General features: G+C 69.3%; 47 protein-coding genes and 2 pseudogenes (2 of these 49 running past the window's edge). 26 read left to right on the forward strand and 23 right to left on the reverse strand.

The window, feature by feature from the left end; all coding sequences use genetic code 11:
• Both K8640_RS17740 and K8640_RS17745 read right to left on the reverse strand, forming a co-directional pair.
• Nucleotides 1-2560, reverse strand: the 5' portion of a protein-coding gene (locus tag K8640_RS17740) for an MXAN_5808 family serine peptidase (RefSeq protein ID WP_223748103.1). The gene continues 680 nt to the left of window position 1, outside the view; the window shows 2560 of its 3240 coding nt (coding positions 1-2560); its start codon is at nucleotides 2558-2560; the stop codon falls past the left edge of the window.
• A gap of 218 nt (nucleotides 2561-2778) precedes the next feature.
• Nucleotides 2779-3594 (reverse strand): EI24 domain-containing protein, encoded by an 816-nt coding sequence (locus K8640_RS17745; RefSeq protein ID WP_223748104.1) that lies wholly within the window; start codon nucleotides 3592-3594, stop codon nucleotides 2779-2781.
• A 60-nt stretch (nucleotides 3595-3654) separates the two neighbouring features.
• On the opposite strand from K8640_RS17745, the gene K8640_RS17750 reads away from it, so the two are divergent.
• Nucleotides 3655-4998, forward strand: coding sequence for a glutamate--cysteine ligase (locus K8640_RS17750; RefSeq protein ID WP_223748105.1), 1344 nt, complete (start codon nucleotides 3655-3657; stop codon nucleotides 4996-4998).
• Nucleotides 4999-5007: 9 nt separating this feature from the next.
• On the opposite strand, the gene K8640_RS17755 is transcribed toward K8640_RS17750, so the two are convergent.
• A complete protein-coding gene (locus tag K8640_RS17755; RefSeq protein WP_141329484.1) occupies nucleotides 5008-5631 on the reverse strand; it encodes an outer membrane beta-barrel protein in 624 nt (207 codons plus the stop codon).
• Nucleotides 5632-5752: 121 nt separating this feature from the next.
• On the reverse strand, nucleotides 5753-7372 hold the full coding sequence (locus K8640_RS17760) for an Hsp70 family protein (protein WP_223748287.1): 1620 nt from the start codon (nucleotides 7370-7372) through the stop codon (nucleotides 5753-5755).
• A gap of 271 nt (nucleotides 7373-7643) precedes the next feature.
• On the opposite strand from K8640_RS17760, the gene K8640_RS17765 reads away from it, so the two are divergent.
• The gene (locus K8640_RS17765) at nucleotides 7644-9710 is read left to right on the forward strand and encodes a hypothetical protein (RefSeq protein WP_223748295.1); all 2067 of its coding nucleotides are present in this window, start codon (nucleotides 7644-7646) and stop codon (nucleotides 9708-9710) included.
• A gap of 41 nt (nucleotides 9711-9751) precedes the next feature.
• On the opposite strand, the pseudogene K8640_RS17770 reads toward K8640_RS17765, so the two are convergent.
• From K8640_RS17770 to K8640_RS17790, 5 genes and pseudogenes are all read right to left on the reverse strand, one after another.
• A pseudogene (locus K8640_RS17770) lies at nucleotides 9752-10048 on the reverse strand (TIGR02266 family protein); the annotation flags it as partial.
• On the reverse strand, nucleotides 10045-10710 hold the full coding sequence (locus tag K8640_RS17775; RefSeq protein ID WP_223748106.1) for a hypothetical protein: 666 nt from the start codon (nucleotides 10708-10710) through the stop codon (nucleotides 10045-10047). The gene K8640_RS17775 and the pseudogene K8640_RS17770, both read right to left, overlap by 4 nt.
• Nucleotides 10707-13403, reverse strand: a complete 2697-nt coding sequence (gene alaS, locus K8640_RS17780; protein WP_223748107.1) for an alanine--tRNA ligase — start codon at nucleotides 13401-13403, stop codon at nucleotides 10707-10709. The genes K8640_RS17775 and alaS overlap by 4 nt, the downstream gene beginning before the upstream one ends.
• 192 nt (nucleotides 13404-13595) lie before the next feature.
• Nucleotides 13596-14012 (reverse strand): annotated as a pseudogene (locus K8640_RS17785) (DapH/DapD/GlmU-related protein); the annotation flags it as partial.
• Nucleotides 14013-14296: 284 nt separating this feature from the next.
• Nucleotides 14297-15079 carry a hypothetical protein gene (locus tag K8640_RS17790; RefSeq protein WP_223748109.1) on the reverse strand — a complete coding sequence of 261 codons (783 nt, stop codon included), beginning with the start codon at nucleotides 15077-15079 and terminating at the stop codon, nucleotides 14297-14299.
• 163 nt (nucleotides 15080-15242) lie between these two features.
• On the opposite strand from K8640_RS17790, the gene K8640_RS17795 reads away from it, so the two are divergent.
• Both K8640_RS17795 and K8640_RS17800 read left to right on the forward strand, forming a co-directional pair.
• Nucleotides 15243-15992 (forward strand): HEAT repeat domain-containing protein, encoded by a 750-nt coding sequence (locus tag K8640_RS17795; RefSeq protein ID WP_074950705.1) that lies wholly within the window; start codon nucleotides 15243-15245, stop codon nucleotides 15990-15992.
• Nucleotides 15989-16729: a signal protein gene (locus K8640_RS17800; RefSeq protein WP_223748110.1), complete on the forward strand. Its 741-nt coding sequence runs from the start codon at nucleotides 15989-15991 to the stop codon at nucleotides 16727-16729. Before K8640_RS17795 ends, K8640_RS17800 begins: the two co-directional genes overlap by 4 nt.
• Before the next feature lie 84 nt (nucleotides 16730-16813).
• On the opposite strand, the gene K8640_RS17805 is transcribed toward K8640_RS17800, so the two are convergent.
• The 6 genes from K8640_RS17805 to K8640_RS17830 form a co-directional block, all read right to left on the reverse strand.
• Nucleotides 16814-19762 carry a helicase C-terminal domain-containing protein gene (locus tag K8640_RS17805; RefSeq protein WP_223748111.1) on the reverse strand — a complete coding sequence of 983 codons (2949 nt, stop codon included), beginning with the start codon at nucleotides 19760-19762 and terminating at the stop codon, nucleotides 16814-16816.
• A 56-nt stretch (nucleotides 19763-19818) separates the two neighbouring features.
• Entirely contained in the window at nucleotides 19819-20241 is a 423-nt protein-coding gene (locus tag K8640_RS17810; protein ID WP_223748112.1) for a cupredoxin domain-containing protein, read from the reverse strand.
• A gap of 71 nt (nucleotides 20242-20312) precedes the next feature.
• The gene (locus K8640_RS17815; protein WP_223748113.1) at nucleotides 20313-21176 is read right to left on the reverse strand and encodes a hypothetical protein; all 864 of its coding nucleotides are present in this window, start codon (nucleotides 21174-21176) and stop codon (nucleotides 20313-20315) included.
• 373 nt (nucleotides 21177-21549) lie between these two features.
• The gene (locus tag K8640_RS17820; protein ID WP_223748114.1) at nucleotides 21550-21966 is read right to left on the reverse strand and encodes a hypothetical protein; all 417 of its coding nucleotides are present in this window, start codon (nucleotides 21964-21966) and stop codon (nucleotides 21550-21552) included.
• A 55-nt stretch (nucleotides 21967-22021) separates the two neighbouring features.
• Nucleotides 22022-23065 (reverse strand): diguanylate cyclase, encoded by a 1044-nt coding sequence (locus K8640_RS17825; protein WP_223748115.1) that lies wholly within the window; start codon nucleotides 23063-23065, stop codon nucleotides 22022-22024.
• 110 nt (nucleotides 23066-23175) lie between these two features.
• Complete coding sequence (locus K8640_RS17830) at nucleotides 23176-23796, reverse strand: tRNA (guanosine(46)-N(7))-methyltransferase TrmB (RefSeq protein ID WP_223748116.1); 621 nt, start codon at nucleotides 23794-23796, stop codon at nucleotides 23176-23178.
• A 66-nt stretch (nucleotides 23797-23862) separates the two neighbouring features.
• Here K8640_RS17830 and K8640_RS17835 point away from each other — a divergent pair, with 66 nt between their 5' ends.
• The 8 genes from K8640_RS17835 (at nucleotide 23863) to K8640_RS17870 (ending at nucleotide 33488) form a co-directional block, all read left to right on the forward strand.
• On the forward strand, nucleotides 23863-24789 hold the full coding sequence (locus tag K8640_RS17835) for a bifunctional riboflavin kinase/FAD synthetase (protein ID WP_223748117.1): 927 nt from the start codon (nucleotides 23863-23865) through the stop codon (nucleotides 24787-24789).
• Between the two features lie 213 nt (nucleotides 24790-25002).
• Nucleotides 25003-26703, forward strand: coding sequence for a type IV-A pilus assembly ATPase PilB (pilB, locus tag K8640_RS17840; protein WP_141329363.1), 1701 nt, complete (start codon nucleotides 25003-25005; stop codon nucleotides 26701-26703).
• 40 nt (nucleotides 26704-26743) lie between these two features.
• Nucleotides 26744-27856, forward strand: coding sequence for a type IV pilus twitching motility protein PilT (locus K8640_RS17845; protein ID WP_141329361.1), 1113 nt, complete (start codon nucleotides 26744-26746; stop codon nucleotides 27854-27856).
• Between the two features lie 58 nt (nucleotides 27857-27914).
• The gene (locus K8640_RS17850; RefSeq protein WP_223748118.1) at nucleotides 27915-29165 is read left to right on the forward strand and encodes a type II secretion system F family protein; all 1251 of its coding nucleotides are present in this window, start codon (nucleotides 27915-27917) and stop codon (nucleotides 29163-29165) included.
• Nucleotides 29166-29211: 46 nt separating this feature from the next.
• Nucleotides 29212-30765 (forward strand): nitrogen regulation protein NR(II), encoded by a 1554-nt coding sequence (locus tag K8640_RS17855; protein ID WP_370640360.1) that lies wholly within the window; start codon nucleotides 29212-29214, stop codon nucleotides 30763-30765.
• A gap of 5 nt (nucleotides 30766-30770) precedes the next feature.
• Nucleotides 30771-32207, forward strand: coding sequence for a sigma-54 dependent transcriptional regulator (locus K8640_RS17860; protein ID WP_223748119.1), 1437 nt, complete (start codon nucleotides 30771-30773; stop codon nucleotides 32205-32207).
• A gap of 13 nt (nucleotides 32208-32220) precedes the next feature.
• Entirely contained in the window at nucleotides 32221-32784 is a 564-nt protein-coding gene (locus K8640_RS17865) for a GNAT family N-acetyltransferase (protein WP_223748120.1), read from the forward strand.
• Nucleotides 32781-33488, forward strand: coding sequence for a WbqC family protein (locus tag K8640_RS17870; RefSeq protein ID WP_223748121.1), 708 nt, complete (start codon nucleotides 32781-32783; stop codon nucleotides 33486-33488). The genes K8640_RS17865 and K8640_RS17870 overlap by 4 nt, the downstream gene beginning before the upstream one ends.
• A gap of 47 nt (nucleotides 33489-33535) precedes the next feature.
• Here the strand turns inward: K8640_RS17870 and K8640_RS17875 are convergent, their stop codons facing one another.
• The 4 genes from K8640_RS17875 to rffA are packed head-to-tail and all read right to left on the reverse strand — an operon-like array spanning nucleotide 33536 to nucleotide 37330.
• The gene (locus K8640_RS17875; protein WP_223748122.1) at nucleotides 33536-34390 is read right to left on the reverse strand and encodes a class I SAM-dependent methyltransferase; all 855 of its coding nucleotides are present in this window, start codon (nucleotides 34388-34390) and stop codon (nucleotides 33536-33538) included.
• On the reverse strand, nucleotides 34390-35187 hold the full coding sequence (locus K8640_RS17880; RefSeq protein ID WP_223748123.1) for a phytanoyl-CoA dioxygenase family protein: 798 nt from the start codon (nucleotides 35185-35187) through the stop codon (nucleotides 34390-34392). The genes K8640_RS17875 and K8640_RS17880 overlap by 1 nt, the downstream gene beginning before the upstream one ends.
• Nucleotides 35184-36182, reverse strand: a complete 999-nt coding sequence (locus K8640_RS17885; RefSeq protein WP_223748124.1) for a glycosyltransferase family 2 protein — start codon at nucleotides 36180-36182, stop codon at nucleotides 35184-35186. The genes K8640_RS17880 and K8640_RS17885 overlap by 4 nt, the downstream gene beginning before the upstream one ends.
• Nucleotides 36179-37330 carry a dTDP-4-amino-4,6-dideoxygalactose transaminase gene (gene rffA, locus K8640_RS17890; protein ID WP_223748125.1) on the reverse strand — a complete coding sequence of 384 codons (1152 nt, stop codon included), beginning with the start codon at nucleotides 37328-37330 and terminating at the stop codon, nucleotides 36179-36181. The genes K8640_RS17885 and rffA overlap by 4 nt, the downstream gene beginning before the upstream one ends.
• A 123-nt stretch (nucleotides 37331-37453) precedes the next feature.
• Here rffA and K8640_RS17895 point away from each other — a divergent pair, with 123 nt between their 5' ends.
• Nucleotides 37454-39190 (forward strand): glycosyltransferase family 39 protein, encoded by a 1737-nt coding sequence (locus K8640_RS17895; protein WP_223748126.1) that lies wholly within the window; start codon nucleotides 37454-37456, stop codon nucleotides 39188-39190.
• An 81-nt stretch (nucleotides 39191-39271) separates the two neighbouring features.
• Nucleotides 39272-41032, forward strand: a complete 1761-nt coding sequence (locus tag K8640_RS17900; protein ID WP_223748127.1) for a tetratricopeptide repeat protein — start codon at nucleotides 39272-39274, stop codon at nucleotides 41030-41032.
• A 45-nt stretch (nucleotides 41033-41077) separates the two neighbouring features.
• Here the strand turns inward: K8640_RS17900 and K8640_RS17905 are convergent, their stop codons facing one another.
• The 4 genes from K8640_RS17905 to K8640_RS17920 form a co-directional block, all read right to left on the reverse strand.
• Complete coding sequence (locus K8640_RS17905) at nucleotides 41078-41845, reverse strand: ABC transporter permease (protein ID WP_223748128.1); 768 nt, start codon at nucleotides 41843-41845, stop codon at nucleotides 41078-41080.
• Nucleotides 41842-42822, reverse strand: a complete 981-nt coding sequence (locus K8640_RS17910; RefSeq protein WP_223748129.1) for an ABC transporter ATP-binding protein — start codon at nucleotides 42820-42822, stop codon at nucleotides 41842-41844. Before K8640_RS17910 ends, K8640_RS17905 begins: the two co-directional genes overlap by 4 nt.
• Nucleotides 42803-43723 (reverse strand): M48 family metallopeptidase, encoded by a 921-nt coding sequence (locus K8640_RS17915; RefSeq protein ID WP_223748130.1) that lies wholly within the window; start codon nucleotides 43721-43723, stop codon nucleotides 42803-42805. The genes K8640_RS17910 and K8640_RS17915 overlap by 20 nt, the downstream gene beginning before the upstream one ends.
• A 91-nt stretch (nucleotides 43724-43814) precedes the next feature.
• Nucleotides 43815-44390, reverse strand: a complete 576-nt coding sequence (locus tag K8640_RS17920; protein ID WP_223748289.1) for a prepilin-type N-terminal cleavage/methylation domain-containing protein — start codon at nucleotides 44388-44390, stop codon at nucleotides 43815-43817.
• Between the two features lie 231 nt (nucleotides 44391-44621).
• Here K8640_RS17920 and K8640_RS17925 point away from each other — a divergent pair, with 231 nt between their 5' ends.
• The 12 genes from K8640_RS17925 to accB form a co-directional block, all read left to right on the forward strand.
• Nucleotides 44622-45830, forward strand: a complete 1209-nt coding sequence (locus tag K8640_RS17925; protein ID WP_223748131.1) for an A24 family peptidase — start codon at nucleotides 44622-44624, stop codon at nucleotides 45828-45830.
• 16 nt (nucleotides 45831-45846) lie between these two features.
• On the forward strand, nucleotides 45847-46968 hold the full coding sequence (locus K8640_RS17930) for a sensor histidine kinase (protein ID WP_223748132.1): 1122 nt from the start codon (nucleotides 45847-45849) through the stop codon (nucleotides 46966-46968).
• Nucleotides 46969-47025: 57 nt separating this feature from the next.
• The gene (locus K8640_RS17935) at nucleotides 47026-48444 is read left to right on the forward strand and encodes a sigma-54 dependent transcriptional regulator (protein WP_223748133.1); all 1419 of its coding nucleotides are present in this window, start codon (nucleotides 47026-47028) and stop codon (nucleotides 48442-48444) included.
• Between the two features lie 195 nt (nucleotides 48445-48639).
• Nucleotides 48640-49722 carry a type IV pilus assembly protein PilM gene (pilM, locus tag K8640_RS17940; protein ID WP_046715650.1) on the forward strand — a complete coding sequence of 361 codons (1083 nt, stop codon included), beginning with the start codon at nucleotides 48640-48642 and terminating at the stop codon, nucleotides 49720-49722.
• A 27-nt stretch (nucleotides 49723-49749) separates the two neighbouring features.
• Entirely contained in the window at nucleotides 49750-50433 is a 684-nt protein-coding gene (locus tag K8640_RS17945) for a PilN domain-containing protein (protein ID WP_223748134.1), read from the forward strand.
• Nucleotides 50434-50446: 13 nt separating this feature from the next.
• Nucleotides 50447-51031: a type 4a pilus biogenesis protein PilO gene (locus K8640_RS17950; protein WP_223748135.1), complete on the forward strand. Its 585-nt coding sequence runs from the start codon at nucleotides 50447-50449 to the stop codon at nucleotides 51029-51031.
• A 43-nt stretch (nucleotides 51032-51074) separates the two neighbouring features.
• Nucleotides 51075-51647, forward strand: a complete 573-nt coding sequence (locus tag K8640_RS17955; protein WP_194869053.1) for a pilus assembly protein PilP — start codon at nucleotides 51075-51077, stop codon at nucleotides 51645-51647.
• A gap of 56 nt (nucleotides 51648-51703) precedes the next feature.
• Nucleotides 51704-54421, forward strand: coding sequence for a type IV pilus secretin PilQ (gene pilQ / locus K8640_RS17960; protein ID WP_223748136.1), 2718 nt, complete (start codon nucleotides 51704-51706; stop codon nucleotides 54419-54421).
• Between the two features lie 36 nt (nucleotides 54422-54457).
• A complete protein-coding gene (locus K8640_RS17965) occupies nucleotides 54458-55102 on the forward strand; it encodes a hypothetical protein (protein ID WP_223748137.1) in 645 nt (214 codons plus the stop codon).
• Between the two features lie 43 nt (nucleotides 55103-55145).
• Entirely contained in the window at nucleotides 55146-55508 is a 363-nt protein-coding gene (locus K8640_RS17970; RefSeq protein WP_074950669.1) for a hypothetical protein, read from the forward strand.
• A gap of 135 nt (nucleotides 55509-55643) precedes the next feature.
• Complete coding sequence (efp, locus tag K8640_RS17975; protein WP_223748138.1) at nucleotides 55644-56225, forward strand: elongation factor P; 582 nt, start codon at nucleotides 55644-55646, stop codon at nucleotides 56223-56225.
• Nucleotides 56226-56255: 30 nt separating this feature from the next.
• A protein-coding gene (gene accB / locus K8640_RS17980; RefSeq protein ID WP_223748139.1) for an acetyl-CoA carboxylase biotin carboxyl carrier protein crosses the window boundary here: on the forward strand, nucleotides 56256-56779 show its 5' portion. Its footprint extends 73 nt past the window's final position; only the first 524 of its 597 coding nucleotides appear in the window; it begins with the start codon at nucleotides 56256-56258; its stop codon lies off the right edge, out of view.

Below are 56779 nucleotides of genomic sequence, written 5' to 3' on the forward strand. Positions count from 1 at the left end.
CGATGATGGCCAGCTTCAGCGGGAAGGTGTCGCCCTTGTAGCCCTTCTTCACCTCCACCTGGAAGCGCGCGGACTTCGTCTCACCCGACTTCAGCTCGCCGAGTTTGAAGCGGCCCTTCTCGATGAAGATGTTCGCGTCGCCGCCGTTCTTGATCTGCGTGAACGAGTCCAGCGCCGTGCCCGGACCCACGTTCGTCACGTCCAGCAGCACCGCCACCGACTCACCGCGCTGCACCACGCCGTCGCCGTTGCAGGCGGCGCAGTCGTCGATGACCTGCCAGTTGAACGCGAAGGACGGACGCGGCAGCTCGGCGAAGTTCAGCTCCGACACGCGCGTCTCCGGCAGCGCGCCCTGGTCGTCGAAGAAGCGCACCGTCACGTCGTCGCGGCGGCTGGTCAGGTCCTTGGGCAGGCGCACCTTCACCTTCCAGGACTTCTTCTCGCCCGGGTTGAGCGCGCCGAAGATGAACTCGCGGCGGTCCAGGAACGCGTTGTCGCTCTCGGTCCAGGCGCGAACGCGCTTGAGCGGCTCGCCGCCCTTGTTCTCCGCCGTCACCACCATCTCCAGGAGCTCGCCGGCCATGATCTTCGCGTCCGGGGACGGCGTCAGCGTGCCGGTCAGCTGCACGTTCTTCGGCGTGGGACCGGCGCTCCAGTCCACCCCCAGCGCGGCGATGGCGTTGTTGATGCGCGTCTCCTCCTCGCGGCGCTTCTGCTCGATGAAGGACTTGCCCTGCTCCAGCATCTTCTGGCGGGTGGTGGCCGGCGCGCGCAGCACGTAGTCGCGCGCGAACTGCACCTCGAAATCCTCCTTGATCTCATCCTGGGACTCCGCGTCGAGCTGGTCGTCCAGGTCCTCGCCCTGGCCCGCCACGTCGAGCAGCGGGTCGTTCTCGCCGTGGGGCTTCTTGTCCACCTTCTCGGTGGCGGCGGCCTTGGGCTTGGGCTCCTCCTTGGCGGCGGCGGCCAGCTTCTCCTGCTGCTTGGGGTCCACCTTCAGGTACTTGAGGCTCTCGCGCGGCTTCTCGCGGTCCAGCACGTCCTCGCGCTTCTTGGCGACGGTGGTGGAGTCCGGGTTGCCGAAGTGCTGGTCCAGGTCCGCCTCGCCCATGGAGCGGCGCGACGCGAACACGTCCACGCGCTCGTCGGTGACGCGGGTGGGCACCAGCTGGATGTCCGGGACGATGCCGACCTCCTGGATGGAGACGTCGCCGGGCGTCAGGTACTTCGCGATGGTCAGCTTCAGCGCGCTGTCGTCCGGGAAGTCGTACAGCACCTGCACGCTGCCCTTGCCGAACGTCTGCCGGCCGATGATGACGCCGCGGTTCAGGTTCTTGAGCGCGCCCGCCACGATTTCGGACGCCGACGCGCTGCCCGCGTTCACCAGCACCGCGATGGGGTAGGCGTCCTCGCCCTCCGTGGGACGCGCGCGCTTCTCCTCGCGCAGCTTGTCCGACAGGCCCACCGTCGCGACGATGGTGCCGCTCGACAGGAACGTGTCCGACACCTGGATGGCCTGCTCCAGGAGCCCGCCCGGGTTGCCGCGCAAATCGAGCACCAGGCCCTTGAAGCCGCCCTTGGTGTCCGCCTGCTTGCGCAGCTCGCCCAGCGCCGCCTCCAGGTCGCGCGTGGTGTTGCCCTGGAAGTTCTTCAGCCGGATGTAGCCGACGTTCCCGGAGAGCATCTTGTGCTGCACGCTCTCGATGGAGATCATGGCGCGCGCCACCGTCATCACGCGCGGCTTCTCCCAGCCGTCGCGCTCCACGGTGATGGTGATGCGGCTGTCCACCGGGCCGCGCAGCTTGGACACGGCCTCGTTGAGGTCCATGTTGACGGTGGACTCCTCGCCAATCTTCTTGATGCGGTCATCCTTCTGGATGCCGGCGCGGTGCGCGGGCGTCTTGGGCAGCACCTTGACGACGGTGAGGTTGCCCTCGCGCATCTGGATGACGAAGCCCAGGCCGCCGAACTCGCCCTTGGTGGACAGCTTCATCTCCCGGTACAGCTCCGGGCGCAGCAGCACCGAGTGCGGATCCAGGGTGGACAGCATGCCGTTGACGGCCGCGTACTCGATGTCGCGCGTGTCCTCGATGGGGCGCATGTTCTTCGACAGGAAATCGAAGACGTCCTTGAGCGCGAACGACATCTTCCACAGCGAGTCGACGTGCGCGATGTCGAACTCGCGCGACTTGCCGTTGACGTTGACCGCCAGCTTGCCCGTCTCCGGGTTGCCGTCCACCAGCACGTCCGGGACGCTCTTCTCCACGTACTCGAGCGAGGAGATCATCATCTCCTTCGGCTTGATGCGCTTGGGGTCGACGTAGTTCTCCTTCACGTAGAGGATGACCTTGGTCAGCACGCGAAGGCTGTTGAGGTCATGAGGCGCCTTCTCGCCCTTGGCGGAGGGCAGGCTGCCGTCCCAGGTGCCCTGCCCCTGCCCGGCCTCCGCCGCGCCCATCATCAGCGGTATCGGCGCGCGATGGCTGCCCACGAGGGCCCATGCTCCGAGGAGCACGGCTACGGCGGAGATGCGGCGGAGAAAACGCGGCATGTGATTCATCCAAGCTGGAGCACCGTGCGGCACTCCGGGGTGTGACGTGAAATGCCTAGAAAATCCGAACCCTTGAAACGGTAGCTGGGCATTGAAGCGGCCGGGCAAGCCTAATCACGGCTTTCTGGTGCTTCAAGGCGTCGACTCTCCGCTGAAGAGGCAGAACGTCCCTGGCGGGCACTGCGTTCCCGCCCTGCTGGCTCCGACAGCCGGTGGAGGCGTTTATTTCAGGGCAGCGCCCCCCGGCTGGCCCCGGGAGGGGGCGGCAGGAGGCCCGCCTTCAGGAACCCCCGGTAGAGGAGGGTGCCCGCGACGATGGCCACCGGGAGGAAGAACGTATTGAGGATCGGCACCCAGAGCAGGAGGTAGACGCCCGCCCCCAGGCCCAGGCAGAGGGCGCGGCGCTGGCGGAGCATCCGGCGCACCTCGGCGAAGGGGTACAGGTGGCGCGTCATGGGGGCGGCCAGGAACTCGCCCGCCATCCAGGTCATGGTCCACAGGGCCCCCAGCACCGTCCACAGCACGCTGCCCACCCCGGGGATGAGGTGCAGGGGCAGCAGGAGCGTCAGCCCGGCGAGCAGGAAGAAGAGCCGGGCGAGCGTGTGCAACAGGCCCGTGGTGATGCCCCGCACGAAGCCGGCCAGGGTGAAGGGCGGGCCGTCGTTTCCTCCACAGAGGGCCTCGGTGGCCTCCGACAGCGGGTCCTGCAGGGGCGCGAGCAGCAGGGGCGGGACGATGTTGGCGCCCACCACCCAGAGCACCAGCCCCGCGAGCACCAGGACCGTGTACCAGGCGCCCCGGCCGTACCAGGACTCGGGCTGGGTCCAGACGGAGCCCAGGGCCAGGGGGGCGTAGTGGTACAGCAGCCACGCCAGGCCCACCAGGGCGATGGCGGTGACGACGGCGCACAGGGCGGACAGGGCGAAGAGGCGGCGGGAGCGCAGGATGAGGCCCGCGGCTCGGCCGAGCAGTCCCAGGCCCTGGAAGAAATCGGACAGGCGCGGCTGGGGGGACACAGTGGGGATGGGAGAGGGAGGGCTCATGGCGGGCCAGTGCGCGAATCGACAGCGGGTCCGGAGGTCCCCGTTATATAGGGCGCGCCCATGTCACTCGACCTCAAGCGAGCCGCCTCCGAGCCCATCACCTCCGTCGATATGCTGGTGTCGGGATTTCGCGCCGCCGAGAAACCCCAGGGCGAGCTGCGCCTGGGGCTCGAGCACGAGAAGCTCCTCTACCCCGTGGGCTCGTCCGAGCCGGTCCCCTACGAGGGTGACTCCGGGGTGGGCGCGCTCCTGAACCGGCTGGCCCCCGACGGCTACGTCCCGTTCCGGGAGACGCCCGACTCCCCCGTCATCGCCCTGCAGCGCGAGCGCGGCGAGGCCACCATCTCCCTGGAGCCCGGCGGCCAGTTCGAGCTGTCCGGCAGCCCCTTCCACACCGCGCGCGAGGCGCACGCGGAGAACCTGGCCCACCTCAAGCAGGTGAAGGCGGCGGCGGGGGAATTGGGGCTGCGGCTCGTCACCCTGGGCTACCGGCCCACGGGGACCACGTTCACCCAGCCGTGGATGCCCAAGAGCCGCTACCTGGTGATGCGGCGCACCCTGCCGGAGCGCGGCCGGCTGGCGCTGAACATGATGTTGATGACCGCCACCGGACAGGTGTCGCTCGACTGGAAGGATGAGGCGGACTGTGTCCGCAAGACGGTGGTGGTGGCCCGGCTGTCCCCCATCATGAACGCGCTGTACGCCAACAGCCCGCTCGTGGACGGAAGGCCCTCCGGCTATCTGTCCTTCCGCAACCGCGTCTGGGATGAGGTGGACCCGACGCGCTGCGGCTACCTGCCGGCGTTCTTCGACGGCTCCTTCTCCTACCGGGCCTATGTCGAGTGGGCGCTGGACGCGCCGCTGCTCTTCCTGCGCCGCCAGGGGCAGTACCTGCACCCGAAGCTCACCTTCCGACAGCTGATGGAGCAGGGCTTCGAGGGCAAGCCGCCGGACCTGGCGGACTGGACGGACCATCTCTCCACGCTCTTCCCCGAGGTGCGGCTGAAGAAGGTCGTCGAGGTGCGTGGCGCGGACTGCGGCAGCGCGGCGATGACGGGCGCGCTGGCGGCCCTGTGGCGCGGCATCCTGTACGACGCCACGGCGCTGGACGAGGCGGAGCGGCTGTTGCCCAAGCTCACGTACGTGGAGCACCTGGCCTTCCACGACACGGCCCGGCGCGAGGGCCTGGCGGGGCGGCTGGGCGCGCGCGAGCTGTACCGGCTCGCGGAGGAGATGGTGGGCATCGCCCGGCGGGGCCTGAATCGGCTGGACGCGGCGGATGCGCCGCTGTTGGAGCCGCTCGCGGAGGTCGCCGCGTCGAAGCGCTCGCCGGCGGCGGAGCTGCTCGAGGCGTGGGAGAAGGACCCACGCCCCGAGACGGTGCTCGCGCTGCGCACGGTGTGAGCGGACGGGCTAGAAGCGGCCGCCCAGGGTGAGGTTGGCGTTGAAGAGGCTGCCCTTGGCGGCGCTGGTGGTGCCGGGGCGGTCCACCATGTTCTCGCCGCCCAGCAGGCGGTAGGTGGCCCGGGCGCCCGCGAAGAGGACGCTGCCCAGGCGGTAGTCCACGCCGGCGGCGAGCGGGAGCTCGGTCATCCAGTCGCTGTCGTAGACGCCATCCGCGCCGTCGGAGGGGTCCACGTAGCTCAGGCCCACGCCGGCGCCGACGAAGGGCCGCCACTTCTCGTCGATGAGCGGGCCCGCCTTGGCCATCAGGCCCAGGTTGTTGCGCCACAGGCCCGCGTCCTCATCGTCGATGCGCCGCGAGTCGACGGGCATGCGCTGCAGCTCGTAGCCGACTTCGATTCCCACGTACTTCCAGGCCTGGGCGTCGGCGTTGATGCTGAAGAGGGGGCCCACGCCCACGTCTTCGCCCAGGTCCCCCGTGAAGCTGCCCAGGCCCAATCGCACGTCGAGGCCGACCTCGGGCTGCTGCCTCACGTCCAGGGCCCCCGCCACCTTCTGGGCCTCAATCGCGAACGCGGGGCTCGCCAGCGCCACGGTCGCCACGGCGACTCCTCCCACCATCGAACGTCGCATCGACTACCTCCTCGTAAATCCGGTCAGCGGAAAGCTGGGCATCCGTTGAGTCGGCTACAGAGAGAGGCCACTGGAGCGGCGGTGGTTCGGAAGGTCCGACAGGAGCCGGACGAAGGGGCGCTCAGCGGCGGCCGAAGAGCTTCTTCAGCCCGGAGAGCAGGCCACTGGGACGCGCCTCGGGCTCGCCCACCAGCGGCGAGCGGGCGACGAGCGCCTCGCGCCCCGCGTCGTCCAGGTCCTCCAGGGCGAGGGAGACAGGCTGGCGGCGCACGCCTGGCAGCGTGGCCTCGAGGGACAGGGCGGCGTCGGCGGTGAGCGCGAAGTGCAGCTCCACCTCACCCGGGCGTTCGACGTTGAGCGAGAGGCGGCCGAGGTATTCGTTCTCCGCGACGAGCGGCGCGGTGCCCTGGAAGAGGGCGAGCTCCAGCGGGCCGGGCGCGGGCACGGGGATGACGAGTGTCTTGCCCGCGGGCAGTCGCGTCGTGCGCTCGAGCACGCGGCGCTGGGTGCCTCCGCGCTCGGCGACGCCGATGGGGGCGGAGAGGACCTCGGAGACGGAGGCGGCGGGCTTGCCGCCCTCGGCGAGCACGATTCCGTGGCCGAGCAGGGCCGCGCCCAGGGCCACGGCGCCGCGCGCGTCCACGTCGTCGCGCACGGGGACGCCGAGGCTCTCCTCCAGGCGGCGGCGGACGAGGGGCGTGCGGCCCTGGCCACCCACGAGGAGCACGGCGTCGAGTCCCTGAGGCGAGAGGGCGTTGGAGTCGAGGACCTCGCGCACGACGGACGTCACGCGCTGGGCGAGGTCCGCGGTGAGGGCCTCCATGCGCTCGCGGCTGAGCGGGGGGACGCTTCCCGAGGGCAGGCAGACGTCCACCTGGTCCTTCTCGGTGAGGGCCATCTTGGCGGACTCGGCGGCGCTGCGCAGGGGGCCCCAGTCGAGCGGGTGCTCGGGGCGGGGGATGCCCTGGGCCGCGAGGTCGCTGGCGAGGGCCTCGGCGATGCGGGCGTCGAAGTCGAGGCCGCCCACGGTGGGGTCTCCGCCGGTGGTGATGACCTCGAGGTCGTCGCCGGTGACCTGGACGACGCACACGCCGAGCCCGCCGCCACCGAGGTCCACGACGAGCACGCGCTTGCGAGCCAGGCCCTTGCCGTGACCGTGGGCGAGGGCCGCGGCGGCGGGAGCGGTGAGGATGCGCTGGGCATCGAGTCCGGCCATGGTGGCCGCGTCACGCAGGGCGGCGCGCTGTCGGTCGGTGAAGTGGGTGGGGGCGCAGATGACGGCGCGAGTGGCCTTGCGGCCGACGAACGTCGACGCGGCGTGCTTCAGCTCGCGCAGGAGGAGCGCGGTGACGAGCGTGGGGGCGACGAGGCGTCCCCCGAGCTCCACGGAGGCATCCCCGCTCGGGTCCGCGGCGACGGGGAAGGGGAGCTGCGGGGCAAGGGTGCGCAGGCGGGGCGAGCGTGCGCGCAGGCCGAGCAGTCGCATGAGCCCGGGCGCGGCGCGACGTGGGGCGCGAGTGGCCTCGACCTGTGCGGCGGGGCCGACGAGCAGCTCTTCGTTGCCGTCCACGGCGACGAGGGCGGGGAGCTCGTGGCCGTCGGTGCCCGGGAGCGGGACGAGCTGGGCGATGCCGTCGTGGAAGACGGCGACGCGCGCGTGAGAGGTGCCCAGGTCGATGCCGAGGACGACCTCGGGGAGCGAGGGGGAGGTGGTGGGCGCGGAGACGGGAACGTCGAGCAGCGCGCGGCGGCGATTGCGCGCGGTGTCGGCATCTTGTGGAGGAGTCGGGGCGTCGCTGGGCGCGGCCCGCGCTTCGGTGTTGGGACGTGTCGCGGGAGTGGGGGCGGTGGTGACGGACGTACCTGTGGCACCGGTACTGTTGGGCGGTGCAGCGGTGAGGTGTGCCGACTGACCCGGTTCTGTCGTGCCCGTGGTGGCGGTCGCGTCTGTCGTACCGACGCTGGTTGAGGCAGTGGACTGTGTCGACGGGGCCGAATCTGTCGTGCCCTCAGTGTCTGCCGCACCGACGCTGGTCGATGCAGTGGACTGTGTCGACGAGGCCGACTCGGTGGTGACAGCCGTGGCGGTCACGTCTGCGGTACCTGCGCCGGTCGATCCAGTGGGCTGTGTCGACGAAGCTGACTCGGTCGTGCCCTCGGTGTCTGCCGCACCGACGCTGAGCGACGCAGTGGGCTGTGTCGACGAGGCTGACTCGGATGTACCCGTGGATGCCGCCGCGCCTGCTGCATCGAGGCTGCTCGATGCAGTGGACTGTGTTGTCGGGGTCGAATCGGTCGGGCTCGTGGATGCCGTCACGCCTTCCGCACCGACGCCGGTCGATTCAGTGGGCTGTGTCGACGAGGCCAACTCAGGCGTGGTCGCCGTGGTGGTCGCGTCTGCTGCCTCGAAGCTCGGCGCTGTGGGCAGTGTCGAAGCCGACTCGGTCGTGTCCGCGGTGGTGGTCACGCCTACCGCACCGATGCCGCTCGGCGCTGTGGGCAGGGTCGTCGAAGCCGACGCGGTCGTGCCTGTCGATGCGGTTACGCCTGCAGCATCGATGCTGGTCGATGGAGTGGGCTGTGTCGTCGAAGCCGACTCAGTCGAGCCCGTCGATGCGGTTACGCCTGCAGCATCGATGCTGGTCGATGGAGTGGGCTGTGTTGCCGAAGCCGACTCAGGCGTTCCTGCGGTGGCGGTCACGTCCACTGGACCGATGCTGGTCGATGCAGTGGTCGGCGCTGCCGCGGCCGACTCGGTCGTGCTCGTAGATGCCGTTACTTCCGGTTCATTGAAGAAGTTCGACACAGGCTGTGTCGACGACGCCGATTCGGTCGTTCCCTCAGTGGCAGGCACGCCAGCCGCGCCGACGGTGGTCGATTCAGTGGGCTGTGTCGACGAGGCCGACTCGGTCGTGCCCGTGATGGAGGACACCTCGTCGGCCCTGGTGATGTTCGTGAGGCTGGGCGTCGACGAACTGGATTCTGTCGTGCTGCCCGTGGCCACGGACGTGTTGAGGGGCACTTCCGGGCCACTGGAGACATTCGCGGTGCTGGACTCCACCGAATCGGTGGTCTGGGTCGACGCAGTGGGTTCTGTCGTGCCCGTGGATGCGGATGCTACGGCGAGGGTGACGCCTTTGGTGCCGTGCCCCGAAGAGGTCGTCGGGTCGACTGACTGGAAGGCCCCGTCATCGCTCGTTGGAGCTGTGCCCAACGTGTCCGCAGCATCGGGGCTCGTTGATGCCTCGACGCCGGTAGCCGAAGTCGTCGAAGGCTCCGAACCGGCCGTCACGGCCTCGAAGCGAGACGCATCATTCGCCGTCGAGGCAGGAGTCGATGGCCGCTGCGTCGACTCGGACCGTGCTTCCGAGATGAAGTCTGAATCGGCACTCGTCGCAGGTTCCGCTGTCTCAGCGGGCTCCGCGGTCGGCGATGAAGGCGGGGTGTCCCGCGCGTCGAAGTCGTCGCCGAAGAGCGCCTCAGCCGTGAGAGTCGATCGCGATTCTGGCGAGGCCGTCGTCCCCAGCGGCTCCGCCGTCAGCGGCCGCGCTCCAGGGGGGCCGGAAGCATCGGCGGGCTCGTCGTCATCGGGACCGAACAGGCTCGCGGTGATGTCGAAGTCGAGCCCGGTATCGCCCACGGATGCATCGGGAGGCGGAGCGGTGCTCGCATCCACCTGCGCGTGTGCCGGCTCCGCCTGGTTGTCGGCCGTGCCCGCCGTCGTCGATTCCGAAGTGACGGGCCCTGTCCCAGAACCTTCGTCATGCCGGGCCACGGCCTCATGCTCATGCTCAGGCTCCGCGCGCGATGCTTCAAATCCCGCGGACGGTGACGCGGCTTCCGATTCCGCGTCACGGGGATCCTCGACGTCAGCGGCCCGCGACTCCGCCTCCGAACCGAAATCGCGCGGAGCCTCGTACCCAGGCGCGGGAGGCGCAGCCTCCGCGTCCGACGCCCGCTCACTCAGTTCGGACGGACCAGGCCGGGCCGCCTCGGAGTTCGAGCCCCCGGGACTCACCGGCGGTGCCGCGGGTGCCGGCGTGGGCCGTCCCTTGCGCACCAACCCGGGAACCAGTTGATGCGGCGCGGGCTCGGGCGGCCCCTTCCGCGCGACGACGCGGTCGACGAGCGCCTTGCTCGCCGCGTCCAGCTTCACGAAGCGCACCGTCATGCCGGAGCGCCCCGCGCCCGACTCCACCTGCGCCTTCACCACCACGCCCTCGCCGCGCAACAGCCGGCTCCCATCCGCCAGCACGAACTCGAACGCGAGCCCCGTCCCCTCGGGCTTCAGCGCGCGCGTGGCGATGAACACGCCGCCGCGCGCCACGTTCGAGCCATACTTGTCGATGAACTCCTCCTCCGTGCCGTACGGAAGACGGATGCGCAGCGGAAGCAGCTTGGGAACAAGCCCGCTCATCGCAGGGGGATCCGCACCTCTCCCCCCGTCCCCGGGATGACCAGCTGGAGGTCACCTTCCTTCAGGGCCGGCGGGGGCAGCTCGAACATGAGGATGACGTCCGAGCGCTCCTCGAGCGCCCACGTGCGGCGCAGCGGACGCGTCCCCGCGAGCACCTGCGCATCCCGGGCAATCCCATACGTCGCTTCCCGCGCGCCCACCACCCGCGCCGCATCCCAATCCATCGTCACCGGCGCGGGACCCACGTTCTGCGTCACCAACTGCACCCGGAGGAACAGCTCCTCCGTCGTCATGCTCAGCTTCCCCGAGCCCTTCACCGAGTGCGAGGACTCCAGGCCCGTGAGCTTCACCGCCACCGTGTCCACGTGCACCGTGGCATTCGACTCCGGCAGCTCCAGCCGCCGGGGCGCCGCATCGTCCAACCCCGCGGCGAGCCCCGCGAGCTGCGCGTTCGGGTCTCCCCGAGTCGACTCGGGACCGGGCGTGGGACGGCCGCCCTGGTTCACCCGGTCCACCTCCTGACGCAGCTTCTGCAGCGTGCGCTCGTCCGCCGTGCCCAGGGCCCCGGACGCAGGCTCCTCCTTCGTGCAGCCCCCCGACAGGAGGGCCACGGCCAGGAGCTGCGTCACCGACACCAGGGCCAGGCGGACACGAGGGCTCACGCGGCGCCAGCTCCCTTCACCAGCTCGTACAGCTTGTCGAGCGCGGCGGGCAGCTTCGCCGAGTCCGGGCCGCCGGCCTGCGCCATGTCGGGCTTGCCACCGCCCTTGCCGCCGACCTCCTTGGCCATCTCCCGGACCAGCTCACCCGCGCTGATGCCCTTGGCCACCACGTCCTTCGTCACCGCGACGAGGATGATGGCCCGGCCGTCCTTCTCACCACCGATGGCCACCACGCCCGACTGGATGCGGTCTCGCAGCTGGTCCGCCATGCCGCGGAACACCTTGTCGTCCGCCGGGTCCACGCGCGTGGCCAGCACCTTCATGCCGTTGACGTCGCGCGCCTGCTCCAGCAGGTCCTTGCTGCCCGCCGTCTGCGCCTTGACGGAGACCTCCTCCACCTTGCGCTCGAGCTCCTTCACGCGCTTCTGCGTCGCCTCCACGCGCTTGACGACGTCCTTGGGCGACGTCTTGAGCAGCTCCGCCACCTTGCGCAGCTCATGCTCCTGCTCGCGCACGTGCTGGAACGCGCCCACGCCCGTCAGCGCGATGATGCGCCGCACGCCGGACGCCACGCCGCTCTCGCTCGAAATCTTGAACAGGCCGATGTCGCCGCTGCGCTTGACGTGCGTGCCGCCGCAAAGCTCGGTGGACTCCGGGTGCACGGTGACGACGCGCACCGTCTCGCCGTACTTCTCACCGAACATCGCCACCGCGCCGGACTTCTTCGCGTCCTCCAGCGTCATGACGCGCGTCTGCGCCGCCGCGTTGTCGCGAATCCAGCCGTTGACCAGGTCCTCGACCTTCTCCGACTCCTCGGTCGTCATCGGACCGAAGTGCGAGAAGTCGAAGCGCAGGAAGTCCGCCGCCACGACAGAGCCCGCCTGCTTCACGTGCTCGCCCAGCACCAGCTTGAGCGCCTTGTGCAGCAGGTGCGTCGCGGAGTGGTTCGCGCGGATGGCCTTGCGCCGCTCCACGTCCACCGCCGCCTGCACCATGTCGCCGACCTTGAAGGTGCCCTCGGTGATTTCCACCGTGTGGACGATGAGCCCCTGCACCGGGCGCTGCGCGTCCAGCACCTTGGCCTTCGCCTTGCCGCCGTGGCCCACGATGTCGCCGGTGTCGCCCAGCTGGCCGCCGGACTCGCCGTAGAACGGCGTCCGGTCCAGCACCAGCTCCACCTTGTCGCCCTGGGACGCCTGGACCGCCTCCACGCCGTCGCGAATCAGCGCGCGGATGCTGCCCTCGCCCTCGTGGCCCTCGCCCTCGTAGCCCAGGAACTCCGAGGGCCCGAGCTTCTCGATGAGCTTGAGGTAGACGTCGCCGATGGCCTTGTCCTTGGTGAGCTTGCCGCCCTCGTTGCGCTCGGCCTCCTTCTTCAGCTCCGCGTCGAAGCCGGGGAGGTCCGCGTCGAGCCCGTGCTCCCGCAGGATGATCTGCGTCAAGTCCCACGGGAAGCCGTAGGTGCCGTGCAGCAGGAACACGTCCGCGCCGGACATGAGCTTCTCGCCGGACTGCTTCAGCCGGGCGACGCTCTCGTCGATCATCTTCATGCCGCGGTTGAGCGTGCGGCGGAAGCTCTCCTCCTCGTGCTCGGCGACCTTGAGGATGAAGGGCCGGCTGTCGCGCAGCTCCGGGAACGCGTCACTCATCAGCTCGATGACCCGGTCCACGACCTTGAAGAAGAAGACCTGGTCCAGGCCCAGCAGCGTGCCGTGGCGGATGGCGCGGCGCATGATGCGGCGCAGGACGTAGCCCCGGCCCTCGTTGGAGGGCTGCACGCCGTCGGAGATGAGGAACGCCGCGGTACGGCTGTGGTCCGCGATGACGCGGTGGGAAGCGCCCGTCTCCTGCGAGTACGGCTTGCCGGAGACCTCCACCACCTTCGCGATGATGCTCTGGAACAGGTCGGTGTCGTAGTTGGAGCGCTTGCCCTGCACGACGGAGGCGATGCGCTCCAGGCCCGCGCCCGTGTCGATGGACGGCTTGGGCAGCGGAATCAGCGGCGCGTCCTTCTCCTTGCGCTCGAACTGCATGAACACGAGGTTCCAGATTTCGAGCCACCGGTCGCAGTCGCACGCGACCCCCTGACACTTCTTGCCCGCAGCCTCCTCGACACAGGGGATGTCGTCGCCCTGGTGGAAGTGGATCTCGGAGCAGGGGCCACACGGGCCCGTCTCTCCCATGGACCAGAAGTTGTCCTTCAGGCCGAGCTTGTAGATGCGCTCACGGGCGACGCCCTGCTTCGCCCACAGCTCGAACGCCTCTTCGTCCCAGGGGATGCCGCCCTCGCCGTTGAACACGGTGATGGCCAGCCGCGCGGGGGGAAGGCCGAGCGTCTTCGTCACGAACTCCCAGCCGTACGCAATCGCGTCCGCCTTGAAGTAGTCGCCGAAGGAGAAGTTGCCGAGCATCTCGAAGAACGTGTGGTGGCGCGCCGTGTAGCCCACGTTGTCGAGGTCGTTGTGCTTGCCGCCGGCGCGCACGCACTTCTGCGACGTCGTGGCGCGGCTGTAGTCACGGCGCTCGCGGCCCGTGAAGACATCCTTGAACTGCACCATGCCCGCGTTGGTGAACAGCAGCGTCGGGTCGTTGGCGGGCACCAGCGAGGAGGACGGGACGCGGCGGTGTCCACGCTCCTCGAAGAACTTGAGGAACGCCTCTCGAATCTCGGAGGCGGTCAGGGCGGAAGGCATGGTGTGGGTATATGCCACAAGAGTGGGCCGCGCAGGAGTTCTTGGAGTTTGCATGGAGGGGTGGACGCCCCGACCGACGAGACTCCGACAACCCCCGAGCCGCCTGGATGGCCGGTGGGGGAGGGGACACCGGACAGGGGCCGCCTCCCGGAAGGCCCCGCGTCAGTGCCCGTGTGACATCGTCTGCTTCACCTTCACCACCCGGGCGGGCATGCCCGCCACCACGGCCAGGGGCGGCACGTCCGCCGTCACCAGGGCGCCCGCGCCAATCACCGCGCCGTCCCCCACGGTGACGGGGCCGATGATTTGAGCCCCCACGCCCACGTAGACGTTGCGGCCGATGCGCGGCACGCCGGGCACACCCAGCTGCGGCTCCACGCTGACGTTCTGGGACAGGAAGCTGCCCTCGCCCACCTCCACGCCGGGGGCCACCACCACGCCCACGCCGCCGTAGCCCAGTCCCACCGAGGCATGCAGCCGCGCGTCGATGTCCACGTGGCTGTGCAGGAGTCGGTCGCCCACCGCGGCCACCATGCCCGGCAGCATCGGGACACCCAGCGTGCGAAGCCGCCTCGCGGCCCGGTAGAAGGTCAGCGCCGTCGGACCCATGTCCCACCCCGTCCCGTCCCCCGGCGGCCCGACGACGGCCGGGCCCCAAGGCGCTCCTCGGCCCAGGACGCCATCCCGGAGTGGGAGGCAGCGGGCGTCGGAGGGGGCATCCAGGAGGACGGGCGCGTCGAAGCCATGGCTCCGCGCCAATCTAGGGGGAGCCCGCGTCCCGGCCAGTTGCTCGTTGGCCAGGGGCCCGCGAGCGTCCGCCAGCCAACCTCACCACGCCCCCTTGGACCTCCAAGTGCCACCGGTCCGACACTCGCCCCGGTGGCCAAGGGGGCTCAGGAGGCCTCGCCGTCGCGCAGGCGCTTGAGTGCGTCCTCGACGTACTGCACGCCCTTGGCGGTGATGGCCTTGCCCTTCTTGGTGTCCTGGGCGTACCCGGCGTGCAGCCTCAGGGCCTTGGCCGCGTTGGGGGCCGCGTAGGTGACGCCCAGCTCGCCCCAGAAGCGCGACGTCGTCCCCGACGTCACCTCCATGTCCAGCTCCGCGGCGCGCGCCAGGTAGAGCGGAATCAGTGAGCGCACGAGCTGGTCCTTCAGCTTGCCCGCGGAGGCGAGCTCCTCGTGACGCGGATGCGTCCGCAGCGCCGCCATCAACCGGTCCACCGCCTGTCCCGCGTCCGCGGTGGGCGATGCGGCCGCGGCCGGGCTCTCGCGCTTCTTCGCGCGGGGCTTGCTCCGGGCGGGGCTGCTCTTGCCCGGCTTCGGCGCGGGAGCCTTGGGGGCGCCCTTCGCGCTCTTCGTCACCTTGGCCTTTCGCGCCTTCGCGGCCTTCGTCGGAGGCGCGGGCTCCTCGGCCGCGACCTCGGCGGCGGGGGCTGGTGGCTCCTCGATGATGGGGCGCGGGCGCGGGGTGCGCTCGACGCGCGTGGGCTCGGGGGCGCCGGGGGGCGCGGGGGCGACCGGAGACTCCCTGCGCTCGATGGGGCGGGGCGCGCCATGGCCGTTGTGGGCGGGGGGAGGATTCGGGCGCGCGTAGCCCAGGCGCGTGCGCACCTCCTCCACCACGCCGCTCAATCCCACTTGCTGCAGCAGACCTTCCAACCGGGAAGCGAATGACACCGGGCATGCCCTCCTGGACCGGGCGCACGTTACCCCAGGATGGCCCCAGGTCGGATCCACGACGCCTACGAGGGGAGGGGAGGTGGGTGTGAACGGCCCGCCCTCCAGGCAACTGTTCGTCACCGGGCACACGGCGCTACACTGCGAGTCGCCCTCCCCCGCCATGCGGCTGCCCGCTCTCTCCCTGCTCCTGCTCCTCCTCGCGCCCGGCGCGACCCTCGCCCAGGGGGATACCCGTCTTGCGTTCCTGGGGCGCCAGCTCCAGCAGGGCAAGGACCCTCGCTCCCGCTCCCAGGCGGCGCTCGTGCTGGGCGCCACCGAGGACCCGGAGGCCGTGGCCGTGCTGTGCCCCGGCCTCAAGGACGCAAGCGAGCTGGTGCGCGCCGCCGTCGCCAAGTCGCTGGCGAAGCTCCTGGAGTCCTCCGCGCTGCCCTGCCTGGAGGCCCACAAGGACGAGGCGGACGCGGCGGTGCAGGCGGCGGTGCGCGAGGCGGTGAGCGCGCTGAAGGAGTACCAGGCGCGTCCGGCCCGGCTGTACATCGCCATGGAGGGGATGAAGGACCTGACGCGCTCGCTGCCGCCGGAACTGGTGAAGGCCACCGAGGCACGGCTGCGCTCGCGGCTGGTGCGCCGGGGGGCGGTGCTGGCGCCCGCCAAGGAGACCAAGGCGCAGGCCAAGGGCGCGCTGAAGAAGCTGGGCGTGCGGGGATTTCGCATCACCCCGGAGGTCCACCCCATGGAGGGTGGGGGCCTGCGGGTGGCCATCGTCTGCATGACCTACCCGGACCTGTCCCTGCTGGGGCAGGTGGACGTGAAGGCCGGGGGCGCGCAGCCCGCGGACCTCCTCAAGGCGCTGGTCCCCCGCGCCGTGGAGGACGCCGCCGAAACCTTCGAGTGGAGCAACGACACATGACGACGAGCAGCACGGCGCAGCAGGCGGCCCCCAAGCGGCGCTGGCGCAACTTCCTGCTGGATACGAGCTTCCAGCTCAAGCTGACCGCGTACATCGTCGGCGTGACGCTGGTGCTGTCGGCGCTCTTGGGCGTGTTCCTGGTGCGCTCGGCGCGGGCGCTGATGCAGGAGACGGCGACGGCGGTGGAGGCGCGCTCGAAGGCCGCGGAGGTGAGCCGGGAGCTGTCCAGCGCCACGCTCTCCAACGAGCTGCTCGCGCGCATGGATGACCCGGCATTCGAGGCCGCCTTCCGGGAGAAGGCGCAGACCATCGACGCGGCCTACGAGCAGGAGCGCGCGGCCATCGTCGCGCAGCGCGCGGAGCTCGAGTGGCGCCAGCGCGCCACGTGGTGGGTGCTGGGCGCGTTCCTGTTGGCCTTCATCGCCGTGGTGGCGCTGGGCACCATCGTCGTGACGCACCGGGTGGCGGGCCCGCTGCTGCGCATCCGGCGCATGGTGGGGGAGGTGGCGGAGGGCAAGCTGCGTCCCCCGTCGTATGGCCTGCGCGATGGTGACGAGCTGAAGGATTTGTTCGACGCGACGCGGACGATGATGCAGCGGCTGCGCGAGCAGAGCGAAGAGGACGCGCGGGCCTTGGCGAAGGCGCTGGAGGTCGCGGAGCGGAGCGGGGCGTCGGGTGAGTCGCTCGGCGAGCTGCGCGCGCTGGAGTCCCGCTTCCGAGCGCGCCTGGACGCTTGAGCCGCGCTCAGCGTGGCGGGGCGTCAGGCGAGCTGCGCGCGCTGGAGTCCCGCTTCCGAGCGCGCCTGGACGCTTGAGCCTTGTTCAGCGCGGAGCGGGTGAGTCCACGAGGAGCCCCGTCTGCTTGAGCACGCCGTGGATGCGCAGGCGCGCCTGCGCCCACGGCAGCGCCTCCACGCGGTAGCCCTCCAGGGCGTTCATCAGGTACGCGCGGTAGCTGGGGTGCCCCGGGTCCGCGATGATGACGACGCCCCGGTCCGTGGTGGAGCGGATGAGCCGCCCCACGCCCTGCCGCAGCAGGAGCAGCGCGCGCGGCAGCCGGTACTGGAGGAATCCCTGATACTCGCCCCCCGCGCGGGCCAGCGGCTCCTCGCGCGCGGCGACCAGCGGACGCAGCGCGGGCTCCAGCGGGAGCTTGTCGATGAAGACGCACCCAACGCCGCGCCCGGGGATGTCCACGCCCTGCCAGAAGCTCTTCGTGCCCAAGAGCACCGTGCCCGTGTCGCGCTCCTGCCGCGCCGCCAGGGAGCGGCCGTGGCCTCGGGACTGCCGCAGCACCTCGATGCCCAGCGGCTCCAGCCGGTTGCGAGCCTCCGCGCCCACGCGCTCCATGCGCCGCGTGGACGCGAACAGCCCCAACAGCCGCCCGCCCATCGTCTGCGCGAGGCCGGAGATGCGCGTCGCGGCCCAGTCGACGAAGGGTTCCTCGTGCGCGCGCGGCGCGTCCGTGACGAGCACGACGAGCGCCTGCTCGTGCAGTTGGAAGGGTGAGGGCGCGCGCAACAACCGGGGCGCGGGCTTGTCGCCCCGGCCATCCAGCCCCAGGCGCTTCAACACGAAGGGCGTGCCGCTCCCGTTGCTCGGGCCCAGCGTGGCGGAGGTGAGCACCAGCGCGCGCTTGTTCGCGGCGAAGTCGCGCGACACGTGGAAGGACACGTCCACCGGCTGCGCGCCCACGCTCCAGCGCTGACGCCGGGGCTCGGCCGTGGCCGAGTAGCACCGCCCCGCCGCCGCCTCGCCCGACAGCTCCGTGGCCAGCGTCGACAGCTCTCCCAGCTCCGTCGTCGCGCCGGACAGCTCGCGCTCCAGCGCCGGCATCCGCGCCGCCAGCTCCGGCAGGGCCTCCAGCACGCGCACCGCGAGCAGCGTGTGCAGCGCCTGCAGCGCGCCGCGCACCAGCTCCAGCCCCTCTCGCACCGGCGTCCACGCGGGCAGCGCGCGCACGGCCTCCGTCACGCGCAGCTCCGGGGCATAGGCGCCCTCGTCCGGGTCCTCTCCGGCCGCCGTCGCCGAGGGCTCACACAGCTCCGTCACCCGCGCGCCCAGGTCCCGCGCCTCGTCCATCAGCCGGCGCAGCGCGTCCTCCACCTGACCCATCAGCGCGCGGGACTCCTCGCGCCGGGAGGCGGACAGCGCGCGCCGCAGCTCGGCGAACAGGCCGTGTCGTCCGTCTCGTCCGTGCAGCCGCTCGGTGAGCCGGTGGAAGGCCAGGTCCGACAGCTCCACGGTGAGCGCCGTGGTGGCCACGTCCTCCACCTCGTGCGCCTCGTCGAGAATCAGGTGCTCGAGCTTCGGGTAGCGCGCGGGCCACGCGAAGGCGAGTGACTGGTTGATGACCAGCACGTCCGCCTCGCGCGCCTGGGCCACCGCCGAGTGGTAGAAGCACCGGTGGTGATGCGGGCACCTGTCGCCCAGCGTCGTCGCCGCCTCGGAGCGCACCGCCGGCATCAACCCCATCAGCACCGGGAAGCGCTCGCGGAACCAGTGGCTCAGCCGGTCCAGGTCTCCCTCGACGCTGCGGCGCAGGTACGCGCGCAGGTACGCCCGGGGCGCGCGGGCGTTGTGCCCCATGCCCGGCTCCACGCGCGTGGCCTCCAGCGCGCGGCGGCGGCACAGGTAGTTCGACTGGCCCTTGAGCAGCGCGTAGCCGAACGTGCCCCCCAGCGCGCGGTGCAGGCGGGGCAGGTCCTTCTCCAGCAGCTGGTCCTGCAGCGTCTTGGTGTGCGGCGCCACGCCGACCTTCCGCCCGTTGCGCGCGGCGAAGAGGGCCGCGGGCGTCAGGTACGCGAGCGACTTGCCCGTGCCCGTGCCCGCCTCCACCGCCACCTGCTCCCCGTCCGACAACGCGCGCGCCACCGCCTGCGCCATGTCGAGCTGCGCGGGCCGACTGCGGAAGCCTTCTTCACGCTGCTCCAGCGCTCCGCCCGCGCCCAGAATCGCGGACACCTCGTCGGCCCGCACCGGCACCACCGGCGTCTCGGCCTCGGGCTCCGCGACCGCGGGCATGCCCGCCGCGCGACGCCGCTCCGGACGTCCGCGCAGGAAGCCGCCTTGCGTCTCGAGCGCCAGCGGCATGGGCCTCGCCCGGCAGGCCGCGTTCAGTCGCGACAGCAACTCCAGCAGCGGCCACTCGTCGTAATCGAACGCGCCCTCCTCGAGGACGTCAGCGGAGCCCAGCCGCCGCGCCGCCCGAGGGTCCAGCGTGGCCACGAGGTCCGCGAGGTCCTCGCCGCGCCCGTCGCTGATGCAGCGCTCCATCGTCTGCACGAGCACCGCGTACACCGCCTCGCAGTCGGACACCGCGCGGTGCGGCTGGCGGATGCCCAGCCCCGCCCAGCGCAAGAGCGACTCCAGCGAGTGGCTGGGCAGCTCCGGGTGCAGGTAGTGCATCAGCTCGCACGAATCGAGCACCGGCGCGCGAATGGAGCCCAACAGGTCCGGCAGGAAGCCCTTCTCGAACGAGGCGTTGTGCGCCACCACCGTCCAGCCCGTCAGCCGCGCCTTGAGGTCCTCCAGGTCCACGCCGAAGCGTGGCCGGCCCTCCAGGTCCGCGTCCGTCAGGCCCGTGAGCCGACGAATCGTGAGGGGCAGGGGCTTGGACGCCGAGTACAGCCGCGCGAAGCGGTCCACCTCGCGCCCGTTCTCGAAGAACAGACACCCCAGCTCGATGATTTCGTCGGCACGTGGATCCAACCCCGTGGTCTCGAGGTCCAGGAAGACATGCCGCGTGAAGAGCTCCGCCGCGCCGCCCATGCAGGGCCGGCACACTACTCCTCCCCGGCGCGGTGCCCAGATTTCGGCCTACGTCTTCACTCCACCAGGAAAACGCCGGAAATCATCTTCCCCATGGCGCAGCCGTACACCAGCTTGCCGGACGTCTTGGGCGTGAAGGTGATGTCCACCGGCTGGCCCAGCGGCAGCGCGGTGTTGATGCCGTAGTCGTCCATCACGACTTCCGTCGCGCACGTCTGGTCCGTCTTGCGCGTCACCACCAGCTTCACCGGCTCGTCCTTCTTGAGCTGCACGGGGCTGGGCTCGTAGCCCTTCTCCGTCACCGTCAGCTCCACCACGCGCACGCCGTTCTCCCGCTTCTCCGGGACGGTGGGCGCGGGGGCCGCGGCGGCGGCGGGCGGGGTGTCCTTGGTGCAGCCCTGCTGGGTGGCGCCCACCATGGCGGCCGTCGCGGCCAGCGCGAGCCAGGGCTTGATGATGCGGGAGATGAAGGGGCGCATGGAGTGGGTGCCTCGCTCGGCGAAAGATGGAGGAAGGGGCGGCGCCCCCGCGAAATTCCGCGGCCTTGGCTTCAGGCCTCGGTGGCGGGAGCGCTCGCGGCGACCGGCTCGAAGCGCAGCAGCGCGTGGAGCGGGACGAACACCTCGTGGCCCGTCTCGCCTAACAGCAGGTCGAAGCGGCCCACGTGCATCAGCGGCAACTGGAGTGTGATGCCGTTGCGCAGCACCAGCTTCACCTGCTGGCCCAGGTGGTCCAGGAACGCGCGCGGGTCCGAGTACGGCCGCTTGTCCGGCTGACGGGCCACCGTCGCGGGCTTCTGGGTGAGCTTCGCGTCGCGCTCCAGGCCGGGCAGCAGCCGCTCCCACTCCCCGCGCCGCGCCAGCAGCACCACCTGCAGCTTCTCCAGCCGCCCGGTGCGCTCCAGCGTGAAGGCGATGGGCTCCTCGGCGACCAGCGTGTCCAGGAGCGAGCGCTCCGCCAGCACCACGGAGACCTCCGTCTTGCCGGCGATGAGGCCCGAGAGCAGTTCGGCGACGACGGCGTTGTCCACCTCGCCGCGCGCCTGCTTGATGGCCGCCTTGCGCTGGGTGCGCTCCTTGCGCGCCATGAACTCCGCCACCGTCATGCCGCTCTGGAGCACGCCGAACGCGTCCCCCAGCGACAGCCCCGGCGTCTGGCCCATCAGCTCGTAGACCTGGTCGAAGCGCTTGGCCTCCTCGGCGTGCAGCTTGCGCCAGATGCGGCACTTCATCTTGCCTTCCAGCTCACCCTTGGCGATGCGCGCCGGAACGTGCTCGCGCTGCGCGAGCGCGAGGATCTGCTCGGGCGTGGGCGGGGGCCGGGGCGCCGAGGAGCGGAAGCCCCCGGGACGGCCACCGAAGCCGCCCGGACGTCCACCCGGGCCACCGGGCCCTCCAGGCGAGCGAGGCGCCATCGGCCGGGCGCCCGGCGCCACGCCCGAGGGGCGGGGAGCGCTGGAGGCCACCGGCACCGAAGGACGCGGCGCGGGCGAGGGGGCTGGCGCGGCGGGGCTCGCCGGGGCGGCCGCCGCCGGAGTGGCGGGACGGGGCGTGGGCGCCACGCCCGCGGGACGGGGCGCGACGGGGGCCGCCGGACCCGCCGTGGTGGGGCGGGGCGTGGGGCGCGGCGTGGGCGCAGGGGAGTCCGAGGGGGACGGACTCTGCCCAGCGCTGCCGGGCGTCGAGGCCGGCCGCCGGATGACTTCGACCGCGGGGATGACCCGCCGTGTCTTCCGATCGTTCACAGTCGTACGTTACCTGATGCGAGGAGCCCGGGCATGCCCGGCTTCACGGCTGGAGGGAGGCTGAGAGGTCCACTTTCCACCCAGACGGCTCCCGGACCATCCGGACCTCATGGGTGCTGCCTGACGAGCGCACGAGCACGGTCGCCTCGTCGCCCGCCTCCCGGACCAGGGAGACCTCCGTAACATCCGGAGGAGGGGGGACATTCGCGAAGAACAGGCCCAGGGGCTCGGCCTTCACCGCGCCACCGGAGGCATCGCTCACCGCCTGCGCCCTCTTCTGGAGGGCCGCCTGCGTCGGCTGGGACAACGCGCCCCAGGCCTGACGCAGCTCACCGCGCTTCACCAGCCGGTGGAAGGAGGTATAGGCGTCCTGCGGTGTGCCGAAGCGGGGCTGGTTGCAGCCGCCCATGCCCACCAGGAGCAGGGCCAGCAACCAGGGCGTCGTCGCGGTCAGGCGCATGGGAGTGGGGTTTAGGTCAAACCAGCGCCGGGGGAAAGCCTCTGGTGAGGCAGTGTCACGGAACGTGTTGCTGGACACGGTTTCGCCCCGCTCCCTTGGCCGCGTAGAGCCCCGCGTCCGCCGCGCGCAAGAGCGCCTCCGCCGTCTCCAAATCCGGGGAGGGCACCGTCGCCACGCCCAGTGACGCCGTCAGTCGCACCTGCTGGGGCCTTCCGTCCGCGCCCACGTGCTCCACGCCCAGGGCCGCAATGGCCTCGCGCACGCGCTCGCACACCTTGAGCGCGTCCTGGGGCGCCGTCTCCGGCAGGAGCGCGATGAACTCCTCGCCGCCGTAGCGCGCCAGCATGTCCACCTCGCGCAGCCGCGCGCGCGTCGTCTGGGCCACCGCCTTGAGCACCTGGTCCCCGAAGACGTGGCCGAAGGTGTCGTTGATGCGCTTGAAGTGGTCGATGTCCAGCATCACCAGCGACAGCGGGGACTGGTAGCGCCTGGAGCGCGCGAACTCCTCGCTCAGCCGCTCCTCGAAGCAGCGCCGGTTGTACAGCCCCGTCAGCCCGTCCGTGCGCGACAGCGCGAGCAGCTCCTCGCGCTTCTTGGCCAGCTCCTTGTTGGCCCGGTCCAGCTCCCGGTTCTTCTCCACCAGCGCGTCCTGCAGCGCCTTGAGCCGCAGCATCGACTTCACCCGCGCCGACAGCTCCAGCATGTCGAAGGGCTTCACCAGGTAGTCGTCCGCGCCCAGCTCCAGCCCCTCCACCTTCCCGGCCGCCTGGCGCGCCGTCATCAGAATCACCGGGATGAAGCCGAACCCGTCCTCCCCCGCGTTCGCCTTGATGATGCGGCACACCTCCACGCCGCCCAGCCCCGGCATCTCCACGTCCATCAGGATGAGGTCCGGCCGCGACTCGCGGATGGCCGACAGGGCCTGTGTCCCGTCGTGCGCCTCCTTGAACACGTAGCCCCGCGGCGCCAGCCCCTCGCGCACGTGCGCCACATGCGCCGGGTCGTCGTCGACGATGAGCACCGTCCGCCCACTGAGCTCCCCGCCTGTCCCCGCCCGACGCGCGACCTCCTGCGTCTTCTTCCTCTCGCCGTCCGCCATGCGGTTGCGCCCCCAGTGCAATCATCCCGCGCTGCCAGAATGGCTCTGATTCTCACCCGCCGTCCCCACCGAAGCCAAGGGGGACGGCAAGTGCCCGTCACTTCATGCGCTCAGAGCGGTTTGCGCAGCCGCGCCCGGTACACCGGCTCCCCCGACGACAGGTACCGCCGCTCCCGCGTGGAGGGCACCTCCTCCGGGTCATACGGATGGAAAACGCCGGAACCCAAGGGGTTGTGGAATCCCACGGATTCCAGGATGGAGAGCATGTTGACGGCGCGGTCCTGGACGTCGGTGCGCATGTCGAAGAGGCCGCCGGGGACGAGCTTCGCGAGCAGGAGCTTCGCGAAGTCGGGTTGGACGACGGCGCGCTTGGCGTGGGAGCGCTTCCACCAGGGGTCGGGGAACTGGAGGTGGATGGCGGCCAGGGAGTTGTCCGCGAAGATGCGGGGCACGACGAAGCGGGCGTCGGACTCGACGACGCGCAGGTTCTTCATCTCGGCCTTGGCGGCGCGGTCCTGGGTGTCGCGGGCGTACTTCTTGCGCCACTCGAAGGCGACGAAGCGCACCTGGGGATTTCGGCGGCAGTACTCCAGGGCGTGGCCGCCGGCGCCGGAGCCGATTTCGAGCTCCAGGGGGCCCGCGAAGCCGAACTCGGCGTCCCAGTCGGGAGGGGTGGCCATTTCGACGAGGTGGAGTCCGACGGGGTCTGGCAGCAGGCGAGGGCGGGGCATGTTCCAGGCGCTCCAACCACGGCCAAGCGGGGTCTGGCCAGGGAAAAACACTGGTATAGGGGGGGCATGAAGGTCTTCCACTCGGTGGCGGAGGCGGGCCGGGCGCTCGAGGGCCGGGCGCTGGCTCTGGGCAACTTCGACGGCGTGCACGTGGGCCACCAGGCCCTGTTCGCGGAGGCGCGCAAGCACGCGTCCCCGGCGGCGTTCACCTTCAACCCCCACCCGGGCAAGGTGCTCCAGCCGGACCTGGCGCCCAAGCTCATCACGCTCTTGCCCCGGCGCCTGGAGCTGCTCGCCGCCTGTGGGCTGGAGGCCTCCGTGGTGCAGGCCTTCTCGCGCGACTATGCCCGCACGGGGCCCGGCGACTTCGAGGCCACGCTCTTCGACAGGCTGGGCGTCTCGCACGTGGTGGTGGGCAGCGACTTCACCTATGGCGCCGCGCGCGCGGGCACGGTGGACACGCTGCGCGAGGCCGCGGGCCGCCGGGGCGCCCGGGTGCACGTGGTGACGCCCGTCACGGTGGACGGCGTCGTCGCCTCGTCGTCGCGGGTGCGCGAGTACATCCTGGAGGGCCGGGTGTCCGCGGCGTGCCGCCTGCTCGGCCGCCCGTTCGATCTGGACGGCACCGTGGTGGCGGGGGCGGGTCGCGGGCGCACCATCGGCTTTCCCACGGCCAACGTGGACACGCAGAACGAGCTGCGGCCGGCGCCGGGCGTCTACGCCATCCGGGTGCGCTTCCTCAAGGATGCGGAGGGCGCGTGGCACGGGGGCGCGGCGAACATCGGCATCAAGCCCACCTTCGGCGGCACCGAGGTCACCATCGAGGCGCACCTCCTGGATTTCTCCGGGGACATCTACGGCCGCGAGCTGCGGGTGCAGTTCCTGGAGCGGCTGCGCCCCGAGCAGCGCTTCGGCTCCGTGGCGGAGCTGACGGGGCAGATCAAGCGGGATGTCGAGGCCGCTCGCACGGTGATTGCCAGGACCGGCGCCTGAGCCCCGCATTTTTCCCGTGAGTGTTCAACGGGTTGGCGGATCCGGCGGCCCGAGGGGGCGCCTTGACGGATGTGAGCGGCTCCCCTCTAATTCGCAGTCAGGAACCGTGCCAAAGGTGCTGTGGGGCCCCGAGGCAACGCCCGCGTCTCCCCTGGAGCGAGGTGGGCCCCCGCCCGCTTCGTCCTTCTTTGCCACAAGGAAGAGGCTTCACGAATGTCCGGTCGATTGGGTGAACTGCTGGTCCGCGAGAACCTCATCTCCGTCCAGCAGCTTCGCAAGGCCCAGGAAGAGCAGCAGAAGAGCGGCACGCGCATCGGCACCGCGCTCATCAAGACGGGCGCCATCGAGGAGTCGAAGCTCACCGACTTCCTCTCCAAGCAGTACGGCGTGCCGGCCATCAACCTGAAGGACTTCGACATCGACCCGGACATCATCAAGCTCGTGCCCAAGGAAGTGGCCGAGAAGCACCTGGTGATTCCGGTCAACCGCGCGGGCCCGTCGCTGATCGTGGCCATGTGCGACCCGTCCAACATCTTCGCCGTGGACGACCTGAAGTTCCTCACCGGCTACAACATCGAGACGGTGGTGGCCTCGGAGGTCTCCATCCGCGAGGCCATCGAGCGCTACTACGCGGAGAAGGGCCCCTCGATGGAGGAGATCGTCGGCGACGTCGGCGACGACATCGAGCTGGCGAAGGAGGAGACGGAGAACATCGACGAGATGGCGAAGGCCGCGGATGACGCGCCCGTCGTCAAGCTGGTGAACCTCATCCTGATGGACGCCATCAAGAAGCGCGCGTCCGACATCCACATCGAGCCGTACGAGAAGGACTTCCGGGTCCGCTTCCGCATCGACGGCGTGATGTACGAGGTGATGCGGCCGCCCATGAAGCTTCGCAACGCGATCACCTCGCGTCTGAAGATCATGGCCTCGCTGGACATCTCCGAGCGGCGCCTGCCGCAGGACGGCCGCATCAAGATCAAGATGGGCGGCGGCAAGGAGATGGACTTCCGCGTGAGCGTGTGTCCCACGCTCTTCGGCGAGAAGGTCGTGATGCGTCTGCTCGACAAGAGCAACCTCCAGCTGGACATGACCAAGCTGGGCTTCGACCCGCAGCCGCTCGCGTGGTTCAAGGAGGCCATCGACCGGCCCTACGGCATGGTGCTGGTGACGGGCCCCACGGGCTCGGGCAAGACGACGACGCTGTACTCGGCGCTCTCCAGCCTCAACGACGTGGGCACCAACATCTCCACCGCGGAGGACCCGGTCGAGTTCAACTTCGCCGGCATCAACCAGGTGCAGATGCACGACGACATCGGCCTGAACTTCGCGGCCGCGCTGCGCTCGTTCCTCCGCCAGGACCCGGACATCATCATGATTGGTGAGATCCGCGACTTCGAGACGGCGGAGATCGGCGTGAAGGCGGCCCTCACCGGCCACCTGGTGCTCTCCACGCTGCACACCAACGACGCCCCGGGCACGGTCAGCCGCCTGCTCAACATGGGCATCGAGCCGTTCCTGGTGACCGCCTCGCTCAACCTCATCCTCGCCCAGCGTCTGGCGCGCCGGCTGTGCCCGGCCTGCAAGAAGCCCGCGGACAAGGTGGACGAGCAGGCCCTCATCGACGCCGGCATCCCCCCGGACAAGATGGGCACCTTCACCCTGTACGAGAAGGTCGGCTGCCGCGACTGCAACGACCGTGGCTACCGGGGCCGCGTGGCCATCTACGAGGTCATGCCCTTCTGGGACGGCCTCAAGGAGCTGGTCATCAACGGCGCGTCCGCCTCCGAGCTCAAGCAGGAGGCCATCCGCCTGGGCATGAGCAGCCTGCGCATGAGCGGCCTCAAGAAGGTGATGGACGGCGCGACCACCCTGGAAGAAGTCGTGGGCAACACCGCCCCGGACCGCTTCTAGTCACTTCCTCCCCCAGACTGATTCGAAGGACACCCCCACCGTGGCCAACCTGCACCAGCTCCTCAAGGCGATGGTCGAGAAGGGCGCTTCCGACCTCCACATCACCACCGGCTCCCCGCCCCAGCTGCGTGTGGACGGCGAGCTCGTCCCCTTGAAGACGGCGCCGCTGACGCCCGTGGAGACCAAGCAGCTCTGCTACTCCATCCTCACGGACGCCCAGAAGCACAAGTTCGAGGAGGACAACGAGCTGGACCTGTCCTTCGGCGTGAAGGGGCTGTCGCGCTTCCGCGCCAACATCTTCATGCAGCGCGGCGCGGTGGCCGGCGCGTTCCGCACCATTCCGTTCAAGATTTTGACCTTCCAGGAGCTGGGCCTGCCGCCCATCGTCGCGGAGCTGGTGAAGAAGCCCCGCGGCCTCATCCTGGTGACGGGCCCCACGGGCTCGGGCAAGTCCACCACGCTGGCCTCGATGATCGACAAGATCAACACCGAGCGTCATGAGCACATCATGACCATCGAGGACCCCATCGAGTACCTGCACCCGCACAAGAACTGCCTGGTCAACCAGCGCGAGGTGGGCGCGGACACCCGCAACTTCAAGACGGCCCTCAAGTACATCCTCCGCCAGGACCCGGACGTGGTGCTGGTCGGTGAGCTCCGCGACCTGGAGACCATCGAGGCGGCGCTCACCATCGCGGAGACGGGTCACATCTGCTACGCGACGCTGCACACCAACAGCGCGGTGCAGACCATCAACCGCGTGCTGGACGTGTTCCCGCCGTACCAGCAGCCGCAGGTGCGCGCCCAGCTGTCCTTCGTGCTGGAGGGCGTGATGAGCCAGGCCCTGGTGTCCAAGGCGGGCGCTCCGGGACGCGTGCTGGCGCTGGAGGTCATGGTGCCCAACCCCGCCATCCGGAACCTCATCCGCGAGGACAAGGTCCATCAGATCTACTCGTCCATGCAGGTGGGACAGGCCAAGTACGGCATGCAGACCTTCAACCAGGCCCTGGCGGCGCTGCTGCTCCGACGGGTCATCTCGCAGGACGAGGCCTTCGGGCGCTCCAGCGACCCGGAGGAGCTGCGCAACATCCTGGCCACGGGCGGCGTGGTACCGGGGGCCCAGCGGCCGGCCGGGGGAGCGGCGGGTCGTTAGTTCCTGGTTTTGAGATTCAGCGGTTAGACTCGCGCGCGCGTCCGCGGAGGTCGAGCTCATGGCAGCACAGGCAGTCCAGAAGTCAGCTTCCAAGAAGAACACCGCCCAGTTCCTCTGGGAGGCGAAGACCAAGAGCGGTGAGACCAAGAAGGGTGAGATGGAGGCCTCGGACTCCGAGGCCGTCAACGCCCGTCTGAAGTCCCTGGGTCTCAACCCCGTCAAGGTGCGCAAGAAGAGCGCGCTCGACGGCGACATCACCCTGCCGGGCATGGGCGGTGTGACGGGCAAGGACATCCTCGTCTTCACCCGTCAGTTCGCGACGATGATCGACGCGGGTCTGCCGCTGGTGCAGTGCTTGGACATCCTCGCCAGCCAGATGGACAACCCGGCCTTCAAGAAGGTGCTGCTGGCCATCAAGGGCAAGGTGGAGCAGGGCAGCACCTTCGCCGACGCGCTCAAGGAGCATCCGAAGGTCTTCGACGAGCTCTACGTCCAGCTGTGCGCGGCCGGCGAGGTCGGCGGTATCCTCGACACCATCCTCAACCGGCTCGCGGCCTACCGCGAGAAGAGCGAGAAGCTCAAGCGCAAGGTCAAGGGCGCGATGACCTACCCGGCCATCGTCATCCTGGTGGCCGTCGGCGTGACGGCGCTGCTGCTCCTCAAGGTGACGCCGGTGTTCGCCGCCATGTTCGCGGACTTCGGCTCGGCGCTGCCGGCCCCCACCCAGTTCGTGGTGGACCTGTCCGCGTGGGCGGAGGCGTACTGGTTCCACGTGGTCGCCTCCATCACCGTGGTGGTGGTGTCCTTCTCCTGGAGCTACAAGCAGCCCAAGGGCCGCAAGTTCTGGGACAAGGTGTTCCTGAAGATGCCGCTGTTCGGGCCCGTGCTGCGCAAGGTGGCCGTGGCGCGCTTCACGCGCACCCTGGGCACGATGATCTCCTCCGGCGTGCCCATCCTCGACGCGCTGGACGTGACGGCGAAGACGGCCGGCAACAAGACGGTGGAAGAGGCCATCTACTACGTGCGCGGGAAGATCGCCGAGGGCAAGAACATCGCGGGCCCTCTGCTGGAGACGAAGGTGTTCCCCTCCATGGTGGTGCAGATGATTGGCGTCGGTGAAGCGACGGGCGCCATGGACACCATGCTCAACAAGATCGCCGACTTCTACGACGACGAGGTGGACACCGCCGTCGGCGCGCTGACGGCGATGATCGAACCCCTCCTGATGGTGTTCCTCGGCGGCGTGGTCGGCGGCTTCCTCATCGCCATGTACCTGCCCATCTTCTCCATTGCCGGTGCCATCAAGTAGCTCCGTCGTCTCCAGCGTGCGCGCGGACGAGGCCGAGCGGCTCCGCGTGCGCCTGGTGTGGCTGGTGTTGTTCCGCACGGTGGCGGCGAGCCTGTCGCTCGTCATCACCGTGGGGCGACTGCTGCTCCAACCCCTCGAGGAGCCGAGCCGGGCGGACTCGCTGTCCCTGGCCGTCATCATCGCGGCCTATGTGTCCACGGTGGTGGTGGGCATCCGCCTGCGGCGCGAGAGGGCGGGGCGGCTGGATGCGTGGGTGCAGGTGCTGGGCGACGTGGTCATCGCCACGGGCCTCGTCTTCCTGAGCGGTGGCTCCGACTCGCCGCTCACGTTCCTCTACAGCCTGGCCGTCATCGGCGCCGCGGTGGTGCTGGATTGGCGCGGCGCGCTGTGGGTGGCGGCTGCGGGCGCGGTGTCCTTCTCCTCGCTGGTGGTGGTGCTGCGGCTGACGGACACGGCGCCCTTGGGGCCAGTGTGGTCCAGCCGCGGCTTGTTCGTGCTGGGCAGCAACCTGCTCGCGCTGGGCCTCATCGCGGTGCTGGCGGGCTACCTGTCGCGTCAGCTGTCCGCCACGGGCGGCGCACTGTCGGCGCGCGAGGCCGACCTGCGCCGGTTGGGTGGGCTGCAGCAGCAGATCCTGTCCTCCATGCCGTCGGGGCTCATCACCTGTGACTCGCAGCGCCGCGTCACCTTCGTCAACGCCGCCGCGCGCGCCATCCTCCAGGTGGAGGGAGTCGAGGGCGTGGGCCAGCCGCTGGAGGCGCTCCTGCCGGGGGTGTCGGTGCTGGCGCCTCGCTCGTCGCGAGGCGAGCTGGTGGTGGGCGCGGAGCAGGGCCGCCGTCGCATCCTGGGGTTGTCGGTGACGCCGCTGGAGGGTGAGTCGGGCGCGCTGCTCATCGTGTTCCAGGACCTGACGGAGCTGCGCAGGATGGAGGAGGACCTGGAGCGCTCGGACCGGCTGGCGAGCCTGGGGACGCTCTCCGCGCAGCTGGCGCACGAGCTGCGAAACCCGCTGGCGGCGATGCGGGGCTCGGCGCAGCTGCTCGCGCAGGAGCGCTCGAGCGACGTGGTGGTGCAGAAGCTCACCAACATCCTGGTGCGCGAGTCGGACCGGCTGGGGCGGCTGGTGGAGGACTTCCTGCGCTTCGCGCGGCCTCCGGAGCCGGTGCGGCGGGAGGTGCCCCTGGACTCGCTCCTGACGGAGACGGTGGACATGCTGCGCGCGGACCCGCTGGCCCGGGACGTGCGGGTGGAGGTGTCCGCGCGCGAGCCGCTGATGGCCGCGGTGGACCCGGACCAGCTGCGTCAGGTGCTCATCAACCTGGTGCGCAACGGCTTCCAGGCCGCGGGGCCCAGGGGTGAGGTGAAGGTGGGATTGGCCAGGAGTGAGAAGGAAGCGCAGATTCGGGTGTGGGACTCGGCGGGGAGCATCACGGAGGAGATGATGGGACACCTGTTCGAGCCCTTCTTCACCACGCGGGACGGGGGCACGGGGCTGGGGCTGTCGACCGCGCATTCCATCGTCCGCGCGCATGGGGGCTCCATCCGCGTGCGCTCGGACCCGGCCGAGGGAACGGAGTTCGTCGTGGGGTTGCCGCTGTGACGACCATGCAGGCCCAAGAGGGCGCCTTCCGGGGCCATGTCCTCGTCGTGGATGACGAGCTGTCCATGCGCGAGTACCTGGAGCTCCTGCTGCACCGCGAGGGTTACGTGGTGACGAGCGTGCCCGGGGTGAAGCCCGCGTGCGAGGTGCTCGCGCGGGATGGCGTGGACCTGGTCATCTCCGACATGAAGCTGGGGACGGGCAGCGGTCTGGACGTGCTGCGCACGGCGCGTGCGCGCAAGGAGCCGCCGGAGGTCGTGCTGATTACCGCCTTCGGTTCGCCCGCCGCCGCGGTGGAGGCGATGCGCGAGGGCGCGTACGACTACATCTGCAAGCCCTTCGACAACGACGAGCTGCGGCTCCTGGTGCAGAAGGCGCTGGAGAAGCGCCTCTTGCGGCAGGAGAACACCACCCTGCGCGCGCGGCTGTTGCCCGGGCTGGGCATGGCGGTGGGGCAGAGCGCCCGGATGCAGGCGGTGTGGTCGCTGGTGGAGAAGGTGGCGCCGGGGCGCAGCACGGTGCTGGTGACGGGGGAGAGCGGCACGGGCAAGGAGCTGGTGGCGCGGGCCATCCACATGCGAGGCAGCCGGGCGGCGCAGCCGTTCCTGCCCTTCAACTGCGCGGCGCTCAACGAGGGCACGCTGGAGAGCGAGCTGTTCGGCCACGTGAAGGGCGCCTTCACGGGGGCGTTGCACGAGCGCTCGGGGCTGCTGGTGTCCGCGGGTGAGGGCACCGTGATGTTGGACGAGGTGGGGGAGATGCCGCTGGCCACGCAGGTCAAGCTCCTGCGTGTGTTGCAGGAGCGCAAGGTGAAGCCGGTGGGCAGCGCGGCGGAGGTGCCCTTCCAGGCGCGCGTCATCGCGGCGACCAATCGGCGGCTGGAGGCGGAGGTGAAGGCGGGGCGCTTCCGCGAGGACCTCTTCTACCGGCTCAACGTGATTACGCTCGAGCTGCCGCCGCTGCGTGAGCGCGCGGGGGACATCTCGCTGCTCGCGGGCCACTTCCTGTCGAGGATGGCGGAGGAGCTGGGGCGTCCGGCGCTGCGCTTCGCGCAGGAGACGTTGGACCTGTTGGAGCGCTACGCGTTCCCCGGCAACGTGCGCCAGCTGCAGAACATGGTGGAGCGCGCGGCGACGCTGTCGGACTCGGACCTGCTGGGCCCGTCCACGCTGCCGCCCGCGGTGCGCGGCGAGTCGGAGCCGATGTCACGCCCGGGCGAGCCGGGCGAGCCGTCGCTGGGCACGGGCTTCAACCTGGAGCGCCACCTGGACGACAGCGAGCGGCGCTACCTGTTGGCGGCCCTGAAGCAGGCGGGCGGCGTGAAGACGCGCGCCGCGGAGCTGCTCGGGCTGTCGTTCCGTTCGTTCCGCTACCGGCTGGCGAAGCACGGCCTCACGGATGAGCTGGAGGAGCCCGGGTCGTCCTCCGGCAAGGGCGCGTAAGGTGGGCGAACCCATGGCCCCGAGGACGCGTCGTTCCGACCTCCGGCTCTGTCCGATAATGCCGGCCCATGCTCCCGCGATGTTCCGGTGGATGAAGGACCCGGCGGTAAGGCTGGGTGTGGGCATCCGCACCGAGGCTTCCCTGGAGCGGACGCTCGAATGGATTGCCCAGGCACGACTCCCCGGAAGCGGCGTGTGGGGCTTCGCCATCCTGGTTGGCGAGCGCCATGTGGGCAACGTCGTCCTCGACCGGTTCGACGGGCACCTCTCGACGGCGCGTCTGTCCATCTACATCGGAGAACCCGACGAACGAGGTAGGGGCGTGGGGCGGTGCGCGGTGCGCGAGGCACTGGCGCATGCCTTCGATTCCTTGAAGCTGTTCAAGGTGTGGCTCACCGTCCATGACGAAAACGTGGCGGCACGGCGCACCTATCTCTCGCTGGGGTTCCAGGAGGAAGGCCGGCTGCGCGGCGAGTTCCTTTTGGAGGGGCGGAGGGTGGACGCCATCTACATGGGGATTCTGGCGGAGGAGTTCGTCACGCGAGAGCAGCTCGCGGCGCGCGGAGAGGCCCGATGAAGGTCGCAGTGCTGCAATCCAACTACCTGCCGTGGAAGGGCTACTTCGACATCATCCATTCCGTGGACCTGTTCGTCTTCTACGATGACGTCCAGTTCACCAAGAACGACTGGCGACATCGCAATCGAATCAAGACTCCGCGAGGTCCGGAGTGGTTGTCGGTGCCCGTCGGCGCGCATATCCACCGGCGCATCTGCGACGTGACGATGACGGACCCTCGTTGGGCTGAGCGTCACTTCGACATCCTTCGACAGAACTACCGGACCGCTCCGTACTGGGGGCGTTACGGGCCTGTGTTGAGGGACGCGTTGCTCGGGCGGGCCTGGAGCCACCTGTCGGAGCTGAATCAGGGGCTGGTGTGCATGCTCGCGGGCGAGCTGGGCATCACCACCACCTTCCGGGACTCGCGTGAACTCTGCCTGGAGGGGTACAAGGGGGAGCGGCTGATGAGCCTGCTGCGCCAGCTAGGCACGACGGAGTACGTCTCCGGTCCTGCGGCGCGCGCGTACCTGGACCCTGCGGATTTCGAGCGAGCCGGCATCCGGCTGTCCTACTTCGACTACCGGGGCTACCCGGAGTACCCGCAGGGGTTCCCGCCCTTCGTCCACGAGGTGAGCGTCGTAGACCTCCTGCTGAACGTCGGCCCCGAGGCGCCGCGCTTCATCTGGGGCTGGCGGGAGTCGTCAGCTCCGGCGCGGGGCTGAGGACGTCGAGATGGGCGCCTCCGTTGGGAGCGCCCCCCGTCACGCAATCAACCCTTGGTGGCGGTGAACCCGACGTACTTGTAGAGCGGCCGGGACAGCGGCATCGCGGCTCGCAGCGTCTCATCGACCAGGGAGGCGTTGCGCTGACGCTCCTCCGGCGTCTGCCCCGGAGCGTTGACGAGCGTCGCCTGTCCCAGGAACCAGTAGTAGTGGAAGTCCACCCGGGCGAAGCCTGCTTCACGCAGCTGCTCGCGTAGTACCTCCTCACGAAAGCCCCCCAGGAAGTCCTTGCCATACTCCGCGTGGCTGAAGACCTCCGCGTCGATACCGTGGGTGCGCTGCATTTCCTCATCCTTGTGCGCGACGGCCTCGATTTCGCGGCGCACGATGGGCGCATAGTCACCGTTGCGCTCCAGGGATTCGATCTGTTGCCAGAAGTAGTAGTTGGGGTCCAAGTCCGCATAGAAGACCCCGCCTGGACGCAGCGCGTTCGCGGCCGTGCGCAGCGTGGGCACCACTTCGTAGAGATGGTGCAGGAAGGAGTAGGCCGTCACCAAATCGAAGGTGCCCGGCTCGGCCGGAAACGTCCCCGTGTCGTGCTGGTGGAGATGGATGACGGCGGGGCCCGAGCGGTCCACCTGCGCGAGCATCGCCGCGGTGACGTCCACGCCGTGAATCTCCGGGACGAACTGGCGCGCGATGCGGATGACGAAGCCCGTGCCGCAGCCCAAGTCCAGCAGCTTGCGCGCCTGGGTCTTCGAGGCCAGCTCTCGCAGCCGCCCCTCGACGAACCGGACGTTCTCAGGTCGGAAATGGGGCTCGGTCTTCTCGTAGATGGCCGCCAGGCGCGAATGCACCTCGATGTTGGCGGCAATCACCTGGTCGTTCTTGGCCGTGGTCACTACTCGGTCTCCTGCTGGAATTTCCGCTGCGAGGGTGGGGCGTAGTACTCGTCGAGCGAGGCGGGAACCTGTGCGAGAAACCCCAGCTTCTGGCGTGCTCGGGACGACATCGCGCCCAGGTCCTGATGGGCCAAGGCCCGTGGGATGTCGATGCGCTGCTTCATGTAAGGGCGGCACATGTTGAGGGTCAGCGCGTGTCGCCACTGCTGGGACGCATTGTGTCCGCCCGCGTGCCACAGACGCGCGTTGAAGAAGAAGCCGCTGCCCGCGGGGGCGATGAGCCTCTTCGCCTGGGCTTTGAAGGCGGCCTCGTCCGGCGGCTCGGCGAGGGTATGCGAGCCCGGCAGGAACCAGGTGGCGCCGTTGTCCCGGGTGAAGTCGTCCACCAAGAGGGTCGCGCCCATGTTCGTCACGTATCCAGGGATGAGCCGGGGGCAGTCCACGTGGATGCGCGTCGAGTAGTTGCCCATCCCGGGTGGCATGGAGGAGGAGGTATAGGCGTAGACGATGCAGCCCGGTCCCATGACCGCCTCGAAGGGGGCCATGACCTGGTCCTGGTCGAAGAGCTGCCAGAAGGCTCCACCATACAGCGCACACAGCAGGACCATGTTCTGGTCGCGGTACGCGCGGCCTTCGTGCCAGGCCTCTTCCTTGCGAATCGCCTCGGCGAGCTCCGTGCGCGCGCGGGCGACGAAGTCCGGAGGCATGACACCCTCGATGACGACATAGCCCTCGCGGGAGATGTGTTCACGGACCTCGTCGGGGGACGGGTTCTTGAGGACCGGTGCCGAGTTCATTCGCGTGACTTCCCATGGGTTTGTCGAATGACGTAGAGCGGGCGCCCCTGGACCTCGCGCAGGACGCGGCCGATGTAGAGGCTGGCCAGCCCCACCACGAAGATCTGGATGCCGCCGAGGAACACGACGATGGCGATGGTGGACGTATAGCCAGCCTGGTAGTCCACGAAGAACAGCTTGCTGATGACCAGGTAGAGCGCCATCAGCAGGCCCAGCAGGGCCACGCCCATGCCCAGGGCGGACGCCATCTTCAGGGGCAAATCGGAAAAGGAGATGATGGTCTCCGTCGCCATGCGCAGCCGTCGCCGGAAATTGTAGCTGGAGCGGCCCCGGGTGCGCTGCTGGTGTCGGATGGGGACGTAGGCGTGTCGGAAGCCGAGCCAGAACTCCAACCCCGGGATATAGCGGCTCTTTTCCGTCAACGCGTTGTACGCGTCCAGGAAGCGCCGGTTCATGATGCGCAAGGTCGCGCTGTCCTGGGGGACGGCGTAGCCGGTGAGCCAGTTGAGCACGGCGTTGAAGCCGCGCGAGGTCACCTTGTTGAGCCACGTCACATGTCTTTGCTGGTACTGGCCATGGACGATGTCGGCTTCACCTTTCTCCAAGGTGTCCAGTAGCAGGGGAATCTGGTCGGGTGGGTCTTCCTGGTCCACGTTGAGCATGCCCACGAAGCGACCGCGGGCATGTTGGTAGCCACAGCTCAGCGCGACGTGCTGGCCGAAGTTGCGGCTGAGCTCGATGACGCGAACGAACGGGAAGCGCGGCACCACCTGCTCCACCAGGAGCCGGACGGAGTCGTTGCGACTGCCGTCGTCGACGAAGAGCAGCTCGGCGCGCCCCTGGATGTCGGTGCATCCCAGCCGTTGGCGGAAGACCCGTTCGAACTCCGCCGCGAAATCGGCGGCGAGCTCCCCGTCGTTGTAGATGGGGACGACGAACGAATAGAGCATGGCGTTGGAGGAGGTCTCGGTCCGCTCCGGGGAGGAGGCGGTCACCGCTTCGGTGCCTCCGCCTCGAGGCAGCGCACCAGCGCGCGTGCCGCGTGGTCCGCATCCTCCAGCGACATGCCTCCATGCAGGGGCAGACGAAGCAGTCGAGGAGCGAGCGACTCCGTTTCGGGGAGTACGACGGGCGCGGCGCCCTGGCGCATCCGCGCCTGGTAGGGCGACAGATGCAGCGGCTCGTAGTGGGATGCGACGCGGACCTGCTCGTTGGCCATCCGCTGCAGCAGGCGCGCGCGGTCCACGTGGGCTGGAAGGCGGGTGGCGAACAGGTGCGCGGGGTGCTCGGTGCCGGGAGGGGGGTGCTGGAACGTCAGGCCGAGTCGCGCGCCCTCGGGCTCAAGGACTTCGGCGTACCGTCGCCACAAGGCCATCCGGTGGCGTTGGGACTCCTGGGCGTGTTCGAGCTGCGCGGTGAGCACGGCAGCCAGGATGTCCGACAGCAGCCAACTGCTCCCCGCGCCCTGCCACGTGTACTTGTCCACCTCTCCTCGCAGGAAGCGGGAGCGGTCCGTCCCCTTCTCGCGCAGGATTTCCGCCTGCACGGCCAGGGCCGGGTCGCGGACGAGCAGCGCACCACCCTCGCCGCACGAGATGTTCTTGCTGCGATGGAACGAGAGCGCCGAGAGCAGGCCGAAGCTGCCCAGCGGACGGCCCTCCACGTTGGCGAACAGGGCGTGCGCGGCATCCTCCACCAGGCGTACGCCGCGCGCAGCGCACATCCGTGAGATGCGGTCGATGTCCCTGCACACGCCGCCGTAGGGCATCGTCACCACGACGGTGGTGTCGGGCGTCCAGGCGGCCTCGAGCTGCTCGGCCTCCATGGAGAAGGTTCGCGGGTCGACGTCCGCCCAGCGCAAACGTGCGCCCCGAAGCGCGAACGCGTTCGCGGTAGAGGAGAACGTGTAAGAAGGCATGACGACCTCGTCCTCGGGCCCCACCCCGAGCGCGAGCGCCGCAAGTTCGAGCGCGTGGGTGCCCGATGGGGTCAGCAGTACATGACTCCCACCCGTGAGCTCACTCAACAACTGGACGGCCCGACGCGTGAACGGACCGTCCCCCTCGGTGTGACCCGAGCCGAGGGACTCGCTCACGTAGCGGCTCTCGGTGGGCGCGGGGCAGTGGCGGGTGAAGGCGATCACGGAGCACCTGGCTGAGGGGATGCCGTGGAGCATGGAGAATCCAGTCCAGGGGCGTCAATGTTCGTCGTGAGTCCTTGCTTTGCCTCGCGTGTCCGCTGAACAGGCTGCTAGGCTCGGGGTCGCATGAACCTGCGACAACGGGTCGGCTTGCTGGTGTGCGGAGCCACCCTGTATGCCTGCTTTTTCGGCCTCAGCCAGACGGCCCCGGGCTTGCGCATCACCTTTCATCCCCCCTGGACGAACGCGAGCTCGGCGGAGGCCTACGTCTGGCTCGGCACGTTGCTGTTGCTGACGCCTGGGGCATGCCTGCTGGGCGTGGCGTTGGCCCCCTGGCTGGTCCGGGAGATCCAGGCGCTGGGTGTGCGAGTGACACGGTTGACCTCTCGCGAGCGCAGGCTGGGGACCGCGCTGCTGGCGTGCCTCTTTGCCGGGCTCGCGCGCGTGGGACACGCGTACTTCCTCCGAGGGTTTCCCTTCACGGACGACGAGTGGGCCGCGCGGTTCGGCGGGCAGGTGCTCGCCGCGGGCGTGAGTACGATGCCTCGGCCCACACCCTACATCGCGTTCCCGGACCTCTTTCTCTATGCGCATGATGGGCGGTGGGCGGGACTCGACTGGCTCGGCGTGCAACTGGCCTGGGCCGTGGCGGAACTGAGTGGCCTGGGAGATGCAATCTTCGCGGTGGCGGCCGCGCTCACCCTGCTCGGTGTCATCGCGGTGGGAGCCCGGCGCCACGGCGCCACGGGTGGGCTGCTGGCGGGAGCCTTGCTCGTCGCGTCGCCAATGATGGGGCTGTTGTCCTTCACGACCCACGCACATGTCCTGTCGCGCGGAATGCTTGCCATCGCGCTCTGGGCTTTCGTGGTGGCCACCGAGCGTCGCACGCTCGGCGCATGGTTCTGGACGGGGCTTGCGTTGGGGGTTGCGGGGATGACGCGGCCCTTCGAGGTCTGCGCCCTCGTGCTGCCCCTGGCGGTCGCCGAGTTGGTGGCCAGCGCGAAGCGAGGTGAACTCGCTCGGACGCTGTCGGGGGTGGCGCTGGGATTGGCCCTGCCTCTGCTCGCGACGTTCGGGCATGCCCTGGTGGTGACCGGGGGGCTGCTTCCTCCCAGGCTCGCGGCGAACAACGAAGTCGTCCATCCGTACCTGGCGCACTTCAAGGGCGCCCTCAGTCTCTCCCAGCTCGGGGAGCGGTTCGGCGCGAACTTCAGCTACAACCTGGTGATGCTTGCGCTGTGGTTCCTGGGGCCGTTGGGGCTGCTCCTCGTTGCGGTGGGTTTCGGCGCGGACAGGTTCACCCGGCTGTTGGGGTGGGGCGTCGTCGTCAGCTTGCTGCTGGCGCTCATCCACGACGACCATGGCCTGCACCTGGTGGGGCCCATCCACTACTCCGAGTCGATTGTCCCCCTGTCGCTCCTGGCCACCACGGGGCTGCTGCGACTGCTGGAGTCCCTTCGAGGGCGGGGGCTTCCGACGGAGGCGGTGGTGGGGGCGCTGTCCATGTTCCTCGTCCTCGCGCTGGGGACCTTCACCGTCTGGAACGGTCTGGCGTTGCGGCGCCAGGCGGAGATTCACGAGTACGTCTACGGCGTGGTGGATTCGCCCGACATCACCGATGCGGTGGTGCTCGCGCCGTCCTACAGCAATGCATGGAACGCCATCCCCCGGTTTCGGGTTCAAGGCTCGTTCGTCTTCAGTTGGCGCAGGCCGCGGCCTGATTTGAGTGACTCCGTCCTGGTGTTGCTCGACGCGCCAGGCGAGGAATCGCGGTTGAGGGCGCTTCTTCCCGACCGGCGCTTCTTCCGGCTGTCGCGCACGAAGGACGGGCAGTTGGAGCTCGTGGCGCTTCCGGAGTCCTGACGGTTGGACGGCAGCCAGGGGCTCGAGCACGCTCGGGATGGCCCTCCGTGGAAACAGGTAGGATGCGTGCTTGAAATGCCGATGGCCCCTGCTGATTTCCGACCGCTTCGCCTCACGCCTCGAACGCAGGTGCTGCTCGTCGCCGTGACGGCGGCGCTCGTCCATGCCGGAACGTTGTTCAACGGGTTCGTCTACGACGACGTGCAGTTGGTGGTAGAGAATCCCTGGCTGCGCTCCTGGAGCGAGCTTGCGAACGCGTTCCAGCGTCCGTTGTTTCCCAGCGAGGATGGGCCGGTTCCCGTCTCGGCACATGGCCCCGCAGCGAGCTACTTCCGGCCGCTCGCGCACGTGCTCTTCTTCGCACAGCGCGCTGTCTTCGGGCTCGAGGCCTGGGGCTTCCACCTGGTGTTGCTGCTGCTGCACGCGGCGGTCTGCGCGCTGGTCTTCTGGCTGTTGCGCGCCTGTCTGAAGGTGGAGGAGGCCGGAGCCTCGCCCTCGGCGGAGTGGGGCGCGCTGGCGGGTGCGCTCCTGTTCGCTGTGCACCCCGTGCACACCGAGTCGGTGGCGTGGCTGAGCGGATGCATGGACGTGGCCGCGACACTCCTGGTGCTCCTCGGGGTTCGACTCGTGGCGAGCGGGCCTTCGTCCTGGGGGCGGGGAGTGGGCGCGGGACTCCTGTGGGGTGTGGGCCTGCTCTTCAAGGAAGTGGCGGTGGTGTTCCCTGCCGTGTTGTGGGCCACCGACAGGGCGGTGGGGGGCGTCGTTTCCCCGCAGGGGCTCACGGGCTGGGTGCGTCGATACGCGCCGCCCGGCGTGGGGGCCTTGGGGTACGCGGCCCTCCGCCTGAATGCCGTCGGTCTCTCCGTACCTCTCCAGGGCGGCGAAGGGAACGCGGGGCTGTATCCGGTCCACCTGCTGGCGTTGGTGGGGAAGCTGTGCGGCAAGCTCTTCTGGCCTCATCCGCTCGTGGTGACGATTCCCTCACGGGTTGAGCCCTTGGTCTCGGAGGTGGTGCTGGGGAGCCTCCTGCTGCTGCTCCTGGCGGGAGCGCTGTGGAGCTCCTGGCGCACGTCCCCGGCCGTGTTCGCTGGAGGCATCTGGCTGCTGACGCCGCTGTTGCCCATCTTCCTCATGCAACTGCGTGGCGTGGAGGCCTACGCGGAGCGCTTCCTCTACCTGCCCTCGGTGGGCTTTTGTCTGCTGATGGCGGCGGGGGTGAAGTGGATGCTCGAGCGCTGGGCCGCCCAGGCTCGCGCGGTGGGGCTCGTGGCGGGTGGTGTATTGGTGGTCTTCGCCGCGTTGACGCTGGCTCGGGTTCCCGCCTGGCGCGATGACATCGCGTTGTGGGAGGACACTCTCACGAAGACGCCGGAGGAGCCGAGCATCCACGCCTACCTGGGCGCGTCCTATCTCAAGGCACGTCGGGTGGAGGAGGCGGTTGCGCCGCTCCAGATTGCGGCCGAGGCGATGCCCCACCTCTACCAGCCGCAGAGCGACCTGGCCGTGGCGTATGCCCTGCTGGGACGCATGGACCTGGCCATCCCTCAGCTCGAACGGGTTCATGCGATGCGCCCTCGCGAGCCCGTCGTCCTCCACAACCTGGGACTCGCCCTGCGCAAGGCGGGGCGCCAGGCGGAGGCGGTGGAGCGCTTTCGGGCGGCGCTGCGGCTTTCTCCCCGGCGCGCCGACTCGCACCTGGAGTTGGGGCGCACCCTGCTGCAGCTGGGGCGCGCGGGGGAGGCCGTGGCCCCGCTCGAGGAGGCGCTGCGCTTGCGGCCCGACTCGGCGCCCGCGCGGGAGGGACTGCGGCAGGCGCGATTGGCCGCGGGCGCCGCGCCATGATGCGCGCGAGGCCCTGGAGGTCAGGGCCTCGGTGCGACAGGCGCTTCAGCGGAAGTCGCGCCGCTCGAAGATGAAGATGGCGGCGGCGGTGAACAGCGCAGCCCAGCCCAGGCCGTAGCCGATGCCCGAGAAGAACGTGGGTGCGTCCACCGGCAGCGCGTACGTCGCCTGGGGGCGGAAGTTCATCCGCTCCAGGTTGGGCAGCAGGTAGTAGAGCACCGTGGCCACCGTCTTCACCGGGCCATCGTCCAGCCTGCGCGCGATGTCGAACAGGTCATTGGCCAGGTGGCCGGCGAAGTAGATGCCCGTGGTGGCGATGGCCGACACGGCCGGGCCCGCGAAGCTGGAGAAGAGGATGCCCGCGCTGGTGAGCACGAGCAGTTCGAACCAGAGTCCCACCACCGCGAGGGCCTGGGTGGCGTTGATGCTGACCTGGAAGAGCGCCAGCTGACTCAAGAAGATGAGCATCATCGCCACCATCAGCACGGCGAGCGTCAGCATGTTGCCGGCCAGCCGAGCCAGCAGGAACTGCGAGCGCGACACGGGCTTGCTCACCACGAGGAAGATGGTGCGCCGCTCGATTTCGCGACTCAAGAGGCCGCTCGACAGGAAGATGGTGAGGAAGACGAGGATGAGGCTCATCATCCCCAGGCCGAAGTCGGTGAGCACACGGTCGAACGTGGCGACCGTCACCTCCGTCACCAGCGTGGACGACAGCAGCACCACCGCCGCGAAGGCGCCCACCACCACCGTGACGCGGTTGCGGCGCGCCTCGCGAAACCCGTTCCAGACCATCGCGCCGAACGCGCTCATGTGTTGATCTCCCCGCCGACGCTCGTCGCCCGCCCTGAATCCTTCAGGGCATCCATGAAGAGCTGCTCCAGGGAGAACTTCGCCGCCTGGAGGCTGTTGACCCGTCCGCCCGCCGCGAGCACCTGCCCCAGCAGCCGCTGGCTGTCAGAATCGGCGACCTGAAGCAGCACGCGCCCATCCAGGGCTTGCGTGGATTCAAGCGCCACGCCCAGGTTCTTCACCTGCTCCATCTTCAGCCCCTCCACCACCACCTCCACGGAGGGGACCTGCGCGGAGAGCAACTGCTGCACGCTGCCCTCGCGCACGCGGCGGCCGCCCACCAGCACGGCCAGCCTGTCGCAGAGTGCCTCCACGTCCGGGATGATGTGGCTGCAGAAGAGCACCGTGGTTCCCCTGTCCCGCTCGGCGAGGATGAGGTCTCTCATCTGCCTGCGGCCCACGGGGTCCAGGCCGCTCGTCGGCTCGTCGAGGATGAGCATCCGGGGCCTGGCCACCAGCGCCTGGGCGAGCGCCACGCGCTGCACCATGCCCTTCGAGTAGCGGCGGATCTGCAGCTTCTCCGCGTGGCTCATGTCCACCGCGCCCAGGACCTCCTTCACGCGCAGGTCGAGCTCGTGGCCGCTCATGCCGCACAACTGTCCGGCGAGCGTCACGAACTCGCGGCCGGTGAGGTACTCGTACGGCGCGGGGTTCTCCGGGAGGAAGCCCACCAGCCGCCGGGTCGCCGCCTGGTCCACCGGCTGGCCGTACAGCAGCGCGGTGCCTCCGCTGGGGCGCACCAGGTTCATCAATATCTTGATGGTGGTGGACTTGCCGGCGCCATTGGGGCCGAGCAGGCCGTAGATCTGCCCGGGGCCGACCTCGAGGTCGAGACCTTGGAGCGCGCGGACCGTGCGGTTGAACCAGAAGCCGACCTTGTACGTCTTGGAGAGGCCTTGGGTCTGGATGGGAGGAGCGTCAGGGCTGGGGGTCGTCATGGCTCTCTACGACGCGGGGCTTGGGGACGATGCGCTCACCCTCTTCGGTCTTCAGGTTCTTGATGAGCTCGAGCCGGAACTTGGCGGCGGAGGAATAGCTCCGTCCATCCTCGCCGATGAAGAACTCACCGCCCAACGGGTCGGCGGGCAGCTTGTCCAGGTCTCCAGCGGGGACGAGCGCCGTGAGCGTGTCGGGCAGGCGTCCTTCGCGGGCCTTGTAGCGCTCGATGGCCTCATCCAGATGCTGGAGCATCCGCTCCTGGAGGATCTCGCTGACCCGACGCGCGTAGTACTCGCGCGTCTGAGCGTCTTCGGCGCCGTCGCGAAGCATCATCGCAAGGCTCAGGCTGGTGTCGAAGTCTCCCGCCTGGGCATACAAGCGCGTCGCCAGGGCGGAGTACCAGTCGGGCGCGCCCGGGGCTTTCGCCAGCTCCTCGATGATGGCCGCCGCCTCCTTGTAGCGGCGCTCGAAGAACATGAGGTTGTAGGCAAGCTGGAAGTGGATGCGCTTGTCCTCGGGCGTGTTGGCGATGCCCTTGCGCAGGATGGCCGTGGACTCCTGGACGTTCTCGTACTGTTCGCGGCCCAGATGGATGGGGATGGTGATGCCCGCGAACGTGTAGACCTTCGAGAAGCGAGGGTCGAGGTCAGTGGTGAGGTCCGCGTAGTAGTAGATTTCGCGGTACTCGGCCGGGTTCGTGGCGGCGCCCACCCTGTTGATGGTGAGAATCCAGAAGTAGTCCGAGACGAGCGCGAGCTGCGCCTTGAACAACACCTTGAGGAAGCCGGCTCGCGGTAGCAGCGGGCGATCACCCAGGTAGAGCGGAGGGGAGGGCCGGGCCGCCAGCGGCACCACCAACAACAACCCAGCGGCCAGGAGCATGGAAGGCAGCTTGCGCATCGGTCCTTGGAAACGAAGGCGGGGCACCCAGTCGCCTGGGCGCCCCGCTGGTACCACAGGATGGCCCGCTTGAGGCGAGTCCCTGGGGGTATTAGCAGCTCACGTCGTTGTAGGCGTTGCCCGGCTCGCCACCACCGATGGAGGTGGTGTCCACGCCGCAGGTGTTGGTGAGCGTGGTGGGGGAGGACGCGAAGGACGTGATGCCCCACGTGTCGCCGGCCGGGTCATTGTCCACGTTGCCGATGGCCGTCGCGTTGAACTCGCAGTTGGGGCAGTCGGTGACGGCCGGGGTCACGCCAGCGGTCAGGGGCGCGGAGGCCGTCGGGGTCTTCGCGAAGCGGGCGGAGTCCTGGCCGATGCAGCCGGCGCCGTACGTACGCACGTTCACGGCCTGGGCGACGTTGCACGTGCCGGTGATGCCGTAGCTGAAGCGGTTGCCGGGCTCGGGGTCGAAGCCGACGACCTTGAAGTCGGTGACGTACTTGTCCTTCTCGCCGAAGTACGCCTTCTGGGCCGTGAAGATGGCCTTCAGGTTGGTCTTCGCCTCGGACTGCTTGGACTTGGCCTGGAAGCGGATGAAGTTCGGGATGGCGATGGCGGCCAGGATGCCGATGATGGCGACGACGATCATCAGCTCGATGAGGGTGAAGCCACCCTTCTTCTTCAGGAGACGGTTCAGCATGTCGGGAGTGCTCCGCAGGTGCAGAGGGGGGTTGAACGACTGCCCGGATTCTTAGCACGAAGGGTGCCATGGCCAACAGTCACCCCAACCTGAGGATTTCCCACGAGGTCGGGGCGCGCTCCCCGTCAGGCAGGGCGCCTGGTTGCCAAATTTTGTCACTGCTTCTGACGGAAATCGTCGATCCAGGGGGCTGACCTCTCCGGGCGCGACGCTAGGATGCCGGGCTCCGTGACGGACTTCTCCCTCCTGCCGGGCTGGGCCGGGCCTCTCTTCAGCGCCTTCCTCCTGGTCCTCGGCCTGTGTATCGGCAGCTTCCTCAATGTCGTCATCGCGCGTGTCCCCGAAGGACTGAGCATCGTCCGGCCCGGCTCGCGCTGTCCCCGGTGCGGGCACGTGCTCTCCTGGTACGAGAACATCCCCGTGCTCTCGTGGCTGGCGCTGAGGGGACGGTGTCGTTCGTGTCACGCGCCCATCTCGCCGCGCTACGTGCTCGTCGAACTGCTCACGGGACTCCTGTTCCTCGCGTGCCTGAGCCGCTTCGGGTGGACGTACGAGCTGTTCCCCGCGCTGGTGCTGGTGTCGCTGCTGATACCGCTCACCTTCATCGACCTGTCGCACTGGATACTGCCGTTCTCGCTGACGGTGCCGGGCATCGCCGCGGGGCTGTTGCTGGCGGTGCCGCGCGGCGCGGACGCGGTGGTGGACGCGACGGTGGGCGCGGTGCTCGGCTTCCTCGTGTTCCGCCTGATGGAGTACATCGGTTGGAAGGTCTTCAAGAAGGAGGCGCTGGGCGGCGGCGACAAGTTCCTCGTCGCGCTGCTCGGTGCGTTCCTCTCCTGGCGGGCGCTGCTCGGCATCCTCTTCCTGTCCTCGCTCCAGGGCGCGGTGGTGGGGGTTGCGCTGCTCGCCCTCACGGGCCGCGCGGGGCCCGCGGCGCAACCGCCTGCTCCGGACGCGCAACCCTCTCCGACGGGGCCGGGGCCCGCGCCGGCCTCGGATGCGTCTCCGGCTGGTGATGGGGCGTCGGGCGTCGCGTCGACATCGACCTCGAGCGGCGTCACGCTGCCCTCGTCGGATGATGTGTCGCTGCCAGGGATGGCCGCGCACCCGGCGGGCGGCGCGCCCATATCCGAGGCGGGGCCGGAGGAGGAGCCCGAGCCCACCATGACATGGGAGTTCACCCGGCCCGGCATTCCGCTGTGGAAGCGGCTGCTCCTGGTTCCCTGGTGCCTGCTCGTCCAGCCGATTCCCGACGCACCCGTGGACGAGGAGACGGGCGAGGAGGAGGAGTGGGTGCCTGGCCCCACCAACATCCCCTTCGGACCGTGGCTCGCGCTCGCGGGGCTGGAGGTGATGTTGCTCGGTCCCTGGCTGGCGCGGGTGCTGCCCATGGACATCGCGCTGCTCCTGGGAGGCGCGCCGTGAGCCGCGCGGGCACGCGATGAAGTGGCGCATCGCCAGCGTGGCGTTCCTGCTGGCCTCGCTCTGCACCGGCCTGTCCTGGCTGTCACTGCAGCCCGTCCTCATCCGGCTCCTGGACCTGGGGCGGCGGCTGGCCCGCCCGGGCACGCCGGACGCGGAGGTGCTGTCGCAGGTGCGAGGGTTCCTGCCGCTGGCGCTCGGGCTGGACCTGGTGGCGCTCACGCTGCTGGCCTACGGGATTCTGTATCTGACGGTGGGGCGCCCGCTGCGCTCGGCCGAGGAGATGGTGGAGCAGCTCGGCCGCCTGGAGCCCGACCCGCACCTGTCGCCCACGCAGGGCGGCCCGCTGCTGTCGCGCATGCAGCGCGCGCTGCAGCGGCTGGCGGATGCGCTGCGCCAGGAGCAGTCCCTCACGCGCTCCCAGATGGAGTCCCTGCGCGAGGCGAACACGCGGCTGACCCGCGCGCAGACGGAGCTGGTGACCTCCGAGCGGCTCGCCACCGTGGGACGGCTGGCAGCGGGCGTGGCGCACGAGGTGGGCAACCCGCTCGCGGGCATCCTGGGCTACCTCTCCCTGGCGCGGATGAAGGCGCCCTCGGCGGAGCTGAAGGACTACCTGGAGTGCATCGACCACGAGGTGCAGCGCATCGACCGCATCGTGCGGGGGCTGCTCGACCTGGGTCGTCCCGAGACGGCCTCTCCGGGACCCGTGGATGTCGGCTCGGTGGTGGAGACGTGCGTGCGGCTGGTGCGGGCCGCGCCGGAGCTGGCGGGCGTCTCGGTGGAGCTGTCGCTCGAGCCCGGGGTGCTGGCCCGCGCGGAGCCAGGGCCCTTGTCGCAGATCCTCATCAACCTGCTGCTCAACGCCGCGCAGGCCATGGGAGGGCAGGGCAGCGTCAGCATCACCACCCGGCTGGAGGCGGGCGAGGCGCGGGTGATGGTGACGGACCAGGGGCCGGGAGTCCCGCAGGACGTGATGCCCCGGCTGTTCGAGCCCTTCTTCACGACCAAGGGGCGCCAGGGCACGGGCCTGGGACTCGCGGTGTCGCTGCGACTCGCGCAGGTGATGGGCGGGCGACTGGGCGCGGAGAACCTCCCCGAGGGTGGCGCGCGCTTCACCGTGGCCCTGCCCGCCGTGTGAGCGGGCCAGAAGCTATCTCCTCCCGCGACTCTGGGGGATGATGGAGGGAAGGTCGCCATGTCCCTGTTCCGCTCCATCCTCGTCGCCGACGACGAGCCCTCCATCCGCCACATCCTCACGTTGGTGCTCACCGACCGGAAGTACGAGGTGCGCGCCGTCGCGGATGGAGAGGAGGCCCTGCGGGAGCTGGCCGCTCGCGACTACGACGTCCTGCTGTGTGACGTGCGCATGCCCCGCAAGGACGGCCTCACGCTCTTGCGCGAGGCCCAGGCCGCGCACCCGGGGCTCACCGTGGTGGTGATGAGCGCCTACGGCTCGCAGGAGCAGGCGCTGGAGGCCGTGTCCGCGGGCGCCTACGACTACGTCCAGAAGCCCTTCAAGCCCGAGGAGATCGTCTTCGTCCTGCGCAAGGCCGAGGAGCGCGAGCGGCTGCTGCGCGAGAACAAGCGCCTGAAGCAGTCGGGCCTGCCGTCGCTGCCCCAGGGCCACATCCTCGGCTCGAGCGCTCCGTTGCAGGCGGTGCTCCGGCAGGTGGCGAGGCTGGCGCCCGTGGACACCACGGTGCTCATCAGTGGCGAGAGCGGCACGGGCAAGGAGCTCATCGCCCGGGAACTGCACGCGAAGAGCCCCCGCGCGCCCCTGCCCTTCGTCGCCGTCAACTGCGGCGCCATCCCCGGCGGGCTCCTGGAGAGCGAGCTGTTCGGCCACGCCAAGGGCGCCTTCACCGACGCACGCACCGCCAAGCGCGGCCTGTTCGCGGAGGCCGACGGCGGCACGCTCTTCCTGGACGAGGTGGGCGAGCTGCCGCTGCCCGCGCAGGTGAAGCTCTTGCGCGTGTTGCAGGAGGGGGAGATACGCCCCGTCGGCGAGAGCCGGGTGGAGAAGGTGGACGTGCGGGTGGTGGCGGCCACGCTGCGCGACCTGGGCAAGCTGGTGGAGAAGGGGGAGTTCCGCGAGGACCTCTACTACCGGCTCAACGTGGTGAACGTGCGGATACCGCCCCTGCGCGAGCGCCGCGAGGACGTGCCGCTCCTGGCGAGCGCGTTCCTCCATCGCTTCAACCGCGAGCTCAACCGGGAACCCCCCGTGGAGGGGCTGTCACCGGAGGCCGAGGCGCTGATGTCCGCCTACGCGTGGCCGGGCAACGTGCGCGAGCTGGAGAACGCCATGGAGCGCGCGGTGCTCCTGGCGGATGGCCCGCACATCCTCCCGGCCAACCTGCCCGAAAGGCTGTGGGCCGCCCCCACACCCGGACCGGCCACGGTGGGGGATGGCGGAGTGCAACAGGTCGGTAGTGACCTGTCGCTCAAACGGGCCATCCGGGACCTCGAGGAGTCCTACATCCGGGCGGCGCTTCGTCGGACGAGGGGAAACCGCACCCGGGCGGCCGAGGTGCTGGACATCAGCCACCGCGCGTTGCTGTACAAGATCAAGGAGTACGGCATCGACCCGGACGCCGAGGCGGAGCGGGGATGACCGGGTGGGGTGTGGCGTCCCCATTTGACCAAATGCGTCCGAGGCCGGAAAATCGGGCCTCCGCGACCGTGGTGGGGGCCTGGCGCAGCAAGAACGCAGGGGTCCCGGCCGAACGGAGAGCAGGCGGGCTCCGGGCACTTTTTAGGTGGGGTTGACGGCCAGTGCTACGCTGGCCGCCTCTCGACGGAGTCAAGAATGGCGAAGGGCAAACTGGCACTCGGTCTGGACATCGGATCGACCTCCATCAAGATGATCCTGCTCAAGGAGCAGCGCAAGCGCGGCGAGGTCGGCTTCGCGTTGCAGAGCTTCGGCATGAAGCCGCTGCCTCCGGAGGCCATCGTCGATGGAGCGCTGATGAACTCCACCGCCATCGTGCAGGCGGTGCAGGAGCTGATGTCCGAGCTGAAGGTGAAGGGCAAGGACGTCGCCATCGGCGTGTCCGGCCACTCGGTCATCATCAAGAAGATTCAGATGCCGCGCATGTCCCAGGAGGAGCTCGAGGAGAGCATCCAGTGGGAGGCCGAGCAGTACATCCCGTTCGATGTGAAGGACGTGAACATCGACACGCAGATCCTCGACGGCGGCGGCAACGACGCCACCGGGCAGATGGACGTGCTGCTGGTGGCCGCCAAGAAGGACATGATCAACGACTACACCACCGTGGTCTCCGAGGCGGGCCTCGCGCCGGTGGTGGTGGACGTGGACGCCTTCGCCGTCCAGAACATGTTCTCCGTCAACTACGACCTCCCGGAGAAGGAGACCGTGGTCCTCATCAACGCGGGCGCCTCGGTGGTGAACATCAACATCATCGCCAACGGCGTGACGGTCTTCACCCGCGACGTCACCATCGGTGGCAACCAGTTCACCGAAGAAATCCAGAAGCAGCTCAACGTCTCCTACGAGGAGGCCGAGGCGCTGAAGATCGGCGGCAACCGCGCGGACGCGGACGCCGTGGTGCCCCAGGATGTCGAGCGCGTGCTCTCCAGCGTGGCCGAGCAGGTGGCCGGCGAAATCCAGCGCTCGCTGGACTTCTACGCGGGCACGGCGGCGGACTCGAACTTCACCAAGGTCTACCTGTCGGGTGGCACGGCGAAGATTCCGGCCCTGTTCAAGACGATTGAAGCGCGCACCGGCGTGCCGGTGGAGATCCTCAACCCGTTCCGCAAGATCGAAGTGGACAACCGCAAGTTCGACCCCGCGTTCATCATGGACGTGGCGCCCATGGCCGCGGTGGCCGTGGGACTGGCGCTCCGGCGTCCGGGCGACAAGCTGGCCTGACCTGTCCACCTCCTGGAGACGACGCACATGATGATTCGCATCAACCTGCTTCCCGTCCGGAAGGTCCAGACCCAGCAGAAGGGCCGGCAAGTGCTGGTCCTCTTCGCGCTGGCGCTCCTCGGCGCCGCCGTGGGCAACTACTTCTGGTACGACGACCGTGATTCCGAATACCAGCGCAACGCTCAGGGCATCGCCCAGACGCGCGCGAAGATCGCCGAGCTGGAGAAGGTCATCGGCGAGGTGAAGAACATCAACGCCCGCAAGGCGGAGGTCGAGAAGAAGCTCGCGGTGCTCGACTCGCTGCGCAAGGGCCGCAACGGCCCGGTGCGGATGATGGACGCGCTCGCGTCCGCCACGCCCAAGAAGGTCTGGGTGAAGGGCTTCGTCGAGTCCGCCAGCGCGGTGTCCATCGACGGCTCGGCCGTCAGCCACGACGAGGTCGCCGAGTTCATGCGCGGCCTGAACGGCGTGGTGTGGACGCCCAAGGGCATGGGGCGCCTGGTGGACCAGCGCCGTGACGCGAAGACGTCCCGCGTGGAGCTGCTCACGGCGGAGGCCACCATCGAGGAGTTCCCGGCCGGGCAGATCACCCCGTTCTTCACCAACATCGACCTGACGAGCGCGGTGCAGACCAAGGCGTCCGCGGGTGTCACGGGCATGCCCCCCCTGGTCGACTTCAAGATCACCCTCAGCGCGAACTACGCCATCTGACCGAGGCCCCACCATGGACAAGTACCTGGACCAATTCGTCAAGGCGTCCCCGGGCGTCAAGTTCGGTGGCCTCGCCGCGGTCATCATCCTGATGACCGCCGCCAACTACTTCCTGCTCATCGAGCCGACCGAAACGAACATCGAGCAGCAGCTGGCCGAGCGGCGCACGCTGGACCTGGAGCTGGCCGAGAAGAGCGAGATCGCCCAGAACCTCAACGAGCGCCGGCGCGAGATGGACGTGCTGGAGCAGAAGCTCGCCGAGGCCCTCACGGAGCTGCCGGAGAAGAAGGACGTCGAGGAGCTGCTCGCGCAGATCAACGACATCGGCAAGAAGAGCGGCCTGGAGATCTCCCTGGTGCAGCCCGACCGCGAGTACGTGGGCGGCGGCGAGTTCTTCGCCCGCATCCCCATCCGCATGACGGTGAGCGGAAACTACCACGAGATCGCCATGTTCCTGCAGGAGATGGCGAACATGCGCCGCATCGTGAACGTCAACAACATCAACCTGGGGCAGCCGACGCTGAAGAACGAGAAGGTCGTCCTTCAGAGCAGCTTCCTGGCGACGACCTTCCGGTTCGTCGAGACCCAGAAGAACTAGAAACTTGATCCGTCCCGGAAGTAGGGCGACAAGGGGATTGAGGATGAAGATGTTCAAGGCCACCATGACGACCGCCGCGCTCGCGCTGACGCTCGCAGCCTGCGAGGACGCGCCCCCGCCTCCTCCGCCGGTGGCGGCGGCTCCCGCGCAGGCCGCTCCCGCCGCGCCGGCGGAGACGGCTCCCGCCGCGGTCGAGGCCGCGGCGGCTGCGCCGTACGTCTACTCGTACAACCCGGTGGGCAAGCGCGACCCGTTCCGCAGCCCGCTGGAAGAGCTGGGGCCGGTGAACCCCAACATCGCGGCGCCCACCTGCACGGAGCCGCTGTGCGCCTTTGATCTGGACCAGCTCAAGCTGGTCGCGGTCGTCACGGGCGACGCCAATCCACTTGCCATGGTCGAAGACCCGCTGGGTCGAGGCCACATCGTGCGCCGCAACACCCGCGTGGGGCGCCAGGGCGGCAAGGTCACGCAGATCCTCCGTGATTCGCTGACGGTGACCGAGGTGTTCTCGGGCAACGGAGAGATCATCAAGAATCCGGTGACCCTGCAGCTCAAGCCCGATGATCGGCAGGACCCGAGCTACAATTTAATGACGGGCAAAAACTACGGGGAGTAGCGCCCCCGTGGCGCGCCCGCGGGCGGCAGCCCGCTTCCAACTTGGTGAGGGGACGCATGCTCGAGAGGAGCGCTGTGACGAGGGGCAAGTGGATGTTGGCGACTGCATTCGCGGTCGTCCTTGCGGGCGCCAGCAGTAGCGGCGCCGAACTGAATACGCTTCGGGACCTGGATGTGTCCCGTACCGGCTCGGGCGCCCAGGTGGTGGTGACCGGAACCCGGCCCCCCACCTTCACCGTCTTCCGGCTCAGTGGGCCGGAGCGGTTGGTGGTGGACCTCTCGTCGGCGGATGCGACGGGTATCAAGGGCCACCATGACGGCTCCGGACCGGTGTCCGGCGTCGTGGCGTCGCAGTTCTCGGACGAGCGCGCGAGCGTCGGCCGGGTGCTGCTGGCGCTCGACAAGGCGTCCCAGTACGACGTGCGCGCGGACGGCAACCGCGTGGTCATCTCCGTGGATGGAGCGGCCTCCGCCCCCGAGGCGAAGCCCGCCGCGCCCGCGACCGTCGCGACGGCCCCCGCCGCCCCGACGACGCCCGCGCCCGCCGCCGAGGTGAAGCCCGCCGTCGTCGCGGAGGCCCCCGTGAAGCAGGAGGCGGCCGCGAAGCCCGCGCTGCCCGAGAACGTCGTCGCCGCCGAGGCCGACGAGCGCGAGGTGGCGCAGCCCGCCCAGCGCATCACCCAGCTCGCCTACGCCGATGACACCCTGCGCATCCGCGCGGACGGCGACATCGCGCGCTACGAGGTGCTGGAGCTGGCGGACCCGCCGCGGCTCGCGGTGGACCTGTATGGGGTGGGCCTGGCGGCCCGCGCGCCCCGCATCAACGGCGCGACCCTGAAGGAAGTGCGCGTGGGCGCCCACTCGGACAAGGTCCGGCTGGTGCTCGACGTGCGCGGCAAGATGCCCGCCTACCGCGTGGACCGCGCGGACAAGGGCCTTGAGGTGGTGCTCGGTGGCGCGGTGGCCCGCAAGGCCGCGCCGTCGCCCGCGCCGCAAGAGGTCATCGCCTCGGTCGCCGAGGTGGAGCCCCTGCGTCCGGCCCCCGTGGTCGTGGAGGCTCCGGCCACCGCGTCCGTGGTCGAGGTCAAGGACCTGTCGTTCCAGGAGGGTGGGGCGGGTGGTCGCGTGGTGCTGAAGCTGTCCGGCACCGCGGGCTGGAAGGTGGACCGTCCGGACCCGCGCAGCGCGGTGCTGACGCTGGACAACGCCCGGCTGCCCAAGAAGCTCGAGCGCAGCCTGGATACCAGCGCGCTGGAGACGCCGGTGAAGATGATCAGCGCCTTCAGCGTCCCCGGTGAGGGCCGCAAGGTGCGCGTGGTGGTCGCCGCCGACGGCGCCATCGAGGAGAAGGTCAGCCAGAGCGGCAACACCCTGTCCTGGCGCCTGGACGTCAAGGGCGTGAAGACGGACGAGGTGTCCGTCGCGCAGCGCACCGCCGGCTTCACCGCCGAGGCCCCCGCCTACGCCGCCGAGGGCGCGCCGCAGCAGGCCCGCTACCGCGGCAAGCGCGTGTCCTTCGAGTTCAAGGACATCGACATCCAGAACCTCCTGCGCGTCATCGCGGAGATTTCGAAGAAGAACGTGGTCGTCGCGGACGACGTGAGCGGCCGGGTCACCATCCGCCTGCGCAACGTGCCCTGGGACCAGGCGCTGGACCTCATCCTGCGCACCAAGCAGCTGGGCAAGGAGGAGTTCGGCAACATCATCCGCATCGCCCCGCTCAAGACGTTGGAGGAGGAGGCCCGGCTGCGCCAGGAGCGCAAGAAGTCGCTCCAGCAGCAGGAGGACCTGCTGGTCAACCTCATCCCGGTGAACTACGCGGTGGCCTCCGACATGTCCGCCCGCGTGAAGGACGTCCTGAGCGAGCGCGGCACCGTGACGGTGGACACGCGCACCAACGTGCTCATCGTCAAGGACGTGCGCTCGAACACGGAGAAGGCCCGCTCGCTGGTGCGCAGCCTGGACACGCAGACGCCGCAGGTCCTCATCGAGAGCCGCATCGTCGAGGCGAGCACGACCTTCAGCCGGCAGCTCGGCGTGCAGTGGGGTGGTCAGGCCCGGGCCGCTGCGGCCACGGGTAACTCGACGGGCCTCATCTTCCCGAACAACGTCGCCGTGACCGGTGGTTCGCCGAGCATCGGTGCTCAGGGTGTGCCTGCCGTTCCGAACTTCGCGGTGAACCTGCCGGCTCCGGTGGGTGAGAACGCCGGTGGTGCGCTGGGCTTCGTCTTCGGCTCGGCCGGTGGCGCGCTGCAGCTCAACCTGCGCCTGTCCGCCGCGGAGACCGAGGGTACCATCAAGACCATCTCCGCGCCCCGCGTGACGACGCTGGACAACAACACCGCTCGCATCAGCCAGGGTGTGTCCATCCCGTTCAGCCAGACGTCCGCAGCCGGCGTGAACACGACCTTCGTGGAAGCGCGTCTGTCGCTCGAGGTGACGCCGCACATCACCCAGGACGGCAGCATCCTGATGGCCATCAACGCCTCCAACAACCAGCCGGACCCGGCCAACACGGGCGCCAACGGTCAGCCCTCCATCCAGCGCAAGGAGGCCGTCACCCAGGTGCTGGTGAAGGATGGGGACACCACGGTCATCGGTGGCATCTACGTGCGTCGCGGCTCGACGCGGACCAACTCGGTGCCGTTCCTCTCGAAGATTCCGGTCCTCGGGTTCTTCTTCCGGCAGACGAACGACACGGATGAGCGTCAGGAACTGCTCATCTTCATCACGCCCCGCATCCTCAACCGGCAGACCATTGCGCAGAGCCTGTAAGGCATCGCGCCTCTTCTCCGAGGAGAGAGTACGCTCATGAAGCCCATCTATCTCGCCGCGCTGCTGGCGTTCGGCTCGGTGTCTTGCGTCGACGACGTCCCTCAGCTGCAGGTCCTCCATGCCGCCCTGCCGGACCAGGACTGCACGATTCCGGAGGATGAGGCCATCCTCCGGGGCTCGCTGGACATGTCCCTGGCCTTGAACTACCGGCTGGGGCTCATCGTCACCTCGAACCGCATCGGCACGGAGGTCCTCGTGGGAGAGGGCGGCCAGGTGTCGAGCCCGGGGTCCCAGGTCGTCTACATCACCTCGATGGACGTGTCGTATCAGACGGAGCCGGACCTCGGTATCGAGGACGCCAATGTGCGGCTGTTCGGCGGCTTCGAAGGGGGAGAGGGCGGCAGCCTGCTGTTCAACTTGCTGACGCCGCAGGCCCGGGATGCGCTCGATGCCGCGACGTTGACCGGAGCCGTGGTCGATACCTTGATCACCATCAAGTTCAAGGGGCATACGAGCGCCAACAGCAAGGTGGAGGCGAACGAGTTCGCCTTCCCCCTTACGGTGGGCCGTTCGGGTTACACGTGCCCTGCGGGTCAGCGCTTCGCTGCTCCGACCGCGAACTGCGACCTGCGTGGTCACAACGGCATCGTGCCGGAGTGCGAGGACATCCCCGCCCCGTAGCCGTAAGCGCCGCACCGCTCCACCCAGGAACCCCCACGAGCCCATGTCCTTTCGCACGCACCTCGAGTCAGTCGTCAACCAGGTGGACGGAGCCCTCGCCTGCAGCGTGATGGGCTTCGACGGCATCTCCGTGGACACCTACCAGCGCGAGGAGGCGAGCGAACTGGACCTGGGCGGGGCCTGGGTGGAGTACGCCAACCTCCTCACGCAGCTGCGCCACGCCGCGGAGACGCTCAAGACGGGCGCGGTGAGCGAGGTCAGCGTCAACAGCGACAAGGTCCTCACGCTGATGCGCTTGGTGTCCCCGGAGTACTTCCTCGTGCTCGCGTTGCGCGCGGATGGCAACTACGGCAAGGGCCGCTATGTGCTTCGCGTGACGGCCCCCAAGGTGAGCGCGGAGCTCTAGCCGCGCCCTCTGTAAAGCAGTCGTCCGGACGACGCGGCGCTCCGCAGCTTTCCCCTTCCCATGGGAGGGGGCATGGGCTAGACACCCCCGACTTTTCAAGCTTCCGTATTTTCGAGTCTGAAGGAGTCGGTCCCCATGGCCGGTGTCATCGATACGTCCGAGTTTCACAACGGTATGAAGATCGAAATCGACGGTGAGCCGTTCGTCATCGTCGAGTTCCAGCACGTGAAGCCCGGCAAGGGTTCCGCCTTCGTCCGCACCAAGATCCGCAGCCTCACCACGGGCCGCGTCCTGCAGCCGACGCTGAAGTCCGGTGAGAAGGTGGGCCGCCCCGACATCGAAGAGAAGGACATGCAGTACCTGTATGTCCAGGGCGAGGACTACTACTTCATGGACAAGCGCGACTTCGAGCAGACCTTCATCAGCGAGAAGGCGCTCGGCGACGCGAAGAACTTCCTGAAGGAGAACACCGACGCGACCATCCTGTTCTGGAACGGGAAGGCCATCAGCGTCACGCTGCCGAACTCGGTGGACCTGAAGGTCATCAAGTGCGACCCGGGCGTGCGCGGCGACACGGTGTCCGGCGCGCTGAAGCCCGCCACGCTGGAGACCGGCTTCGAGGTCAACGTCCCCCTGTTCATCAACGAGGGTGACGTCCTCAAGATCGACACGCGCGACGGTGGCAAGTACCTGACCCGCGTGGCCACCGCGGGCTAGCCCAGGACGCCCGAGGGAGGGGACGCGAGCATGGCAACCAAGCGCAAGTCGACCCGGGCCTCCGCGCCCGCCAGCGCGTCCGCTCCGGCGAACGCGGCCAACGCGGGCAACACGTCGCTGGACGTGGAGGCCCTGCGGGAAATCGTCAACATCCTGGAGGCCTCGGACGTGACGAGGCTGGTGTGGAAGCGCGGGGAGGAGAAGCTCTTCATCCGCCGCGGCCACGCCCCGGAGACGACCATCGTCCACCACGCGGCCCCGTCGGCCGTCCCGGTGGGCCCGGCGGTGGAGTACGCGGCGCCCGCGCCCCGCCCCGTGTCGTCCGCTCCCGCCGCCGCGCCCTCCGCGGCCCCGGCCCCCGCGGCCGAGAAGGCCCCGGAGAAGCCCGGCCACGTGGTGACCAGCCCGTTCGTCGGCACGTTCTACCGGACGCCGGCGCCGGACCAGCCGGCCTTCGTCGACGTGGGCACCGTGGTGAAGAAGGGCCAGGTGCTCTGCATCATCGAGGCGATGAAGTTGATGAACGAAATCGAGTCCGAGGTCTCCGGCCGCGT

The organism is Myxococcus sp. XM-1-1-1, assembly GCF_020037095.1.
In the GTDB taxonomy this organism is placed as follows: domain Bacteria; phylum Myxococcota; class Myxococcia; order Myxococcales; family Myxococcaceae; genus Myxococcus; species Myxococcus fulvus.

What these genes read in the sequence shown, in the direction of transcription:
- K8640_RS17745 (WP_223748104.1), bottom strand. Translation starts at nt 3,594, where the DNA reads ATGAGCCCTCCCTCTCCCATCCCCACTGTGTCCCCCCAGCCGCGCCTG.
- K8640_RS17750 (WP_223748105.1), top strand. Translation starts at nt 3,655, where the DNA reads ATGTCACTCGACCTCAAGCGAGCCGCCTCCGAGCCCATCACCTCCGTC.
- K8640_RS17755 (WP_141329484.1), bottom strand. Translation starts at nt 5,631, where the DNA reads ATGCGACGTTCGATGGTGGGAGGAGTCGCCGTGGCGACCGTGGCGCTG.
- alaS (WP_223748107.1), bottom strand. Translation starts at nt 13,403, where the DNA reads ATGCCTTCCGCCCTGACCGCCTCCGAGATTCGAGAGGCGTTCCTCAAG.
- K8640_RS17795 (WP_074950705.1), top strand. Translation starts at nt 15,243, where the DNA reads ATGCGGCTGCCCGCTCTCTCCCTGCTCCTGCTCCTCCTCGCGCCCGGC.
- K8640_RS17800 (WP_223748110.1), top strand. Translation starts at nt 15,989, where the DNA reads ATGACGACGAGCAGCACGGCGCAGCAGGCGGCCCCCAAGCGGCGCTGG.
- K8640_RS17805 (WP_223748111.1), bottom strand. Translation starts at nt 19,762, where the DNA reads ATGGGCGGCGCGGCGGAGCTCTTCACGCGGCATGTCTTCCTGGACCTC.
- K8640_RS17810 (WP_223748112.1), bottom strand. Translation starts at nt 20,241, where the DNA reads ATGCGCCCCTTCATCTCCCGCATCATCAAGCCCTGGCTCGCGCTGGCC.
- K8640_RS17815 (WP_223748113.1), bottom strand. Translation starts at nt 21,176, where the DNA reads ATGGCGCCTCGCTCGCCTGGAGGGCCCGGTGGCCCGGGTGGACGTCCG.
- K8640_RS17820 (WP_223748114.1), bottom strand. Translation starts at nt 21,966, where the DNA reads ATGCGCCTGACCGCGACGACGCCCTGGTTGCTGGCCCTGCTCCTGGTG.
- K8640_RS17825 (WP_223748115.1), bottom strand. Translation starts at nt 23,065, where the DNA reads ATGGCGGACGGCGAGAGGAAGAAGACGCAGGAGGTCGCGCGTCGGGCG.
- K8640_RS17830 (WP_223748116.1), bottom strand. Translation starts at nt 23,796, where the DNA reads ATGCCCCGCCCTCGCCTGCTGCCAGACCCCGTCGGACTCCACCTCGTC.
- K8640_RS17835 (WP_223748117.1), top strand. Translation starts at nt 23,863, where the DNA reads ATGAAGGTCTTCCACTCGGTGGCGGAGGCGGGCCGGGCGCTCGAGGGC.
- pilB (WP_141329363.1), top strand. Translation starts at nt 25,003, where the DNA reads ATGTCCGGTCGATTGGGTGAACTGCTGGTCCGCGAGAACCTCATCTCC.
- K8640_RS17850 (WP_223748118.1), top strand. Translation starts at nt 27,915, where the DNA reads ATGGCAGCACAGGCAGTCCAGAAGTCAGCTTCCAAGAAGAACACCGCC.
- K8640_RS17860 (WP_223748119.1), top strand. Translation starts at nt 30,771, where the DNA reads ATGCAGGCCCAAGAGGGCGCCTTCCGGGGCCATGTCCTCGTCGTGGAT.
- K8640_RS17865 (WP_223748120.1), top strand. Translation starts at nt 32,221, where the DNA reads ATGGCCCCGAGGACGCGTCGTTCCGACCTCCGGCTCTGTCCGATAATG.
- K8640_RS17870 (WP_223748121.1), top strand. Translation starts at nt 32,781, where the DNA reads ATGAAGGTCGCAGTGCTGCAATCCAACTACCTGCCGTGGAAGGGCTAC.
- K8640_RS17880 (WP_223748123.1), bottom strand. Translation starts at nt 35,187, where the DNA reads ATGAACTCGGCACCGGTCCTCAAGAACCCGTCCCCCGACGAGGTCCGT.
- K8640_RS17895 (WP_223748126.1), top strand. Translation starts at nt 37,454, where the DNA reads ATGAACCTGCGACAACGGGTCGGCTTGCTGGTGTGCGGAGCCACCCTG.
- K8640_RS17900 (WP_223748127.1), top strand. Translation starts at nt 39,272, where the DNA reads ATGGCCCCTGCTGATTTCCGACCGCTTCGCCTCACGCCTCGAACGCAG.
- K8640_RS17905 (WP_223748128.1), bottom strand. Translation starts at nt 41,845, where the DNA reads ATGAGCGCGTTCGGCGCGATGGTCTGGAACGGGTTTCGCGAGGCGCGC.
- K8640_RS17910 (WP_223748129.1), bottom strand. Translation starts at nt 42,822, where the DNA reads ATGACGACCCCCAGCCCTGACGCTCCTCCCATCCAGACCCAAGGCCTC.
- K8640_RS17915 (WP_223748130.1), bottom strand. Translation starts at nt 43,723, where the DNA reads ATGCGCAAGCTGCCTTCCATGCTCCTGGCCGCTGGGTTGTTGTTGGTG.
- K8640_RS17925 (WP_223748131.1), top strand. Translation starts at nt 44,622, where the DNA reads ATGCCGGGCTCCGTGACGGACTTCTCCCTCCTGCCGGGCTGGGCCGGG.
- K8640_RS17930 (WP_223748132.1), top strand. Translation starts at nt 45,847, where the DNA reads ATGAAGTGGCGCATCGCCAGCGTGGCGTTCCTGCTGGCCTCGCTCTGC.
- K8640_RS17935 (WP_223748133.1), top strand. Translation starts at nt 47,026, where the DNA reads ATGTCCCTGTTCCGCTCCATCCTCGTCGCCGACGACGAGCCCTCCATC.
- pilM (WP_046715650.1), top strand. Translation starts at nt 48,640, where the DNA reads ATGGCGAAGGGCAAACTGGCACTCGGTCTGGACATCGGATCGACCTCC.
- K8640_RS17945 (WP_223748134.1), top strand. Translation starts at nt 49,750, where the DNA reads ATGATGATTCGCATCAACCTGCTTCCCGTCCGGAAGGTCCAGACCCAG.
- K8640_RS17950 (WP_223748135.1), top strand. Translation starts at nt 50,447, where the DNA reads ATGGACAAGTACCTGGACCAATTCGTCAAGGCGTCCCCGGGCGTCAAG.
- K8640_RS17955 (WP_194869053.1), top strand. Translation starts at nt 51,075, where the DNA reads ATGAAGATGTTCAAGGCCACCATGACGACCGCCGCGCTCGCGCTGACG.
- pilQ (WP_223748136.1), top strand. Translation starts at nt 51,704, where the DNA reads ATGCTCGAGAGGAGCGCTGTGACGAGGGGCAAGTGGATGTTGGCGACT.
- K8640_RS17965 (WP_223748137.1), top strand. Translation starts at nt 54,458, where the DNA reads ATGAAGCCCATCTATCTCGCCGCGCTGCTGGCGTTCGGCTCGGTGTCT.
- K8640_RS17970 (WP_074950669.1), top strand. Translation starts at nt 55,146, where the DNA reads ATGTCCTTTCGCACGCACCTCGAGTCAGTCGTCAACCAGGTGGACGGA.
- efp (WP_223748138.1), top strand. Translation starts at nt 55,644, where the DNA reads ATGGCCGGTGTCATCGATACGTCCGAGTTTCACAACGGTATGAAGATC.